We start from the raw sequence: 44,463 nt of genomic DNA, 5'->3' as shown, positions 1-44,463 counted from the left end.
GGGAAATTTAAAGAAAAATATTAAAAAATTAGTGTACAAGTGTTGACTTATTTTTGGGTTGGGTTATATTAAGTGCACAAATGTTCACTTATTTGCGTAGGAGCGAAGAACATGACAGCACTGAATCCCGTTATTGGTCGTTTTGTTGGTAGCGTTAAAGAAGATTGGCTCGATTTTATGTTGGCACATATTGATCCAATGCTCACTGTAAAACGTGTTTTGGCAAAAGTGGTTGCTATTACTGATGAAACACAAGATATCAAACGTTTTGTTTTACAACCCAATAAACATTGGCAGGGGTTTCAGGCTGGTCAGTTTGTCAGCGTGCGCATCATGATTAACGGTAGCTTTCATGAGCGTTGTTATAGCTTGGTTAGCGCACCAACAGACTCTGTTATTGAATTAGGCATTAAACGTCAGCCTAAAGGAAAAGTATCTAATTGGATGCACGATAACTTAAATATCGGTGATGTGATTGAATTAGGTGCTGTGGGTGGTGACTTTAAGTTGCCAGAAACATTACCAAGCAAAATGTTGTTAATTGCCGGTGGTAGTGGTGTTACACCCATTTATAGCTTGTTAGTTGAAGCGTTAAAGCGTCAACCAAATGCTGATATTACTGTGGTTTATTATGTAAACACAGATAGAGATTTAGCCTTTGGTAATGAAATGGTGGAATTGGCAACTAAGCATCGTTCTTTAAAACTACAGTATGTTTTAGCTACTAGTGGTGATGCAGGACGTTTTAGCCATAAACAATTAGCCGATGTTTGTCCTGATTTTACCGAGCGTCATACCTATTTATGTGGTCCACAAGGCTTAATGGGTGCAGTAACCAAAGTTTGGGCTGAACAAGGTATTAGCGAAAAATTAACCCAAGAAGTATTTGGTTTGCCTGCTGTTGACCCTAACAAACCCGTCAACGAAATGCCAATTACCTTACGCCGTAGTCAGCAATTATTGTTAAACACTAAACCAACGTTATTGGAAAGTGCTGAAGCTGGTGGTGCAAAACCTGCTTATGGTTGCCGAATTGGCATGTGTAAAACCTGTAGTTGTACCAAAGTATCTGGTGTTGTGCGTGATGTGATTACAGGTGCGATTGATGATCAGCCAAATACGCAGATTCGTATTTGTGTGACTGAAGCTTTAAGCCCTGTGACTTTAGATATTTAAGTAAGTTTTCTCCCAATAAAGGGCGAGAAACAGACAAACTGAATTAAGATTAAGAGAGAATTATCATGTCAACGATTAGCAAAAGCCGTGATTTAAGCTTAGAAGAAATTGAAGCCTTTGGTGCAGAGTTAGATGCTTTACGCAAAGAAACGATGGCCAGTTTAGGCAAAAAAGAAGCTGACTATATTTATGGTGTGCGTAACTTTGTGCGTTACACCGAAATTGCAGGTCGTACTTCCTTAATGTTGGGTTGGTTGCCACCATTCTGGTTGGCAGGTACAGCGATTTTGGGTGTTTCTAAAATTGTTGAAAATATGGAATTAGGCCACAACGTTATGCACGGTCAATATGACTGGATGAATGACCCAACATTGCGTGGTAATGACTACGAATGGGATACCGTATGTACCGCAGATAACTGGAGACATACTCACAACTTTATGCATCATACTTATACCAACGTTCGTGGTATGGATCATGACATCGGTTATGGCGTATTGCGTTTGTTTCCTGAACAAAAATGGGAATCACGCTTTTTAGCAAACCCATTAATGGCAGCTATCTTAGCGGTGACTTTTGAATGGACATTGGCTTTACAATCTTTAGAGTTAGAAAAATTAATCAGCAAAGAAAAAACCTTTGCTCAAGTGCGTGAAGAATTTAAGCCAATTTGGGCAAAAATGCGTAAGCAATTCACCAAAGATTATATTTTCTTCCCGTTAATTGCTGGCCCAATGTTTATTCCTGTGATTACAGGGAACTTTTTTGCCAATATGATTCGTAACGTTTGGGCATTCTCGATTATTTTCTGTGGTCACTTTACTGAAGATGCCGAGACTTTCCCAATCGAAGTGTTAGAGAACGAAACACGTGGCCAATGGTACTTACGTCAATTACGTGGTTCTAGTAACTTAACAGGCGGCAAAATTATGGACTATATGTCTGGTAACTTGAGCCATCAAATTGAACATCATATGTTTCCTGATGTACCGGGTATGCGTTATGCCGAAATGTCGGTAAAAGTACGCGAAATTTGTGAACGTTATGGCCAACACTACAATACAGGTTCGTTTACTAAACAATTTTCCACCGTAGTAAAACGTATTTTTAAATATGCTTTACCGTTTGGTCGTAAAGTTGAAGATGCAAGAGCCGAAACCATTGTGGCTAAAGCAGCAAAAGTAACGCCAATTAACGCAAAAACAGCTACTATCAACAGCATAGCGGCCTAAGTTTTGACTAAGCTATACATCTACTGACTGACAGGGATTGTTTTAATGGATTAGATTTTGCAATAACAAGGCTTACACGTTTTTAACAGAATGAATTTTGTTTGTACAATGTGTAAGTTCAATTTTTATTGAACATAGTTTCTGTTTTCTGGTTCAGGGGCTATGGGTAAGTAGCGCAAAATAAAGTCAGAATTTGTGGTGCTGTACAGATAAATAGATGTATAGTGAAGTCAAATTCTAAAAACCTCAGGGCTTACGCATTTTATCAAAAGCTTGTATTTAATGAAGTCTAAACAGGCGCGTAGTCCCTAACTTAGCGGAGATTTAACATGAGCAAAACCTTGACTCGTTTAGAAGCCTTAAAAGATTTAGTTCAGCAAGCGATTGATACCGGTGCAACCTCGGTTGAGCAAATTCATAAAACGATTGCTGCATTACCTTTAGCTGTTTTAGAAAAACAAGGTTTGTTGGATGTAGATAGCGAAAAGCGTGATGAATTGTGGGATAAAAGTTTTGGTCAGGTGTACGAAGCCATACGCCGTGTTAATCAAGAAGTGGGTGAGTTAGCAACACAAGCCTTTGAAGCCATAGAAGATCAAATGATTATTCAAAAAAATATTGCTGAGGCTGAAGCAGCAAAAGTAGAAAAACAAAAGATTGAATCACCTGTAGCGGTTGAACCCAAATCTAAAGTAGTTTAAAGATATTAGGACTTAGGTGAAAACCTAAGTCCTTTTGCTTTATACGATACTAAACGTTAAACCTGCTTTTGCTTCTAAACGATCAATTAAACGTTGACCAAGCGCAGTGCTTGGTGTCCAAAAACCGCCTTTTTTATCAGTTTTGCTAATATCAGTTGCCAAACAAACGGCTGCTTCACCCAACATTTTTGCGGTAGAACCATAACCAGGGTCACGGTCGCCAGTCACTTTTGCGGTTAAGCGTTGGCCATTATTGGTTAAACCAATTAAACGAATATCATAAAAGCCTTGTTCTTGCTGTTTAGGAGTAGGGCCTTCACCTGCTTGGGGAACAATTTTTTGCAAAATACGGCGTGTGGGTGGAATGACTGCCGCCGCAACAAAACCTGCTAAGCCAACCGATGCACCAACTGCGACTGCTCCTGCAATAAGTCCTTTGCCTGTGAGCATGGTTTCGTCATAGATAAATTGTGTGCCATAAGCATAATTGCTTAAAGCATTACTACGATGTACCACTTTGGTGTTAATCCCTGCCATGACAAATGGTGCAGACCAAGCCCCAGCATCTTTATCATATTGAGCAAATTGTAAATTGGGTTGTTTGGGTTTTTGTTGGTTTGATGGTGGACATAAAGCATAAGGATTAGCCATGACTTTACGCAAACTAGGATTTTTGGAAAGCTCGCTAAACAACTCCATCATACTGGCAACTGTGCCACCCGAAAAACCACCACGAATCGCTTTCACTCTTAATTTGACTTGGGAGCAAGTTTGCCCCAAACGTTGTTGAGCTTGTTGTTGTAAATAAAATGTACCTAAATCGGAAGGAATAGAGTCAAAACCACAACAATGAACAATACGCGCACCACTGGCTTGGGCGGTTGATTCGTATTGTTCAATCATGCGCGCAATCCATTGTGGTTCGCCTGTTAAATCACAATAATCTGTGCCTAATGTGGCACACACTTTAACTAAGCTAGAGCCATACAAGGCATAAGGACCAACCGTTGATACCACAACTTTAGTTTGTTGACACATGGCTTTAAGGGCAGATTCGTCTTGAGCATCGGCAATAATTGTTGTTAATTGGCTAGCTCCTGAACCTAAATTTTGTTTTAATTCATTTAGTTTACTTGCCGAACGTCCTGCAATTGCCCATTTTAATTGTTGATTAACACCGTAATTTTGCACTAAATAACGAGTTAATAATTGGCCAACAAAACTGGTTGCGCCATAAACGACTAATTGATATTGCGACATAGATAAAACTCTTGGGATAAATTTAACAAGGGTTTTAGCCTAATTTTTGCCAATAAACAAGTTATACAATATTTTTAGAGAGGACATAAATAATGACTAATTCAACCAAGGCTGATTTGTTGTTGGTGATAGTGACATTATTAGCCGCAGTCAGTTGGATTATGTCTAAAGAAGCGGTAATGATTATGCCGCCGTTATTATTTATGGGCTTACGTTTTTTATTGGCTTCGGGATTATTGGCGGTGATTGGTTGGCAACATTTGCGTCAATTAGATGCGTATGCGATTAAGCGCAGTATGGTCGCAGGTTTGGTGTTTGCTTTGGGTATGAGTTTGTGGGTGATGGGTTTGTTTACAGGCACACACGTTGGCGAGGGCGCGTTTTTAACCAGTTTGGGTGTGGTGTTAGTACCTGTTGTGGGGCGGCTGTTTTTTGGTGAGAAGCAAACGCGTAGTAATTGGCTAGCGTTGCCTTTTGCTATTGTTGGATTAGCTTTGTTGTCGTTAAAAAATGGTTTTAATCCCGAAGTGGGGCAGTGGTTTTATGTGACCGCAGCTTTTGTGTTTGCGTTGTTTTATCGGTTAAATACCTTAGCCGCTAATCAAACGGTGCGCCAATTAGCTAATGGTCAACAACAAGTGGTCGCAGGTGTGCCACCAATTGCTTTAACGTCCATTGTGTTGGCGATGGTGGGCATAGTGGCCAGTATTATTTCCTTGGTTTTTGAACCGTGGCAAAAAACGATGGCTGAGTTTTCGGGAGCAATGTTTGGGTGGATTGTGGCGAGCGCGATTATTGGCACAGCGGCACGCTTTTTAATTCAAACCTATGCCCAAAGTTTGTCGCAGCATACGCATGGCGTGGTGATTTTGGTGGTTGAGCCTGTGTGGGTGGCGTTGTTGGCGGCGGCTTGGTATGGCGAGCAAATGTCTGGCCAACAATTAGTGGGTTGTAGTTTGATTTTGTTGTCGTTATTGGTGAGTCGCGCCAAAGCGTTAAAAGCGTTGTTAAGGTTGGAGGGATGATTCACAAAACCCATCATGTTGATTTGGTTAATAAAAATGTAGGTTTCCTTCGTCAATCCACGCTACCTTACTGCATACAGGCTACTCGCTACGCAGGAGCAAAAGAATAATTAAACACCTATCATTAATGTTTCATAAGAAATATTAAGACCATCATGCAGACGTTTCATCATCTTTAAACTCAGACCACGTTTACGATTTAACACTTCTGACACTCGACTTTGCCCACCCAAATAAGGCTCTAAATCTTTATTGGTTAACCCTTTTTCAAGCATTCTATATTTAATAGCTTCTATGGGGTCGGGTTGATGAATAGGATAATATTGATTTTCATACGCCTCTATCAGTGTGACTAAAATATCTCGTTCATCTGCTTCAGGACTGCCATCTATAGCTTGAAAAATAGACTCTAAACGAATAAAAGCCGCTGTTAAGTCATCATCATTACGAATAGGTTTAATATTCATTGACCGTCTCCACATTAATTTTGTCGTACTCTGCATGAGTACCAACAAATTTAACCCAAACAATAGCAGCTTGATATTGCACTTCAACCACTAGGCGATATTTATTGCCACCAATATTAAAAACAACTCTGTTATTGCCACAAATACTGGCATTTGCCGCATATTGTTTTATATCATGCGGAGTACGCCAATCTGCTTTTATTGCATCGTGATACCATAGTTCTAAAGGAGTTTTAGCATCTTCTTTGCCTGTTTTTTGCCAAAATTGGCATAAAGAGCGTCGTGCAATAACGCGCATAAATGTTCTCTATGGTGTCTTTAGTAGTAGTTTATCCCAAAAATGGATTTTTGCAATATGTGATGCTGTTTGATTATGAGGTTCTTTATTTTATTAGCTGGTAGGATGGGTTGAGGAACGAAACCCATCATCTTGATTTGGCTAATAAATCGTGGGTTTCCTTTGTCAACCCACGCTACGTCACTGGCTTTCATGCCGAGCCTGCTTCCAGCCTCAGCATATAAGTCTAGATAAAAATCCTCGCCTGTCATTTCCTCTATTTCATAAGGCTGCACTAATTTTGCTTTTTTTAGTGCATCAATAACGAATTTTGGCGACTCTGATAACGGCTTATCCCACAACAACATGGTGTCATCTTCTGGAATGTTTACTTCGTAAAGTTGACCATCTTCATGGTTAAAAAGCTCATTATGTAAAATAGTTAAGATTGTTAAAACGTCTTGTTGTTCTTTTGTTTTGTTCTCTACATTATGTGTTAGATAAGAGTACGCAAAAGACACTGAACCATGTTTTCTCATTTCCATTATTGCTGAATGTACAATCCTCCTGTTGAATCCATAATAACTTGTCAAATCATTAACAAGATTATCGGCATTTCCATCGGTAAAACTGTATTTTTTGCCCTTAAAAAGAACAGTAGTTAAATCAGGTGCTGTTAAATTCTTTCTATACCACTCTGACACCGCTTTTTTACTAGCAAAATACAGTCCCCAACCATAAGCCTGTGCGCCCTCTCCTTTGCCCAAATGCTCAAGACTGAATTTGTCAAATTTGTGTGGCGAACCATGAAAAACGGCTTGACGTAACGCCTCAGCAGGAATGTCTTTATCGTTCATCGACTGATGAATTTTAAGAATACCTTTACTCTCAAGTAATTCAACAATGCGCTTACCAAAACGACTAATGAGTTTGTCGCGTACTTGGGTGATTGTTCTGTCGCCAACTGTTGAAGATTGGCTAAACTTGCCACCTGTCTCAAATTTATTGACAACGTCGGATGGTATGAGTATATTTTGCTTAGAAGCCTTGCTATCTACTACTCCCACATGGGCAGTTTTTGACTGTCCTAAGAAGTGGGGAAGCGTAGAATTTGCAGGGCTTTTGTTTTTGTTAATAGGCGGATTCAAGCAGCAAGTGCGACAGTATAAAAATTAGCCATGACCTGACTTGGAGTAAACCAGCCTAGTGATTTTCTAGGTCGGTTATTAAGAGCCTCTTCAATAGCTTGAATTTGAGTGTCCAAGACAGTATCAAAAGCAGACGATTTAGGCAAATACTGACGAATTAAACCATTCGTATTTTCGTTTCTCGCACGTTGATTAGAGCTAGGTAGCCTGTGTGAAGTGCAACGTAACACAGGGTAATAAATTTATACTGTATTCCGCTAGGCTGCATACAGGCTACGCGATAATCGCATAAGTCGTCACGCTACCGCACCTCACTCGCTGCTTTACACTGTTGATAATGCACATCAATTTCGTCAACAAATCCATTATTAAACGTAAATTGCAAACAACCATAAGCCATCGTGTAAAAATAATCACCACGACGAGTAAACGCAGGTTGACCATAACGAGCCACAACAAGCTCTTGGCTTTGCTGCAATAGATTTGGGGTAACAGAGCCTTTAAAGTCGCGCCGTACCTCAATAAAGTTATTACCTGTGTACATAAAAAAATTATGATTTAAAAAGAATACACCGCCACCGTAGTTATAACTCTCGCCATCAGGGGTATCACCTGTTGCACAAGGGAGTGCGTTTTTAACCTCTTGTTGGCTAGCTGTCGCCTTTAAACCATTTAAAGTACCTTTATCCAAATCAAAAACAATACGCTCACAACCTGAATACGTTAATTTCTCAGGCAAGCGCAAAGAGTCCAAAACGGCTGTGCTTTTTTTCGGTTTTAGCTGCAAAGAGTCATAAATGCTTGTGCCATTAGGATTGTTTTCGCGTTCTTTTTGCATATCGTCTACAGACATATCTTTTTTGGAATTGTCAGGTAAACGTAAAGACTCTAACACGCTGCTTTGTTTAGTCGATTGACTGTATTTGTCTCGCCGACTTTCGGCCAATGCCACAAAACTACCATTGGGAAATTGTTTTAAATAAGCGCGGTAATCATTGGCATCGGTAGAGTTTTTAATTTCATCCCAAAATTGTTTGTCGGCACTGCTGTTGTGATTGATAGTCGTGCTGTTATCAATAATCACGTTACAGGCTTGGTCAGTTGGGCAAGGCACAAACACAAACGATTCGCGGCCTGTATCATTCATCCAAGCAGGCACTTGATTTTTACCTGCGGCTTTGGCCAGTTGTAAGGCTTTGGTTTTTACCGCAGGAAAAAACGCATCAGAAGAGTAACCTTGTCTATTTTTATGACGATTGAGTTCTTCTATTGCCACACGAGTAAACACGCCATTACGGCTTTGATTATCGGTGGGCAGTTTATCGAGTGAGGTACTGCCGTTGGAGGTGGCATAAATCACTTCAATTTGTTTAGACAAAGGTTGGCTTGGCGTGGATTCTTCGACCACATCTGCACCACGATTAATCACTTCATTACGACAGGCATCAATCATAAATAAAATCGAACCGACATCGGGGTCAATTTTATTACTAATAGTTTCGGCAATTTGTTTTAGGGAAATGGCGTTTTGTTGAATCGCTACTTTGTTGCCACGACTCGGCGCAGGCGTGTTACTGGCAATCAAATAACCTTCGGTGCTGCCACTATCGGTAGGAATTGCTGCACCATGTCCCGAATAGAAAAAAATCACACGGTCGTCAGGACGCAAATTTTGGCTAAATTGTTGTAAAGCTTGATTAAAGCGTTCGTTATTGACTTCACCTTGGTCGTTGCGTGTGATTAAAGTCGTTTCAAAGCCTAAGTTTTGTAAGGTTTGTGCCATGTCTTCGGCATCATTACGTGAATTTTGCAAACGAGACCAATAGTTATAATCTTTGATGCCCACGACAAGGGCTTTTTGTCCTGCGAGGGTGGTTTGTGACCCTAACAAACTTGAGATTATCAACAAGGATTCTGCTATCAGAAAACCCCTTTCTCTAACTTTCTCCCAAAGTGATAGAGAACTCCCTTTGGGAGAGGAAAAAAAATAAGCACTAATAAAGCGAATAGCCATCATTACAATCCTGTGCTGTAAGGAATTTCTAATTTGTACCATTGATTGTTATCGATAGTATTGACTGTGCCATAAAGACGTTTGTCGTTTTGACTCATGTTAAGAGGTTTGGCACTGGTGTAAATATCACGCCAATTAACATCACTGGCATTAGGGCAAGCAGGTAATTGGCTAATCTGAAATTGGGCAGGGGCAGACGGTAATTGGGTTTGCAGATTTTGCCAATCTTCGTTGCCATCACCGACATCCGCGCCCCGTGTATCATTGGTTACTTGGCAGGGCAACACATACACCCATAAAGATTCGCGGGGCATGGTTGGTTTGATTCTAATTACTTCGATTTTTTTCTCACTGGGAATCGGGAATAACGCCACGTTTTGTGAGCTGCCATCTTTGGGTTTACCCACAATAAAGGTATCGCGTAATTGCACAGGATTGCCTGTATCTTGCGCACCCACAGCGACTAATCCTGTTTCGGTTAATAAAATCGACAATTTGACTTGGGTGTATTCTGTGCCTTGACTCGAAGACGATTTTTTCCACACTTGCGGTTGGCTTAAATCGGCTTCACTTGCAGGCATACGCGGCGGTTTAACCCATGCTCCAACCGCCACACCAAAAGCCATTTGATTATTGCTCGTTGTGTTGCTGGCGATGTTGGTGTTTGCGGTGTTGTTATTGGCTTGCAGGTTTTGTGAACAGTTGTCGCCACAATCCGCAGGAAGTAAGGGGTTCGCCATTGGCACACCCGTTTTTTGGCCAAACCAGTTATAAAATTTGTTCACCATATTGTCTAAAAGCGGTTTAGCGACAATGCCTAAAATCATCATTGGTAAACCTTTACTGCCATCATCAGTATTATTTTCTTCGGCGGCTAAAATGGGCGTACTATAAGCGAGTTGTAAGGTTAAAAGACTGGCAACACTGAGTTGTTTGATGGCGGACATGGTGTTCTTCCTGTGTACAATTTGGTCGATTGTACACAGAAAATTATCCAAAGAGATAGTAGGGCAGCCGTTGGGACTGCCTTTGAATATAGGGAGGCTTAATTCAACATAAATTGAATTTGCAATTCACCTACCAAGAAACCAAGAACAGCACCGACAGCAATTAATGACCATTCATCTTCTTTAAAGGCTGGACGTAACATACCTTCAAATTCTTCAGAGGTTAAACGCTGCATACGGTCAACTAAAGTATTACGCACATCCATTGCATCTTCCGCATAAGACTCCATGTGTTTCATAGTTTCTGGTAGGCGTTCTAAAATCTTTTCAGTCACCACATTTTTCATCTCAATATATTTTTGGCTACCTACTGCATAAACGACTAGAGGGCGAATTGAGCCGGTTTGTGCGTCGATCATTTCACGAACATTACGATGAATCAGCTCCATAATTCGATCAGATAATGCGCCTCTAAATAATTCTTCCATCATATTTGCGGGGGTGAGTAGTTGTTTAGAGATTAATGCTGCATAATCTCGAGCGACCTCTTGTTGACGTTTTAAAAATAAGCCGTGGAAGGTAAAGCCCATAATCTTTTTGGGTTGCATGGGTCTAAACATCATTTGTAAAGCAGCCCAGTCGCTAAAGAAGCCAACAAAACCACCAAAAGCAGGTAACATCCACGGTTGTTTAAACAACAACCAACAAACCATTTGAATTAAGCCAATACCAAAACCAAAATAAAAACCTGCATTACTAAAAAACTTAAATTCTTGGTGACCGACTTTTTGAAAAATCTCGTTAAGCATTTTACGATCTTTCATTAAGTTGCTAATCACCATGTGTTTAATATCAAAGTATTTATCTACATCACCTTGAATTTCACTCATAATATTCGCCACAACTTGTGGAGCTTCTGTTTGCATTTTTTTAATGATTTTTTGTCGAGCAAACTCAGGCATCATTTCCCATAAGCCCGGCTGATATTGCTGAGCCACAGCACGGGTAATTTCTTCGGCAGCAGCCGTCATTGGCCCTTCTATTTCTTTGGCAATACGATGTGGGTCTAAACGAGCAAATACTTCATTTGCAGTAATCAAGCGAGTACTCATTAACTCCACAGAGATAGTTGCCATTTTTTCGGCTTTACGTGGCACAATCCCTTGCCATCCAATTGGAATGCCAAAGATTTTAAATCCAATAAAGTCCATTGGCGCAAACATCATTCTTATGGCTACTACCTTTGTGACGTAACCAATAATGCCACTCACAAAAGGGATAGAAACATATAGAACCCAATTTTTCATAAAATCGGCAATCAGGTGGTCAAGCATAAAACATCCTTAATGCAAGGGTTAATTAGCAGTTAACAAATAGCTTCAAACAGCAAGAATATTGAGTTTAAACTATCCACATAAAATAACGGTTGGCAGTGTACTGATTCAACGCGTCTTTGTATTGTTTTTTACATGCCAAAGTGCAATCAAAACGGCGAATAGCTGCAATGTGGCCGTAACAAAAAATGTAATACCCATTCGCCAATCATCTTTTGCCAAATCACTCACTGATGCCAATAGCGATGCACCAATAATAGGAGCAATCACAATCATGATGCTATTAATGGCATTTAATGCACCTTGGGTTAAACCTTGTTCGCGTTCGCTACTGGCTTTAGAAATTACCGTGTTCAGTGCAGGATTGGCAGCAAACGACAAAAAATTTAATAAAATTAAGCCATAAAGCACATAGCTTTGAGTAGTTAAACCATAAGCTAAATTAATAATAGCTGACGATGCCATGCCAACAATGGCTAAACGCATTTCGCCAAAATAAGTTAATAAGCGACTCATTAGCACGCCTTGAGTTAAGGCAGAGGTAAAGCCTACTACAAATAAGGCTATACCATTTTGTTGTGGTGTCCAATTAAAACGTAATTCGGTGTATAAAACCCATGTATTTTGTAAAATAAATTGTGCTAGGGCAGAGCAAGCAAAAACAAAGACTAAAATACCTACACCTTTTAGCTGACCCAAATGTAGTAATGCACCAAAGGGGTTGGCTTTTTGCCATTGAATAGGATTACGCTTTTCGAGATTGAGTGATTCGGGTAAAACAAAATAGCCATATAACCAATTACATAACGATAAAGCCGCAGCAACAAAAAAAGGTAAGTGGAGATTAATTGCCCCTAAACTGCCACCAATGACTGGGCCAAAAATAAAACCAATACCAAAAGCTGCACCAATTTTACCAAAAGCTTTGCCGCGTTCTTCGGGACTGGTTATGTCTGCAACATAAGCATTAGCCACTGAAAAAGTTGCGCCTGTTGCCCCACTCAAAACACGAGACAGCAATAAAATCGGTAAGGAATTCGACGCGGCAGTCATAATATGACTAATGCCTAAACCAAAAATAGAAATTAACAACACAGGGCGACGACCATAACGATCACTTAACGCGCCTAATAGAGGGGTGCAAAAAAATTGCATAATGCCATAGGTAGCCGCTAATGCCCCAAACCAATAGGCTTGCATATGGTCAGAGTCAGTGAGTGAACCAATTAATGCAGGCAACACAGGAATCATCAAGCCAATGCCTAATACATCTAAAAAAATGGTCATTAAAATAAAGTTAAGACTGGCTTGGCGTGGCTGCTTTAACATAAAGTCTGCCTGTATTGAGAAGGCGTTTGTTGTTTGCAGCGTTTAAACGCGTGTAAAAAATTCGATACTTCCGAATAACCTACACGAATAGCGATTTCTTCTAGGGTTAAACTCGGGATTTTTAGCAATTCTTCGGCAAGCGTCATACGTACTTCATCGGCCAATAAACGATACGAAACTTGTTCGACAGTTAAATGACGGCGTAGAGTACGTGAGCTCATACATAAATGCGAAGCGACTTGCTCCATGCTGGGCATGGCTTGGGGTTGTATTAATAAAAAATCACGGACTTTGGCAGCAACACCAGAACGTTGTTGTTGGCGACGTAACAGTTCTCGGCACTGTGCCTCACACATTGCGGCAGTATGAGGGTTACTTTGAGGAATAGGCAATTCTAAAAAGGCTTTAGCAAAGCTGACACCATGATAAGGTGCATTAAACTCTGGTGTCACCCCAAAAATTTGTTGATAAATTGAAATATCTTTGGGGGCAGAATAACGAAAACAAACATGTTTTAGTGGTGGACGATAATTAAATAACTCCTCCACCATGGTCATGATAGACGACATATCACGGTCTAATAAAAAATGCCGACATGAAGCAGGGATGGCTTTGTCATCTAGCATTAAGATAATGTCATCTTCATTTTCTTGTAAATGCACTTGGTTAAAAGCAAAAGTTAAATCCAAATAACGTAAACCGAGATTAATTGCATCGCGTAAAGTACGGCTATTGACTAAGGCAAAACCCCAAATACCAAAAGTGTTTAAATGGTAATAACAACCAGCTTCTAAGCCTAAGTGATGGTCAGGGGCTTTATAGGCAGCTAAGATATTTTCTATTAATTGTAATTCTTGTTGAGCGGTGACTTGAGCAAAGGCATCGTTTAGTTGAGCAATAGAAATATGAGTATGACGTAAACATTCGGCTAAAGAAATGCCTTGATCTTCTGCTAATTGGCAGAGTACACGTATACTGGCTATATTACGTTGAGTTGGCCACACTATAGATTAGTTCCAATTTATCAATGGTGTCCGAATCTAACATAATTCTTAGCACTATAGTACGTTATTGTACGAAAAATAATTTTTCTATATGAGTACGCAGATGACAACATTACGCACAGAAATTGCCATTATTGGTTCTGGTTTTGGCGGCATTGGTATTGCCATTCAACTGCAAAAAGCGGGATTCAATGATTTTGTCTTGCTCGAAAAAGAGCAAGATGTGGGTGGTTGCTGGCGAGATAATAGTTATCCTGCCGCCGCGTGTGATGTGCCTTCGCATTTATATTCTTTTTCGTTTGAGCCTAAATTTGATTGGTCACGCAAATTTGCCCCACAAGCCGAGATTTATGCTTATATCCGTGATTGTGCGCAAAAGTATGGCTTAACTCCTAAAATTAAATTTAATCATGAAGTTTTAGGTGCGTATTTTGATCAACAGCAACAGTTATGGGTGATTGAAACCAAACAACAAACGGTATTGGCAAAAATCTTAATCAGTGGTTGTGGTCAGTTAAATCGTCCTGCCTATCCTAAATTAAAAGGCATTGAAAACTTTAAAGGCGAAAAGTTTCATTCGGCGCGTTGGCATCATGATTATGATTTAACGAATAAACGGGTAGCGGTGATTGGCACAGGTGCGAGTGCGATTCAATTTGTGCCAATCGTTGCTAAACAAGCCAAACAACTGACTTTATTTCAACGTTCTGCACCGTATGTGATTCCCAAGCCTGATCGTGCGTATAGCTCCATAGAACAGCAAATTTATGCCAAGTTACCTATGTTGCAAACGCTCAGTCGAGCAGCGATGTATAGTAATCATGAAATTCGTGCTTTAGCGTTTACCTCCTTACAAATAGCCATGAAACCATTTGAATGGCAATTTAAACGGCACTTACATAAAACGGTAAAAGACCCTGTTTTGCGCGCTAAGCTCACACCAGATTATCCTTTGGGTTGTAAACGTATTTTGATTTCTAATCATTATTATCAAGCTTTAGCACAAAAAAATGTTGAAGTAGAGACTGATAATATTGCCGAAGTAACCCAAACAGGTATTAAAACCAAAGATGGCAAAGAATATCCTGTAGATGCGATTATTTACGGTACAGGTTTTCAGGCGACTGACTTTTTAGCACCCATGAAAATTACAGGCCGTGATGGTATTGATTTAAACGAAGCATGGCGCGATGGTGCAGAGGCATATTTGGGCATGACTGTGCATGGTTTTCCTAATATGTTTTTATTGTATGGGCCAAATACTAATTTAGGCCATAATTCGATTTTGTATATGCTCGAAAGTCAATTTGCTTATATTTTGGATGCACTTAAACAAATGCGTCGTCAACAATGGCAAGCGGTTGAAGTAAAAGCACAAACACAATCTGTTTATAATCAATGGGTACAAGAGCAACTGAGTAATACCATTTGGGCAGCAGGTTGCCATAGTTGGTATAAAACTGAATCGGGCAAAAACACCAATAATTGGGTTGGCTTTACCTTGTTGTATCGTTATAAAACTCAACATTTTAATGCCCAAGATTATTTAACGCAGTCTAAGCCAGCTTTAGGGCGATTAACACCAGTTGCTGCTTGACTAAAGCCTAATCCTCGTTAGACTTTGTGGTTTTTATTACATAGGATTTGGGCAATGCCTAAATCCTAAAAAGTCTTTATGGATTAGGCCAACAATAATGAATAATATTTTAATCACAGGTGCAGCATCAGGCATTGGTAAAGCAACGGCTATTTTTTTTAAACGTAAAGGTTGGCAGGTTGGTTTATTAGATATTGATAGCGAAGCACTTGCTGACTTATCTGCGCAGCTTGAGGGAGCATGGTATTCAGCGGTTGATGTCACTGATTATACTCAAGTTCAACAAGCTATTAGTGATTTTGCTGCTCTGCATGATAGCCAATTGCGCGTGTTATTTAATTGTGCAGGTGTGTTGCACATGGGGCATTTTGAGCAACTCACGCCCGAACAACATCATAAAACCTTAGCCATTAATATTAATGGTTTGGTGAATGTCATTCATGCCGCCTTTCCCTTTTTGCGTCACACCGAAAATGCCCAAGTGATTAATATGAGTTCGGCTGCTGCCTTATATGGCGCACCACACATGGCCAGTTTTTCGGCTGCTAAATTTGCGGTACGTGGTTTAACCGAAGCCTTAAATTTAGAGTGGCGTGAGCACGAAATTTGGGTCAGTGATTTGATGCCTGCCTTTGTTAATACGCCACTTGTCCATGATAAAGATTTTGTTGCCCCGATCGTTGAGCGTTTGGGCGTAGATTTAATTGCTGAAGATGTTGCTTTGGCAGCATGGCAAGCCGTAAGTACTTATCGTGTCCATCACCCTGTTGGTTTGTCTTTTAAAGCCTTAATGTTAGTCAATAAATTTGCCCCTGCCAAAATTACCCGTCGCATGATGGCTTTTTTAAGTCGTTAAATGATGAATACCTCTCGCTATGCACCATTATTATTGCAGGGCAGTTGGTTTAGTGGTATCTCAGCCGAATTACGTCAAGCTTTATTAGACCAAGCTAAAGTAATAGTATTTAGTGCTGGCCAAGAAATTTTTGCCTATGGTGATGAATCTCAAGGGATTTATGCGGTGGTTGAAGGCTGCGTGAGTGTCAGTCGTTGTCGTCAGGATGGCAAAGAAGCCTTATTAACCATTATTGACCCTGCCAATTGGTTTGGCGAAATTACCCTCTTTGATAAACAAAAGCGTACTCATCGAGCTTCATCTATTGGTGAAAGTACCTTGTTGTATATAGATGGACAGAGCTTAGAAAAAATACTGAGTGAACATCCGCAATATTGGCAAGAGTTTGGCTTGTTATTAACCCATAAAGTACGTTTTTTAATGGATATGGCAGAAGATTTAGCCTTATGTTCAACAGCGCAACGGGTGGCAAAACGTTTAGTATTAATTGCCGAAAATTATGGTATGTGGACACATCAAAGCAAACGCATGATTGATACCCCTCAAGAACAATTGGCGATGATGTTGTTTATGACCCGACAAACCATTAATCAGGTGTTAAAAGATTTAGCGCGCCAACAATTGATTAAATTGCATTATGGTGCGATTGAAATTTTGGACTTAGATGGCCTAAAAAAAATCTCACGCTAAATTTTGAAATTGTCAGAATTTTGACAGATTGTTGACTATGCTTATTTTATATTCTGCCCATATACAAGGCTATTAGAGGGTAAGCACATGTTTCCAATTAAATTAAACCAAGAGTGGACAGGCTTGATGGAACAATATCAACAAGACCATCAAGACCCACGTAATCAATTTTGTCACAAAATCGGTATTCCTTTAATTGCTGGCTCTTTACCTTTAGGCGCAACCATTATTGGCTTGCCATTGGCTGTACCTATGTTTACTGTCGGTTGGGGCTTTCAATTTGTTGGTCATTATTTTGAAGGCAAAAAACCATCTTTTGTTGAAGATCGTCGTCAATTATTGGTAGGCGTGATGTGGTGGACAAAAAAAGTAGGTTTAAAATTAGTTAAAACTGCCAATGAATAAACCTCGTAGGGGCAACCCTTGTGGTTGCCTTTTAGGATAAATATTGGCATTCAGGGTAGCCACAAGGGCTTACCCCTACATAAAATCAAAAATTGTGGTTACAACGGCAAATCCTGTTCCCACGGTGGATTGTCGCCCAACTCCTGACAAAGATGATCTAGTAACAGTCTGATTTTTTTAGGGACATGACGTGTTGGTGGATAAACCGCATAAATCGGTATAGGTTCTAATTCTAAGTGTGGCATGGCATTAATTAATTGACCTGTTCTTAATGCTTCAGCCACCATAAATAATGGTAAAACCGATAAACCTAATCCTGCAATGGCTGCATCTCGACTCATTTCACCATTATTTGCCGTAAATCTGCTTTTAATTTGTCCGCGTTGACTATCTTCGGTTAAAAAGCCCCACAATTGGCTGTCTTGGATATTGCTATAGCCAATATATTCATGGGCAAATAAATCCTCATTTAAAGCTTGTAAGTTGTGTTGTTGGGCATATTCTGGACTACAAACAACAACACGTTTACATAAACCTAGTTGTCGGGCTTTGAGTGACAAACCGGGTTCAGCACTGATGCGAATTGCAAGATCAAACTGTTCTTGAACTATATCAACACGTTTATCATCTAAATGTATGGCTACATGCAGTCGTGGATGTTTGCTAATAAATGGAAAAATCAATCGGCCTAAATACATAGTGCCAAAAGTAACAGGTGCAGCAATTCGCAACGAACCACATAAATTTTGATTACCTTCGGTCATTTCATCAATCGTGGCTTCTAGTTCTTGCAAAATATTAGACGCACGTAAATAAAAAGCCTGACCTTGTTCTGTTGGGGTAATACCACGTGTTGAGCGATGTAATAACGCCACTCCTAGCATTTCTTCTAAACGTTTAAGGCGCTTACTGACAATAGATTTGGATACCTCAAGGCGTTCAGCGGCTTGGGTTAAACTACCACTATCAACAATGGCTAAAAAGGTGGTGATGTCTTGCAGATTAAATGGATTCATGATGTTTGTTGTTCTAGTGGTTTTAATATCGCTAAAAACTAAAAAGCCTCTTTACGCTAGACTAACGTAAAGAGGCTTTTGGTAAAAGTCTTTTTAAAAGACCTCACCCTTCGACTCCGCTCAGGGAGCAGAGTCGTGGTAGCTGAGCGTAGTCGAAGCTACTCATTATCCAAGAACGAACGTAAATGTTCGGAGCGAGAAGGGTGACGTAATTTACGCAACGCTTTGGCTTCAATTTGACGAATACGTTCGCGTGTTACATCAAATTGTTTACCCACTTCTTCTAAGGTGTGGTCGGTATTCATATCAATACCAAAACGCATTCTTAACACTTTTGCTTCGCGTGGTGTTAAGTTTGCCAACACTTCACGAGTGGCTTCACGTAAACCTTCAGCCGTTGCAGCATCAACAGGTGACGTCATGGTGGTGTCTTCAATAAAGTCACCTAAATGCGAATCTTCATCATCACCAATCGGTGTTTCCATGGAGATAGGCTCTTTGGCAATTTTTAACACTTTACGCACTTTGTCTTCAGGCATATCTAAACGCTCGCCCAATTCTTCGGGTGAGGGTTCACGTCCCATTTCTTGTAACATTTGACGAGAAACACGGTTAATTTTGTTAATCGTTTCAATCATGTGTACAGGAATACGAATCGTACGTGCTTGGTCAGCAATCGAACGGGTAATCGCCTGACGAATCCACCATGTTGCATAAGTTGAGAACTTATAACCACGACGATATTCAAATTTATCAACCGCTTTCATCAAGCCAATGTTACCTTCTTGGATTAAGTCCAAGAATTGTAAACCACGGTTGGTGTACTTTTTGGCAATCGAGATAACCAAACGTAAGTTGGCTTCAACCATTTCTTTTTTGGCACGACGCGCTTTGGCTTCACCAATCGACATACGACGGTTAATTTCTTTGATTTCAGCAACACGCAAACCCAATTCTTGTTCTAAATCAATCAATTTTTGTTGAGCTTTAATAATATCATCACGATATTGTTGCAAACCAGTAGACCATGATTTATTGGTAGCAATTTGGCTATCAACCCAGTTTAAATTGATTTCGTGACCAGGAAATTCGCTAATAAAGGTTTTGCGATCCATTTTGGCACGGCGAATACACAATACCATAATCGCTTTTTCTTGGGCGCGAACTGCATCTTGACCAGCACGTAATTCTTGACCAAAAAATTCAAACAAACGAGGTGTCAATTTAAACAACATAAACACATTGGCTAAATCGTTAATCGCTGCTTTGCCTTCGGCACTATAACGATCGTGGTTTTTTAATACCGCTAGCGTTTTTTGATATTGTTCGGTTAATTCAGCAAAACGTTGTCGTGCAATTTCGGGGTCTGGGCCAGATTCGCCTTCTTCCTCATCGTCACTGCTTTCACTTTCTTCGCTATCTAAATCAATATCGGCAGCTTTAACAGGTACTTCGGCTTCTGCATCTAAATCAAGTTCAGTTTCTTCAACCACTTCTGGAATAGAAGTGTCTTCGAGGTCTAAATAACCGACTAAAATTTCGGCTAAACGGCGTTCGCCAGTACCAACTCGGTCATAATCGGCTAAGACACTCGGTACAACAGTTGGCCAGCAAGCCATGGAGTGCAATACATCACGCACACCTTCTTCGATACGTTTGGCAATGGCTATTTCGCCTTCACGCGTTAACAGCTCAACTGTACCCATTTCACGCATATACATACGCACTGGGTCAGTGGTGCGACCAGGTTCGTTTTCTACCGAAGTTAAAACGGCAATCGCATCAGCAGCAGCGACATCATCATCCGTGGCATCAGGTGTTTCATCAAGCGTTAAGTCGTCAGCCTCAGGCGCGCGCTCATGAACAGGAATACCCAAATCGGTGAGCATTTGAATAATGTCTTCAATTTGCTCAGTTTCGGTGATAGATTCGGGTAAATGGTCGTTGACCTCGGCATAGGTTAAATAACCTTGCTCTTTACCACGAGTAATCAGGGCTGCAAGTTGGGAGGTGGTTTGGGCTTCACTTTCGTTTTGCACGTTCTCGGTAGTCATACGATTTTCTCTGTGATGCAGACAAGCCCAATAGTATAGCATGGTCTGTCAATAAGGTTTAAAGTTCTTTAGATTATAGTCGCTAAATAAGGACTGCTTTATTTTTTTGCAAGAGCGGCTGTGGCAGCAGCCAGTTCTTTTTTTAATTTAATGGTGGTCATTAAATCGGGACTGTGATGTAAAGCTTTTTTTAGTCGTTGAATATGTAGTTGATTCACAATATCGCTTAACTCGGCTTCAGCATTTAAATCGGCTAAAAATCCTGTGTCTTCAGCTAAAGCTTGTAAATGTAAACCTTCGGCTGTCCCTTGCCACGCGCCTAATAATGCCCATGTACTACAACTTTCTTGTTTAAGGCAAAACTCTATTACTTCGAGTAATAAAGGTGCTTCTTGCGCAAATAATTCGGCATATTTTTGTATATCAATACTTTTAGCGGCTTCGGGTTTTTGTAATAACAATTGAATGGCTTTATCGCTCAAAGAAGAACGGCCAGCCAAGTTTTTGGGTTTAACGCTTGGGTCAATAAATTCGCGTCTGGGAATAGCAAAGGTATGGCTTTGTGGTGGATGTTGAGGATTGGCCTCAATGTTGACTGGTGGTGCAGATTCTTTAATCGGCATGGCCGCTTTTAAGGCTTGCTCATCTAAGCCTGTTAATTGACTTAAACGTTGCCATAATAATTGCCGATAAACACCCACAGGCACTTTTTCAATTAAGGGTTTGGCTAAACTGGCTAAACGGCTTTTGCCTTCTAAAGAGTCAAGACGTAGGTCGATGCTTAAATGGTTAAACAAAAAATCGGCTAAACTTAAACCTTCTTTTAGCACATCAGCGAAAGACTCTGCGCCACGTTCTTTAATTAACGAGTCTGGGTCATGGTCATCTGGCAAAAATAAAAACTGTGCCGAGACACCTTCTTTTAATGTTGGCAAGGCAGATTCTAACGCACGCCACGCCGCTTTACGGCCTGCATTATCACCATCAAAACAAAAAATCACATCAGGTACACTTTTAAAAATACGCTCAATGTGTGTGCTACTAGTGGCTGTGCCTAAGGTGGCAACGGCAAATGGAAAACCTGCTTGATGCACGGCAATCACGTCTAAATAACCTTCAACTACCATCACTTTATTAAAAGTTTGTTTGGCTTGTTTGCTTTCATAAAAGCCATACAGTTCTTCACTTTTATGAAAAATAGGTGATTCGGGTGAGTTAAGATATTTGGGTTTGCTGTCGTCTAAAACACGACCACCAAAAGCAATGACACGACCACGATTGTCACGAATCGGAAAAATCACCCGATCACGCATGGCATCATAATAGGAGTCACGTTGTTCGTTATGAACAATCAAGCCAACATCTTGTAATAGCTTAACTTTTTCGGCGTTATCAGCAAAATTTTTATACAGATTATCCCAACCAGCAGGCGCATATCCAACGCGCCAATGTTTGATGGTTTGGCTATCTAAGCCACGTTTGTTTAAATAGGCTTGGGCTTTGTCGCGTTGAGGCGATTGTTGTAGTTGCTGTTCAAAAAATACCGCCGCTTCTTCTAAAATGTCATACAGCGGTTTGCGCGAGACTTGCTCTTGTTGCTGACTGTTTTCAGGGAGAGCCAAGCCTGCTTTGTTGGCCAAAGATTCAAGAGCATCCATAAACTCTCGATGCTCATAGTGCATAACAAAACTTAAGGCATTACCTGACGCGCCACAACCAAAACAGTGATAAAACTGTTTGTCGCGATTAACGCTAAACGATGGGGTTTTTTCGTGGTGAAAAGGACAACAAGCCGAATAGTTTTTGCCTGCTTTTTTTAGGCGAACATAGTTACCAATTAAATCAACGATATCGGTACGACGTAGGACTTCATCAATAAAGTTTTGTGGAATTCGACCAGCCATAAACTACTTATTAGCAAAAAAGAAAGTTCCCCCTTGTGGAGAGGGGGAGCGTCGATGGTATCAGGTCATTAACCCAATTTGGCTTTAACCAATTTAGAAACTTCAGCACCATCAGCACGTCCTGCAATTTGTGGACGTAAAATATTCATCACTTTACCCATGTCACGTGCACTCGTTGCACCCACTTCGGCAACAGCGGCATTAATTAATGCTTCAATTTCTTCAGCAGAAAAAGGTGCTGGTAAAAAAACTTCTAAAACCGCAATTTCGGCTTTTTCTTGGGCGGCTAAATCGTCACGATTTGCTGCGGTAAATGCAGAAACAGATTCACGGCGTTGTTTAATCAGTTTTTCTAACACGGCTAAAGAGCGTGCTTCATCTAATTCAATGCGTTCATCAACTTCAATTTGTTTAAAGGCGGCTAAAGCCATACGAATTACACCTAAACGCGCACTATCTTTGGCACGCATCGCTTCTTTCATGGCATCGGTTAATTGAGCTTTTAAAGTCATGTTAATGTTCCTTATGTTTTTTGACCATCAATAAAAAATAAACGCCTTATGAGTCATAAGGCGTTTATTTAACAAATCATCGTTTTACGATGATTTTAATATCTAGCCCCCAAATAGGACTAAGATAAATAATTAGTACATACGGGTGGTTTTAACCGACTCGCGTGCTAATTTTTTAGCATAACGTTTAACAGCAGCAGCTTTTTTACGCTTGCGCTCTTGAGTTGGCTTCTCGTAGAAGTCACGTTTACGCACATCAGCTAAAACACCAGCTTTTTCGCAAGAACGTTTAAAACGACGTAATGCTACGTCAAATGGTTCGCCTTCTTTTACTTTCACTAGGGGCATGAATCATCACCTTAATCTAAAAACGAAAACCACCCTAGTCGGGCAGAAAACCAAGCTACTTGTATTTAGCACAAGCTAGCTATGAATACAAAGAGGCGGCAATTTTACGCAAAGATAGCGTTAACAGCAAGCAGCGCGTACAATAAACTCTAGTTAATTGTCAATAAATTCGCTCTTTTTTGCAAAAAAAGGCTAATTAAAGGGGTAAATTATGCGTGTCTTGGGGATAGAAACCTCTTGTGATGAAACAGGTGTTGCCGTTTATGATAGCGAAAAAGGCCTATTAGCTCACCGTTTATACAGTCAAATTCAGCTTCATGCCGATTATGGTGGGGTTGTGCCAGAGTTAGCCTCTCGTGACCACGTACGTAAATTGATTCCTTTAATTAAAGAAGTGTTGGCCGCTGCAAATAGCCAAGCCACAGACATTGATGGCATTGCCTACACTTCTGGGCCGGGTTTGGCTGGTGCATTAATGGTCGGGGCATTAACAGGCCGTAGTTTGGCTTATGCGTGGCGTGTACCTGCGATTGGTGTGCATCACATGGAAGGGCATTTATTAGCCCCTTTATTAGAAGAAAATAAGCCAGAGTTTCCCTTTATTGCTTTATTGGTATCTGGTGGCCATACGCAACTATTAAAGGTTGAAGGTATTGGCCAATATGAATTATTGGGCGAATCGGTTGATGATGCCGCAGGTGAAGCCTTTGATAAAGTCGCCAAAATGCTCCATCTTGATTACCCAGGTGGGCCAAATGTGGCCAGACTCGCATTACAAGGCAATAGCGAAGCTTTTAATTTTCCGCGTCCTATGCTTGACCGAGCAGGTTTAGATTTTTCATTTAGTGGTTTAAAAACAGCTGTGTTAAATGCGAATAATCAAACCGAAGATTATCCACAAAAAAAGGCGGATATTGCCGCCAGTTTTGAAGCGGCGATTGTTGATAGTCTCGTTAAAAAATGCGAACGAGCCTTAAAACAAACAGGGTTAAAGCGTTTGGTGATGGCTGGCGGTGTGAGTGCTAATCTGCGTTTGCGTGCCCAATTACAAGATTTAGCGATGCGTAAACGTTGGCAGGTATTTTACCCCTCAGCTGCTTTTTGTACCGATAATGGTGCAATGATTGCTTATGCAGGTTGTCAGCGTTTGGTGGCAGGGCAGCAAGAAAACTTATCGGTGACGGTAAAATCACGTTGGCCAATGGTTGAATTGCCAGCAGTTAATTAAGAGGGGATAGAAAATGCTACGTTATTGGTTAATGTTATTGCTATTGGTGCAAAGTTTTTGTTTACAGGCGGAGACTTTAACCATTAACGAAAAATCCTTTAAATGCCTCAGCCAAATGACACCCGTACGTGGTTTTTTTGTTGATAGCTTAACAGGTAATTTGGCCGACACCTTAGCCGTTGCTAAATCAGCCACAGGCGGAGTTTATCCTGTGGGTTCTGTGGTGCAACTCGTACCCACCGAAGTGATGGTCAAACGAGAACAAGGTTTTAGCCCTGTGACTAAGGATTGGGAATTTTTTGAGTTGGATGTTGATAAACAAGGCTCAAAAATTCGCAAACGTGGTTTTGCTGATGTGAATAACCGCTTTAAAAAGAACTGTTTCGCCTGTCATGCCGCAGCAAAACCAGAATGGGATATGATTTGTGAAGACTCACATGGTTGTGAAAAGCTGCCTATTCCTGAGCATGTAATCGTTGCCTTACAAAAAACCGATCCACGTTGCCCCACTAATGACGCAACGGCTATGCAGCGTTTTAGTGCGTGGTTGGTACAAAAATTCTCGCCAAATTGATTGCATCTTTAGTGTCGCCTCGCTAGGCTAAGACTGTTTAAGACTTACGCGGTTATTGCTTATTTGTTCGCATAAAATCGTTTTTAACGATTTTATGCTCGCAAAACGCGCTAATTTCGGTGAAATGCGTAAGTCCTACTCTTAAAAATATAACAATCCTAATAAAATAAAGGATAAAAAGAGGTTAACAATAACATGCTATTTGCGCCAGAAATCACCCCTAATGCTTATACTCCACCCCAACGTCGTTTATTAGGACCAGGTCCTTCGGATATTTCCACACGCGTTTTACAAGCCTTGGCTAAACCAACGATTGGTTATTTAGACCCTAGCTTTGTTAGCATGATGGAAGAGTTAAAATCTTTATTACGTTATGCCTTTCAAACCAAAAATATGCTGACTTTTCCTGTATCAGGGCCAGGTTCGGCAGGCATGGAAATGTGCTTTGTTAATTTGGTTAGCCCTAATGATAAAGTGATTGTTTGTCGTAATGGTGTGTTTGGTGGCCGTATGGTCGAAAACGTGGAACGTTGTGGCGGCATTCCCATTATTGTCGATGATGAATGGGGCAAAGCGATTGATTTAAATAAGGTTGCTGATGCCCTTAAAGCTAACCCAGATACCAAAGTATTGGCTTTTGTTCATGCCGAAACCTCAACAGGCGCGTTATCTGATGCTGCTGCTTTATGTAAATTGGCGCAAGAATATGGTTGTTTAACGATTGTTGATACCGTGACTTCCTTAGCGGGTGTACCTGTATTAGTTGATGAATGGGGCGCAGATGCTGTTTATTCTGGTAGCCAAAAATGTTTATCGTGTACACCAGGTTTATCGCCAATTACCTTTAGCGAGAAGGCGATTGCGGCTGTTAAAGCGCGTCAACATAAATGCCAAAGTTGGTTTTTGGATTTAAATTTATTATTGGGTTATTGGGGCGAAACCACACGTACCTATCATCACACTGCACCAACCAATAGTCTGTATGCTTTACATGAAGCTTTATTAGTGTTGCAACAAGAAGGTCTAGAAAATGCGTGGGCACGCCATCAGCGCAATCATTTAGCTCTAAAAGCCGGTTTAAGCCAATTAGATATAGATTACGTGGTTGCAGAAAAAGATCGTTTGCCACAATTAAACTCTATTCATATTCCAACAGGTTTGGATGACAAACAAGTGCGTGCAGCTTTACTGAATCAACATGGTATCGAAATTGGTGCAGGTTTAGGCGCGTTAGCAGGTAAAATTTGGCGTATTGGTTTAATGGGCTATTCGAGTCGTGTTGAAAATGTGATTAGCTGTCTATCTGCTTTGGAGTCTGTGTTGCGTCAACAAGGCTTTAATTGTCCAGAAGGTACAGCAGTAGCAGCCGCATATCATTGTTATGCTGAACAAGCCCAAGTGTAGTTTAAAGATATTCCTCTCCTCATGTAGGGGAGGGTTAGGGTGGGGTCGTATGCTAAACAGGAGAAAAAAGTTGTTTCGTTTAATGTCTATGTTGATTTTAAGTGTGTTGATGACGGCTTGTGCTAGTCCATCAAGAACGATTGATTCAAAGCCATTAGCAGCGAATCCTCCTGTTAAAGCGCGTACCATGAGTATTGGTGCATTAAATGCTTCTGTAAGTTCACAAATAAAAGTTCATGGCACGGTACCTGATAGTTTTGACAATTCTTATTGGCAGTTTATGCAAATAGATGGTCAGCGTATGGCCAAAGATGATTTAGCACCTGTCGCCCGTTTTAAAGTCAATGAACTGACTGGTTTTACAGGTTGTAATCGCTTTGTAGCAGCTTATAAACGAGATGGTTTATGGTTAACGATTAATAATTTAAGAATGGGCAATCAACCTTGTGATTCGGTATTGCCTCAACAACAATTGGTTTATAAAGCATTAAGCCAAGTGCGTAGTATTCGTATTATTGAAAGTAATGATTATTTAGCGATGTTGGATAGTAATAATAAATTATTAGCGGAATTAAAACCCTTAAAAGTGAAAGATTAAATCTTACATTTAGAGAGGAGTTTACTCCTCTTTCTTAGCAAACTTCCGTTCTTCACCTTTTAATAAGGCTTTAATGTTGGTTTTGTGGCGAGCGATTAACAAAATACTCATCCCCACAATACCCAACATATAATTAGGCACTAAATACCAAGCAATAATTGGCGCAAGTGCAAAAGCAGTGATTGAGCTTAAAGAAGAAATTCTAAACAGGGCAAACACAGCTATCCACACACCAATCACGGCCAAACCTACAGGCCAATATAACGCCAACAACACCCCTAAAGCAGTTGCAACGCCTTTACCACCTTCAAACTTAAAAAAGACGGGGTATAAATGCCCCATAAAAGCCGCTAAACCAATCGCGCTAATTAAATCAGGACGCAGTTGTAAGTGTTGTGCTAATAATACCAAGGGCACACCTTTCGCCATATCGCCTGCTAGGGTAATGAGCGCGGGTTTTTTGCCGCCAATGCGCATCACATTTGTTGCACCTGGGTTACTTGAGCCTTGAGAGCGAGGATCTGGCAGTCCCCAGAGTTTGCAAACAATAATCGCTGAACAAACTGAGCCTAATAAATAAGCGGCAATTAGTAAGGCAAAGGCTAAAATATCTGACATAAAAAATCCTATCTAGTCGCCTAAACTCAAAAAATAAACTAGGCTAGAAATATCGCTTATATCTTACAAAAATGTGAATGGATAAGTGATAACTCTCTTCATCTTATGATATAGCTATTTTGTATGCTTGCCATCAGAGAAGCAACAAATGCCAATAACTTAACAAGGAATTAACCAAGGTGCGTTTAGTTATCAAAAGCTTATTGTTAGTTTGTGTATATATCTTTAGTCAATTGGCTATGGCATCGCCATTAATTGTTCATGATGCTAAACAAGATTTAGCCCATTATATTGAATATATAGAAGATCAAACACAACAGCTTACTATCCAAGAAGTGTTGCATCAGCCCAAGCAATGGCAGATGCAAAAACAAGATAAACCTTATTTTGGCTATTCAAAAAGTGCTTATTGGCTCAAAGTGGATGTGCAAACTACGGCATATCAACAATCTGCCCCCCGTTTACTAGAAGTCGCTTATCCTTTGTTAGATGATATACAAATTTTTTTGGTGCAAAATCAAAAGGTAATTCAGCAATGGCAATTGGGTGATAAGTGGCTGTTTGAACAACGAGAAATTCCGCACCATTTATTTATTGTGCCAATCAATTTAGCGGCACAACAACATTACCAATTTTATTTCCGTATTCAAAGTAGTAGCGGTTTACAAGTCCCTATTAGCCTGTGGCCAGAGCGCAGCTTTTGGCAACATGACCAAACACGACAGCTATTGTTGGGCTGTTTTTATGGTTCGTTGATTATTATGATTGCCTATAATTTTTTTATATGGTTATCAGTACGCGAAAAAAGTTATTTATTTTATGTCATTTTTGTCATTGGTTTTGGGGTTTTGTTGGCTACGATTGATGGTTTAAGTTATCAATATTTATGGCCAAATGCAGTGTGGTGGAATAATCACGCCATTACGGTATTACTCAATTTTTCTTTAGCCATGAGTCTAGTATTTGGTCGAGAGTTTTTAAATACACGTAAATTTAATCCACGCCTTCACAAATTAGCCACCATATACATGAATATTATGTTTGTGATGGCCGTTTTATCCTTGTATGTACCATACCAAACCATGATTGTGATTACTTTACTGTTCTCAATGGGAACAGCGGTTTTGGTGATGACTATTGGCATTTGTAATTGGCGGGCTGGCAATCGAGCTGCACGATTTTTTGTTGGTTCGTGGTTGTTACTCGCCTCTATGGTGGTGTTATATGATTTAAGTCAACTAGGTATTATTCCTAAATCCACCTTAACTAATTTAGCCGTACAAATTGGTGAATGGTGCGAAGTTTTACTATTATCATTTGCGTTGGCTGATCGCATTAATATTAGTCGAATGCAGGAACAAGAAGCACAAAATTTATTAATGGCAGAGGAACGCCGTGCTAATGCCGAGCGAGAAGAACACCTACAAACTAAATTAAAAGCTCAAGAAGAAGAAATTCGTGCTAAACAAGCCATTAATCAAGCTCAAAGCGAAAGCCGTGCCAAAAGCTTATTTTTAGCCACGATGAGCCATGAAATTAGAACGCCAATGAATGGTGTGTTGGGCATGACTGAGTTGTTATTAGCCACCGATTTAAATAATCAACAAGAGCAATTTGTTAGAGTCATTGAAAGTTCTGGTAATGCCTTATTAAATATTATTAATGACATCTTAGATTATTCCAAAATCGAAGCAGGCAAAATGGACATTGAATATGTTGATATGGATTTAGACAACTTACTCTTAGAATGTGCCTCCATTTTTTCACTGACAGCAGAACAAAAACGTTTAGAGTTTTTAGCTTCTATCGCTCCACATACGCCTGTATTTATTAAATCAGACCCCACTAGGCTCAAACAAATATTACTCAATTTATTAAGCAATGCTTTTAAATTTACCCATCGTGGTCGGATTAGTTTAAGAGTAGATATTAGTGAGAAGCATGGTCAGTCATATCTACATTTTAAAGTAATAGATACAGGCATTGGCATGAGTGAAGAACAAATTGGTCGATTATTTCAGGCATTTACGCAGGCAGATGCCTCAACCACACGTCAATTTGGTGGTACAGGATTAGGGCTAAGTATCAGTAAACGTTTAATTGAGCTAATGAATGGCACAATGGAAGTCTATAGTGTGTTGGGCGAGGGAACACGTTTTGAAGTCAGTTTACCCTATCAACAAGCAAGCAGGGATTTTGCTAATGATCATTATGTGCCACTCACTGCCTTGCAGGGATTAAAAATATTATTTGTCGATGATTCTGTAGAGTTTGCTCAAATCATGATTGAACAGGCTCAAGCATGGGGAATGCAAGCAGAAACGGTACAAGATGGCCAACAAGCACTGATGTTATTAAGAACAGCGCAGCAAAACCATCAAGCCTTTGATATTGTGGCATTAGATATGCGTATGCCCAATTTATCAGGTTTGGATGTGGCTTTAGAAATGGCCAAAGACCCAGCCTTACAACACATTAAGCGAGTATTATTAACGGCAATGCGAATGCCGCCTAGTGAAGAAGAATTACAACAAGCAGGTTTGAGCTTGGTTATTCAAAAACCTACTTCTGCGAATAGCTTGAGAGACGCGCTGTTAAAATTATTAGGATGCCAAGAACAATATCGATCTTCCAGTGAAAAGCGTCAAGATATAGGTATTATTAAACATATTTTACAGGGTAAAAATGTATTGGTTGCTGAGGATAATCAAGTAAATCAAATGGTTATTGTTGGTATGTTAAAACGTTTGGGGATGAATACCGAAATTGCTAATGATGGCAAACAAGCAGTGCAAATTTATCAACAACAAGCACATCATTATGATTTAGTGTTGATGGATTGTGAAATGCCCGAAATTGATGGCTATCAAGCCACGCAGCAAATACGCGCTTTTGAACATGAATATAATTTAAAATCGGTCACGATTGTTGCATTAACCGCTCATGCTATGCGAGATCAACAGCAGCGTTGTGTACAAGCAGGCATGGACGATTTTTTAACCAAACCTTTAGCGTTTGAGCGTTTAAAACAATTATTAATGCAAATTTTTTGGCAAAAATAGGAGTCAAACATCTATGCGTTTATTACACACCATGTTGCGCGTGGTTGATTTAGAAAAATCTTTAGCTTTTTATACTCAAGTTTTAGGGATGCAGTTGTTAAGACGTAAAGATTATCCCGAAGGACGTTTTACTTTAGCGTTTGTGGGCTATGGTGCAGAACATGAAGGTGCGGTAATAGAGTTAACGCACAATTGGGACACCTCATCATACGAATTAGGCAATGCTTATGGACATATTGCTTTAGAAGTTGATGATGTATATCAAGCATGTGAGCGCATTAAAGCAGCAGGAGGTAAAGTAACACGCGAGGCTGGGCCAATGAAACATGGCACAACAATCTTAGCTTTTGTCGAAGATCCAGATGGTTACAAAATTGAATTATTAGGCACTAAAAGCTAGAGGAGGCGTGGGAGTCTAGGACTCCCACGTTTGCACTAATTTGCCTCTTATTTTTATTGTTTGCCGCGATTATTGTTGTTATTTATCGCTTGCTCTGACGCTTATTGTTTTTATTCGCCAGTTATCTACTCTGTTTAGTGGCAGGCTTGTTATTTTTTTGGCCACTCAATAAGCTATTTGTACGATGTTGCCTTCCTGACATTGCACAAACCACTTTTCATCTTATTATTATGGTTTATTGTCGTTGTTGTTACGCGCTGCACTATTTGTTGTTATTTGCTACGCATAATATATATTGCAGATAGCGTGCCAACTTTTATATAAAATATTTTTTGTTTATATATCAAATAGTTATTTGTTTTGATGGCTGCGGTTATGTGAACTGTGTCTTAAAAAGGTAACATCTTGACAGTGTCTAAGTAACAGCTTTTGTATGTTACCGTAACAAGTGTTTAGTTTAGGTAACGTCATGTAGCTAAATTTAAGCGCAGTAACATTTCTATCGCTTGGGGACGTTTGTTAACACCAAGTTTGGTATAAATATTTTGTGTGTGTGTTTTAATGGTACTTAGAGACACACAAAGCATTTCGGCTATTTCTTGGCTGCTTGCTCCGCTAATCATTTTTCGGGCGACTAGGCGTTCTTTTTTGCTTAATACTAAATAAGAAGATAAGGATGTGTTATCGGTAACTGCTGGTGTTTCTGTATGGGGAGCAAGTAAAGCCATGATATCGCACATTAAAGGATGATGAATCAGACTTTTGCTAATCAGTGGTAGCAAGGTCTCTAACAAATGGTCTTCGTGAGCAAACAAACGTAAAAATTTACTGTCATGAGTGGAAATAATCGCTTTTTGTAAACTGTCGGCAGCTTTACTCAATAAGTGTTGTTGATATTGCATGATGGATTGAATAAGCAAAACCTCAACCAGTAAACGACGATGTTGTTGGCTTTCTGCATAGTCATATAGTTTGTCTAATATATAAGCTGTTTCTTGATAGCGTTGTTGTTTAATAAAAAAGCGACATAATACTAAGTATTCTGCCCAACGCTCAAAAACTAACTCACCCTTAACAGGTAATTGCGCATTGTTTAGCCATTGTTGTACGCAATCAAAACGCTGTTGTTGCAACCAAAGTTGTACTAAGCTCGCAGAGAGTGGCGGAATTTCAATTAAAAAACGTTCGGAATAACGAATTAGCTCTGCTTCTTCGATAGCTGATAAAACGACGGTTTGTTTTAGGGCAATTTGAGCTTGTGCTAATAACACACGTCCCCAAGCATTAAAAAACTGCATTTGACCAATGCGTGTCATGGCAACGCCTTTTTCTAAATGCAATATCGCTTCAACTAATTGATTACTTTCGTAAGCCAATTCACCTAATCCTAAATGCAACATTCCACAGACTGGCACATCTTGCCAGCCAAAAGCGATACATTCTGCTAAAGCGCGATTATAAATTTGTTCAGCTGCTTCTAGTTCGCCACGTAATAAATAACAACGTCCTAAACCTAAGACGGCAAAAATAGGAATCATTAAATTATATTTGGCTTGGCTAATATGGGCATTGGCCATAAACAAGCGTTGAGCTTTGTCAATTTTGCCTTGTACATAATAACAAAAGCCCAAACAAACGGATGCGCCACTATATAACACTTGTTTGGGTGACAAATAATTTAGAGCTTCCATCACAGAGGCTTCGGCACGTTCAATATCACTGGTTAGGCAATATTGGCAACCACGAATTAAGGCTATTTGACCTAACAAGCGATGTTGTTTGTTGGTATCAATAGGATTATTACTGAGGTATTGATGAATAGAGGCTAAGTGACGATCTATTTCTGAGAGATTGTCCATCACCAAACCTGCCCACGCACATAACATAGATAATTTGGGACAGTTGGCTAAGATGCTAGAAGGTAATTGGTATGCCCAAGTGACAGCAGTAGTAATTCGGCCTAAAGAAAATAGTTGTGAGCTATTATCTTCCATTAACTGTGCAGCTAGTGTGTAATCTTGAGCATTCATACTATGTTGAATGGCTTCGTTTAATAAATGATGTTGTGTAAACCACAAACTAGCACGTTGATGCAAGGTGGTGATGTCATCTGGACTATATAGTTCTTCTAGGCGACTTTTTAATAGTGAAGCAAATAAATGATGATAACGATACCAGCCACGTTTATGATCTAAACAGCTAATAAATAAGTTTTGTTTTTCTAATTCATTAATTAGCTGACGACTATTGTTTGTCTGGCGTAAGCTATCACACAAACTGGCATTAAATTGCCCTAACAAACTGGTTTCTAATAAAAATTTTTGCAGCTCATCAGAGAGTTGATTTAACACTTCATCCATCAAAAAATCAGTAATGTGCCGATCATCACCTGCAAAATTTTTAATAAACATAGACTTATTGCTGGTATTGCTTAACGAAAGTGCAGCAAGTTGTAAACCAACAATCCAGCCTTCAGTGCGTGTTTCTAAGCTTTTTACTAAATCGGGCGTTAATTTTAGTTGCATTGATTGATTGCAAAATTGCTGAACTTCTTCAACACTAAAACGTAAGTCTTGGGTATAAATTTCGGTGAGTTGCCTTTGAGCGCGTAAGCGTGCCAAAGAAAACGGCGGTATTGTTCGGCTGGTGAGGATTAGGTGTAGTTGTGGTGGTAAGCGTTCTATCATAAATGCTAAAGCATCATGCAAAAATGGCTCATGTAAACAATGTAAATCGTCTAATACTAAACATAATGGCTCAGTAAGTTGTCCCAAATCGTTTAATAAAGCGCGTGTTAAGCCTGAAATAGCAGGTAATTGATTGCTACTAGATAAATGATGGCTTTGGTTAGCAAAATCAGGAAATTGACTTTGAATGGCACTGACTAAGTGCATCATAAATTGAGTGGTATCATTATCTGTATGGTCTAGTGATAACCATGCACAACGCATATCAAGTGAGTTGACCCAAGAGCTAGCTAATACGGTTTTACCATAGCCAGCAGGAGCGCAAATCAGCGTAATAGGGCTAAGCTGTGCAGATATTAGTCGAGGTCGGTTGACTAATTGCACAGGGCTTGTAGGTATGCGCAATTTAGCAGCAAGGATATAGTCCATCGTCTTAACCATTGTGGTGTGATGAGGGCTTACAGCTTGGCTTATGGCAAATTGAGTCGTTTAGATAAGCGTTAATCAATAGCGTTTAAGCTTACCAGCCGATTGTAAGACCTGTTATTTTTGTTGTGTGTGAGTATTTTATTGACGATAGATGACTAATTATTGATAAAAAATGACAATATTATCGGATGATTGGAAAATAAGCTGAACAGAGATTACACAAAGAAAAACTAGTAGTCTTAAAGACGAGGAAAACAGTCACAAGGGACGAGGACTGAGTTTGATGTTGTTGTGTTGACGCAACAACATCACAAGACTTAGTAGCAAAAAAATTATTAACAGCTTTTGACTTAGATGTTTGACCGAAATTAGGTTCTAAGTCAAAAGTCATTAACAAGGTATATTTGCAAAAATAAATAATACAAGTTAAATAAATAACCGTCTTGTAACATTATCGTATTAATTACAAGCCAGCAGTTTGTAAACGGTTGGCATGAGCGCGATAAATTGTTTTTGGATTGGTTTCAAATAAGTTAACAATACCAAAGAAACCGTTAATAGCATCTAAATGGTTGTTCCAATAGTTAGAGCGAACCACTTTACCCAAACGCTGTGAACACTCACCTACCAAACCGTCATTTTTTTCGCCACTAAATAAGAAGGCGGCTGATAACAAACCAATACCTGCATCTAAGGGGTCAAGCACATTAGTTAACACACTTACGCCACCCCAAGAATAGTAATTAACTTTGTGTGTTACACCATTTTTAGTGTAGTTTTGGCTATAAGCACCTTCGCCACAAGCACTAGGTACACCTGCTGGATATTTGCTATTAAAAGTAGTTAAACCAGGAGTTGTGAGGCTATTTAAAGCGTTAATTGAGCTTTGATCTAAAGTCGGAGTGCCATAAACAAAAGTTAAAAAGCCTGCTAAACCATCACCAACAGTTTTGAGAACAGCTTCAGTGACTGTACCCGCTGGAGCAACTTTACGAACTACGTCTGCTACTCGTGAGCCTTTATTAACACCATTGACACTTGTTACAGAAGCAACGAGGTCTGGACGAACAGCAGCAGCATAACGTGAAGTTGGGCTGCCTTGGCTATGACCAATTAAGTTAAATTTGCTATAACCATAAATTGCTTTTAGGTCTTGCATTTCCTTAATTAATTGTTCGCCACGTAATTCATTGCTACCTACTGCAGAAACGGTAGCCACATGTACTTTGCCACCATCAGCTTGTAATGTAGAAGGAACTTGATAAAAGTAATCTGCACCCCAAAAATTTTTAAACCCTAAAATACCGTGTACTAATAAGGTAGGGTATTTGGTTGTAGTGTAACCAGCTTGCGCGGTTGGTGCAGCGACCATTAATGAGCTAGCTAAAGCGGCGGCAGAAAGCGTTAATAATTTTTTCATGGTTGTCATCCTGTCAACTCATTCTCTAAGCATCTCAAAATTGGGATGTTGAAAATGCCTGAGTTTTTGAGTTTGTTATGGTTGTTTTAAGTTTTTTATGAGCATTACTGCTCTTGATGGGACGTATGATGAACTAAACTAAAAGGCTAAAAATCAACCGTAAGGATGAAAAAAAGGATGAATTTGAGGATGATTTTTTGGCGTCTTTTCGCAATGATGGCGTGAAAAAGTATGAATTTTGACTTTTTATATCAAAAATGGCGTTTAAAGTTAAAATTTTAGTGAATATAAGCTTGTTGATTTAATCTACTAGAGTTAATTGTTGTTGTGAATGAACAGTCGATGAGTGGTGATTTTTTAACGATTAAATACCAAATACTTTTAATAAGGCATCCCATATCCCTTCAACTCGTTTGCTGCCTTTGCCTTGTGTTGGTTGATGTAAGGGTGATTGCTCATAAAAATATAGGCCTGTTTTGCCCTGAAAACGATCATTAAATAAAGAGTCTTTGCCTAAATAATAGGACACAAAGGTTTCACAACGATAGTTACTATAAGCTAAATCACTGCTAAAACCCAAAGTGGCACTTTGTTGAATAAGGCGTGATTGTTGTGCTGATTCGACGACAACACCGCCACTGCCTTTAATAATTAATTGACATTCACCATGGAAAATCAAATAACGTAATTGTAGTGTTAACCAGCTATGTAAACTAAATAATCGCCAATGTTTGCTAATAACAACAGGATGATTACGATCTTTAATAACGCCTACTAAACCACGAGGCTTACAAACCAGACGGCTATTTGGAGGGAGGCTAATAATCACCAATTCTTCAAAAGGATGATACATTGAGGCCAGTTGTACGACTTCTGTTTCTGCACTGCGTATTCTGACTAAAGTGACTAAACCTGCTGCCCAACTGGTTAATGGAATAGAGGCGTTTAAAAACCATTGCGTTGTTTTTTCGGCACGTTGACTAAAGCTTTGCAAATAATCAGGATGTAGTAATAACTCTTGATGCGGCAGTAACTCAACAGTCAAGGCATGTTGTGAGATATGACCTGTTGCAATCGGTAAATAAGGCTCTTGAATGCTAGCATCAATTTGTACGGCTTTTAAACGAGAGACAATAGGAGCTACTAAAAAATACAAGACAATTTTAATGATAATAGGGGTTAGTATAGCAGCTAATAAAATGCCTATAGCCATGGGTAAAATTTCGCTGATGGCTTGTTTGAGTTGTGTTAATAAGCTGCTATTAACTAAATGTTGACTATGTTCTACTGTGTTTGAAATATGATTTAAGGCTTGTTTGGTTTGCAGAAGCTCTTCAATTAAACGTTTATTTTCGGCAATAATAGCTGAGTTGCTAACTTTATTTTGCCAGAGTTGTTTTGCTTGTTTGGCAGTTTCTAATTGGGCATTGAGTGCGGCAATTTTAATTTTATATTCACGGAGTTGTTGGGCTGTTTCAGACAAAGGATTTTTGCGTGATAACCAATGTTCCTCCCATAAATCATCGCGTTGTTGACGCAACTCACTCAACTCTTGTTCTAAGCGAGTCACTAAGGTTTGGCGATTAGCGAGTTGTGTTTCTAATTTTGCTGTGGCTTGAGCTGTTTTTTGTTGAGCTATTTGTAGCTCTTGGTAGCGTTTGTTGAGAATAATTTGAGTTTGACGTTGTTGAAGGTACTGTTGCTCAGCCTGTTCAAGTTGTTGCCATTCATGTTTGAGCCAAGAAGCTGCTAGTAACACAATAACAATGAGTACCAACCAACGCAGTTTTTCGGTCAGAATACGCAGTATAGTGAATAAGAGCTTGGCCATGGTTAAGTTAATCGTCGTCCTGCTTTCGACTTTTATACCATACCAATAAAGCCAAACCACCAAAAACTAACAAAATAAAGCCAAGCTCAATCAGAAAAAACATAAAAAACTAGATTTGTCGCAATTAAGAATAGGAGCTGATTTTAGCCCCTATTCTGCCATTTAGGACTTAGGCATTATCGCCTATTTGTTTGTAAAATGTGCTAATTGCGATGCAATGCCTAAGTTCGGAGTTTATTGCTGTCTAATCAAATAATCAAACGCGGCTAATGAGGCTTTTGCGCCTTCACCCATCGCAATAATAATTTGCTTAAATGGGGCAGTAGTCACGTCGCCTGCGGCAAATACACCCGCCATTGACGTTTCACCACGGGCATTGACTTCAATCTCACCACGGTTAGTTAAGTTTAGGGTGTCTTTTAACCAATCAGTATTGGGCAATAAACCAATTTGTACAAATACACCTGCAACCGCTAAATGATGACTCTCATTGTTTAAGCGATTGGTATAACTTAAGCCCGTCATTTTTTGGCCATCGCCATGTACTTCGGTCGTTAAGGCTGAAGTGATTACGGTGACATTAGGCAAACTATGCAATTTCTTTTGCAACACGGCATCAGCACGCAGTTTGCTATCAAACTCAAGCAAGGTCACATGGCTAACTATACCTGCTAAATCAATCGCTGCTTCTACACCCGAATTACCACCGCCAATCACTGCAACGGCTTTGCCTTTAAATAACGGCCCATCACAGTGTGGGCAGTAGGCTACCCCACGACCACGGTATTCTTTTTCACCATTGACGTTCATTTCGCGCCAACGTGCGCCTGTCGCAATTAAAATGGCTTTGCTGCGTAAGGTTGCGCCACTGGCTAATTCCACATGAAATAAGTCATCTTTGCTTAAACGGCTGGCACGTTGATTGTTGATAATATCAACCTCATAGCTTTTTACGTGTTCTTCTAAAGAGCGTGCTAATTTTGCGCCATCAGTTTCTTTCACCGAGATAAAGTTTTCAATGGCTAAGGTATCCATTACTTGGCCACCAAAACGCTCAGCTACAACACCCGTTCTAATGCCTTTACGGGCGGCATAAATCGCTGCCGCTGCCCCTGATGGGCCACCACCGACAATTAACAAGTCATAAGGGGCTTTGTCATGTAACTGAGCGGCGGCTTTGGCTTCGGCTTCAGTATCTACTTTGGCTAAAATCTCTTCTAAAGTCATTCGGCCTTGACCAAACTCTGCACCATTTAAACGTACCGAAGGCACGGCCATAATGTTTTTATCGGTCACTTCTTGTTGAAACAACGCCCCATCAATCATGGTATGACTGATATTGGGGTTAAGTACCGCCATAATGTTTAAGGCTTGCACCACGTCTGGACAGTTGTGACAAGACAACGAAACATAGGTTTCAAAATTTAAGCGAGTAGACAAGCCTTTAATTTGCTCAGCAATCACTGCCTCAATTTTGGGGGCATAACCACTGACTTGTAATAAGGCTAATACTAAAGAGGTAAATTCGTGCCCTAAAGGGATGCCTGCAAAACGTACTCTAGGTGTTTCTCCCACACGTGCAATCGCAAATGAAGGTTGACGTTCACCAGAGACAGGTTCGGCAAGACGAATTTTGGCATTTAAACCAGCAATTTCTTGCAATAACTGATGCAATTCTTGTGCGGCTTGGCTGTCATCTAAACTGGCAATCAATTCAATGGGATTAACCAGTCGTTCTAAATAGGCTTGTAATTGAGCTTTTAAGTTGGCATCCAACATGATATGACTCCAGTAGGGGCAGCTCTTGTAGCTGCCCAAGTGACTGTATATGTTAAAACTTAAGGGTTTCAGGGCAACCACGAGGGTTGCCCCTACATACATTAAATCTTGCCAACCAAATCTAAAGAAGGCTTCAAGGTTTCTGCACCTTCTTGCCATTTTGCTGGGCAAACTTCACCAGGATGGTTAGCAACATATTGTGCGGCTTTGACTTTGCGCAGCAATTCACTGGCATCACGACCAATGCCGTTTTCATGGATTTCACAGAGTTTGATTTGACCTTCGGGATTAATCACAAACGTACCGCGTAAGGCTAAACCTTCTTCTTCAATCATCACTTCAAAGTTGCGGGCTAATGTGCCTGTTGGGTCGCCAACTAAAGGATATTGCACTTTGCGGATGGTGTCAGACGTGTCGTGCCATGCTTTGTGAGTAAAATGGGTATCAGTAGACACACCATAAATTTCAACGCCTAATTTTTGAAACTCGGCATAGTTATCCGCTAAATCACCGAGTTCTGTTGGGCAAACAAAGGTGAAGTCAGCAGGATAAAAGACAACCACAGACCATTTGCCTAACAAGGTTTCGTTGCTAACAGGAACAAATTTGCCGTTGTGATAAGCCGTGGTTTTGAAAGGTTTTACGGTGGTATTGATTAAGTTTGCCATGATGATTTTCCTCAGAGAGTTTAAGTTTAGGACAGAGACATTTGAAGAAAATGTCTCTGTCACTGTTCAATCTGAGGTCAATCCTAGCGAAAATTTAAAAATAGTTAAAATTGATTTTTTATTAAAATTTAATAGTTAAAAGCTATTATTGTTTTTGATTACGATGTGATAGCATCAAAACACATATAGCACATATATAGAAACTCTGAGGTAAATCACTATGTCACAATTGCATTTTTATGTGCCTGATGACTTAGAGGCACAAATTCGACAACAAGCACAACAGCTCAATTTGTCGGTCTCTAAGTATTTGGCAGAATTAGTCAAACGAGAGTTAGCAACGCAGCAGCAATGGCCTGATAGTTATGTGGTGTTATTTGACCAATGGCAGGGTGAAGCTAGCCAACGGCCAGAACAATTGCCAGTCGATGAGCGATTAGGGTTTGATTGATGTATTTATTAGATACTAATACCTGTATTCAGTTATGGCAACGAAAAAATATCACGGTACGTCAGCATTTTTTGGCCTGTCGCCCGCGTGAAATTGCTTTGTGCAGTGTCGTAAAAGCAGAGTTATGGTTTGGCGCACAACGCAGCCAACAGCCTACGCATAATATGCAGTTGCTACAGGCTTTATTTGCGCCAATTCAAAGTTGGGTATTTGATGATAATGCGGCTCACTATTATGCACAAATTCGTGCCGACCTTGCGGCCAAAGGCCAACTGATTGGCGCAAATGACATGCTAATTGCCGCAATTGCCTTAGCACATCAAGCGACTTTGGTGACGCATAATACTCGCGAGTTTCAACGTGTATTAGGGTTGAATTTGGTGGATTGGGAGCTTTAAGGCTTTAACCAATACACAGGATTGACTTCAATACTGTGTTCACCAATCGAAAACCACAATTGGCCTTGTTGAATGGTGCATTGAATTTGCATGGTGCGTTCAACGGCTTGGGCTAAAGCTTCGGTTTCGGCAGGGAGTAAATTAATCACGGTTAAATTATCAAAACGACTGAGTTTATCTTGCATTTTTTTCCACCACACATCCGCCGTGCCACCACCATAACTGACAATCACTGCTTGTTGACCACGACTAGCTGCTTTACGTAGACGTTTTTCATCGGGTTGGCCTAAATCAATCCACAATTCAACTTCATCTCGTAGGTTTTTTTGCCACAAATCAGGTTCATCTTCAGCACTTAAACCTTTGGTAAACTGCAAAGAATCGCTGGCATATAAGGCAAAAGCGACAAGTCGAATCATCATCCGTTCATCGGTTTCGGATGGATGTTGAGCAATGGTGAGTTGATGTGTTGCATAATAATCTCTATCCATATCGGTAATAGAGAGTTCTGCTTTAAAAATAGTAGATTTAAGAGCCATGTTGACTATCTATCTTGCAAAAATAAGGCGAGTAACATAACAGAATTACGTTAAAATAGCGGCTACTTTTAATCTTTGAAACGATTGTTAATGACACCTAAGCCTACTTTTAGCCATCTTGGTATTGATTCTTTATTAGTTAAAGCAGTCAATGAGCTTAATTACCAACAGCCCACCCCCATCCAACAAACCGCTATTCCCGCCATTTTGCAGGGACGTGATGTGGTGGCAGGCGCAGAAACAGGCTCAGGCAAAACCGCTGCGTTTGCTTTACCTTTGTTGCAGCGTTTATCTCAGCAAGCACAAACAAGTCAGGCGAAAGGCAATCAGATTCGCGCCTTAATTCTTGCCCCAACTCGTGAATTAGCCATACAAATTGGCCAAGCGATCAATAGTTATGGCCAATATTTACAGCCACGTTTAAAAGTATGTGCGGTGTTTGGTGGTGTCTCCATTAACCCACAAATGTTGTCTTTGCGTGGTGGTGCAGATATTGTTGTGGCGACAACAGGCCGTTTGCTCGATTTAATGGCACATAACGCGCTTAAATGTGATGCTTTAGAGTATTTAGTGTTGGATGAAGCCGACAAAATGCTTGGATTAGGCTTTAGTGAAGAATTAACCCAAATTCTTAAAGCTTTGCCAAAAAAACGCCAAAACTTGTTATTTTCGGCAACATTTCCACCCGAATTACAACAGTTGATTGAGCAATTATTATATCAACCTCTCGAAATTAACCTTGCGAAACAAGACGAAAATTTAATTGAACAGCATGTATATGTCGTTGAGCAAGAACGTAAAAATGCGGCATTAATTCATTTAATTAACAGTGAAAATTGGCAACAAGTATTAGTGTTTGCCAGTGCTAAAAACACCTGTAATCGTTTGGTGTTAAAATTGGCCAAAGCAGGACTTCAAGCCGCCGCGTTTCATGGCGATTTAAGTCAATCGGCGCGCAATAAAGCTTTAGAGGATTTTAAAGCCAAAAAAATTCGCGTGTTGATTGCGACAGATGTGGCTGCACGAGGTATTGATATTCAACAATTGCCTTATGTGGTGAATTTTGAGTTGCCACGCTCAGCCAATGATTATATTCATCGGATTGGTCGCACAGGCCGTGCAGGTCAACAAGGTTATGCTGTGGCATTAATTACCGAAGAAGATGAAGATCATTTTCGATTAATTGAAAAACGCATGAAAAAACGTTTGCCACGTGAACAAATTCTTGGACTTTAGGAGAAAATAATGTCTGTTTATACCGAATTAACCTTAAGCGAAATTCAAGAGTTTGTTAGCCAATACCAATTACAAGCGATTGCCTATCAACCTATTCAAGCAGGAATAGAAAACAGTAATTATTTTGTGAGCACTGCCAATGGCCAAGAATTTGTGCTAACCATTTTTGAAGAGTTAAATGGCCAAGAAGCAAGTTTTTTAGCGCCTTTATTACAGCATTTACAACAAGCTGGCGTGGCTGTAGCCGCTCCTTTAATTGCCAATAATGGTCAAAGTTTATTGACTATTAAAGATAAAGCCGCGCAATTAGCACCACGCATTCAGGGTCAACATCCCTTACAGGTTAACGTTGCTCAAGCACAAGTTATTGGTGAGCAACTGGCTAAATTGCATTTAGCTCTAAAGAAATACCCACTCAAACGCAGCAATGCGCATGGGGCAGCTTGGTGGCAAAAAGAAGCCGCCAAAGCACGCAATGGCATGACTCAAGTTGAACAGTTGATTTTAGATACTGTGCTCAATGATTTTGAAGAAACCACCGAAGATTTTGATGATTTGCCTAAAGGCTTAATTCATGGTGATTTATTTCGCGATAACACCTTATTTGCTGGTGATGAACTCAAAGCGATTTTAGATTTTTCCGAAGCGGGTAAAGATTATTGGTTGCTAGATATTGCTATTACCATCAATGATTTTTGTAGTGATTGGCCGAATGTGGCTCTTAATCAAGCGTTATATCACGCCTTTTTAACTGGCTATCAAAAAGTACGCAAACTCACCGAAGATGAGCAAGAAGTCTTACCCACGTTTTTAACCATGGCCGCACTACGTTTTTGGTTATCACGGCTCAGTGTTGCCAAACGTAATGCTGCCGAAGGTCGCACAGGTGAACATGTGTTACAAAAAGATCCGCAAGAAATGTTAGCGATGGTGAAGGCAAGAATGGTGATGTAGGGGCTGGCTTAGCAGCCCACAATTTTATTTTTTTGCTTGTGTATTAATGGGGTTAGTAATAGTTACATCGGTTGCCCCTTTACTTTCAACAAGTTTTAAAGAGCTAAAAGACGCCACTCGTGCTAAAACATCACGCACTACTTCTTCCATCGGTGTGCCTTTTAGGTTTGATAAGCCACCAACTAAACCAATACCGCCACCATAGCCACCCATGCCTAAACCATAGCTGGATGTTTGATTGTTGCCAGTAAATGTTTTGGCATCGACAATTTTGGCTTTATTGACATCAATAATTTTGATGTCTAAACCTAAATCTGCGGATTTTTTAGTGGTTGAAATAGCACCAACGATAGGAATCATGCCGCCACCAATAGCTTGCTTTTTAGTACTCATACTAATAGAGGTAATTGCACCACTAATCATATAATCAGCCTGTTGAACTTCAACTGTTTTACCTACAAGAGCCAATTCTTTTGCTAACTCATCCATTGCTTCGCGCTCTTGTATATCAAAGCATCCCGTTTCTTTGAGTGCAGTGGTCAACATGGCTTTTAGTCCATCACCAATAGCAGGAAAACTAGCTTCCGATTCACCTGAAGCCATTTGTGCTAATGCAATTAGACCACTCTGACGAGCTGTATCTGCTGTATTAGTTTGGCAGGCGGCAGACTTACAAGTTAAATTGCCAACCATAACACTAGCAATAGGCTTAGAACATTTGGGAAGATTGTAATCTTTTTCTGAAACAGTGGTTTCGGCCATTGTATATGTGGATAAAGAGAGTGTTAAAATGCCTAAACTAGCACGAAAGTTCATAAAATATCCTTTTGTGAGGGGAAGGTGATCTGAGACTGACAGTAATATTTTAGAAATTTAGTTATTTTTAAAGAT

The 44,463-nt window shown here is 40.0% G+C and carries 40 protein-coding genes and 1 pseudogene; 18 read left to right on the top strand and 23 right to left on the bottom strand.

What is annotated here, in order from left to right; all coding sequences use genetic code 11:
* Nucleotides 1-111: 111 nt before the first annotated feature.
* From Q0212_RS02815 to Q0212_RS02805, 3 genes are all read left to right on the top strand, one after another.
* The gene (locus Q0212_RS02815) at nt 112-1,176 is read left to right on the top strand and encodes a ferredoxin reductase (RefSeq protein WP_297921898.1); all 1,065 of its coding nucleotides are present in this window, start codon (nt 112-114) and stop codon (nt 1,174-1,176) included.
* A 65-nt stretch (nt 1,177-1,241) separates the two neighbouring features.
* Nucleotides 1,242-2,408: an acyl-CoA desaturase gene (locus tag Q0212_RS02810; RefSeq protein ID WP_297921895.1), complete on the top strand. Its 1,167-nt coding sequence runs from the start codon at nt 1,242-1,244 to the stop codon at nt 2,406-2,408.
* A gap of 329 nt (nt 2,409-2,737) precedes the next feature.
* Nucleotides 2,738-3,109 carry a hypothetical protein gene (locus Q0212_RS02805; RefSeq protein WP_297921893.1) on the top strand — a complete coding sequence of 124 codons (372 nt, stop codon included), beginning with the start codon at nt 2,738-2,740 and terminating at the stop codon, nt 3,107-3,109.
* 39 nt (nt 3,110-3,148) lie between these two features.
* Here the strand turns inward: Q0212_RS02805 and Q0212_RS02800 are convergent, their stop codons facing one another.
* Nucleotides 3,149-4,369, bottom strand: a complete 1,221-nt coding sequence (locus Q0212_RS02800; RefSeq protein ID WP_297921890.1) for a saccharopine dehydrogenase NADP-binding domain-containing protein — start codon at nt 4,367-4,369, stop codon at nt 3,149-3,151.
* A gap of 92 nt (nt 4,370-4,461) precedes the next feature.
* Here Q0212_RS02800 and Q0212_RS02795 point away from each other — a divergent pair, with 92 nt between their 5' ends.
* Nucleotides 4,462-5,394 carry a DMT family transporter gene (locus Q0212_RS02795; protein WP_297921886.1) on the top strand — a complete coding sequence of 311 codons (933 nt, stop codon included), beginning with the start codon at nt 4,462-4,464 and terminating at the stop codon, nt 5,392-5,394.
* A gap of 110 nt (nt 5,395-5,504) precedes the next feature.
* Here the strand turns inward: Q0212_RS02795 and Q0212_RS02790 are convergent, their stop codons facing one another.
* The 9 genes and pseudogenes from Q0212_RS02790 to Q0212_RS02750 all read right to left on the bottom strand — a co-directional run bounded on the left by Q0212_RS02790 (nt 5,505) and on the right by Q0212_RS02750 (nt 13,914).
* A complete protein-coding gene (locus Q0212_RS02790; RefSeq protein WP_297921883.1) occupies nt 5,505-5,861 on the bottom strand; it encodes a helix-turn-helix domain-containing protein in 357 nt (118 codons plus the stop codon).
* Nucleotides 5,851-6,159, bottom strand: a complete 309-nt coding sequence (locus Q0212_RS02785) for a type II toxin-antitoxin system HigB family toxin (protein ID WP_297921880.1) — start codon at nt 6,157-6,159, stop codon at nt 5,851-5,853. Before Q0212_RS02785 ends, Q0212_RS02790 begins: the two co-directional genes overlap by 11 nt.
* Before the next feature lie 20 nt (nt 6,160-6,179).
* Nucleotides 6,180-7,286, bottom strand: a complete 1,107-nt coding sequence (locus tag Q0212_RS02780) for a hypothetical protein (protein WP_297921877.1) — start codon at nt 7,284-7,286, stop codon at nt 6,180-6,182.
* Nucleotides 7,283-7,477, bottom strand: a pseudogene (locus Q0212_RS02775) (transposase); the annotation flags it as partial. The pseudogene Q0212_RS02775 and the gene Q0212_RS02780, both read right to left, overlap by 4 nt.
* 110 nt (nt 7,478-7,587) lie before the next feature.
* The gene (locus Q0212_RS02770; protein WP_297921874.1) at nt 7,588-9,195 is read right to left on the bottom strand and encodes a caspase family protein; all 1,608 of its coding nucleotides are present in this window, start codon (nt 9,193-9,195) and stop codon (nt 7,588-7,590) included.
* A gap of 107 nt (nt 9,196-9,302) precedes the next feature.
* Nucleotides 9,303-10,247 (bottom strand): hypothetical protein, encoded by a 945-nt coding sequence (locus tag Q0212_RS02765; protein WP_297921871.1) that lies wholly within the window; start codon nt 10,245-10,247, stop codon nt 9,303-9,305.
* Between the two features lie 98 nt (nt 10,248-10,345).
* A complete protein-coding gene (locus tag Q0212_RS02760; RefSeq protein WP_297921868.1) occupies nt 10,346-11,581 on the bottom strand; it encodes a DUF445 domain-containing protein in 1,236 nt (411 codons plus the stop codon).
* Between the two features lie 108 nt (nt 11,582-11,689).
* A complete protein-coding gene (locus Q0212_RS02755) occupies nt 11,690-12,910 on the bottom strand; it encodes a TCR/Tet family MFS transporter (RefSeq protein ID WP_297921865.1) in 1,221 nt (406 codons plus the stop codon).
* Nucleotides 12,904-13,914, bottom strand: coding sequence for an AraC family transcriptional regulator (locus Q0212_RS02750; protein WP_297921862.1), 1,011 nt, complete (start codon nt 13,912-13,914; stop codon nt 12,904-12,906). The genes Q0212_RS02755 and Q0212_RS02750 overlap by 7 nt, the downstream gene beginning before the upstream one ends.
* Nucleotides 13,915-14,017: 103 nt before the next feature.
* On the opposite strand from Q0212_RS02750, the gene Q0212_RS02745 reads away from it, so the two are divergent.
* The 4 genes from Q0212_RS02745 (at nt 14,018) to Q0212_RS02730 (ending at nt 17,462) form a co-directional block, all read left to right on the top strand.
* Entirely contained in the window at nt 14,018-15,511 is a 1,494-nt protein-coding gene (locus Q0212_RS02745) for an NAD(P)/FAD-dependent oxidoreductase (protein WP_297921859.1), read from the top strand.
* A gap of 97 nt (nt 15,512-15,608) precedes the next feature.
* Entirely contained in the window at nt 15,609-16,367 is a 759-nt protein-coding gene (locus Q0212_RS02740; protein ID WP_297921856.1) for an SDR family oxidoreductase, read from the top strand.
* Nucleotides 16,368-17,057 carry a Crp/Fnr family transcriptional regulator gene (locus Q0212_RS02735; RefSeq protein ID WP_297921853.1) on the top strand — a complete coding sequence of 230 codons (690 nt, stop codon included), beginning with the start codon at nt 16,368-16,370 and terminating at the stop codon, nt 17,055-17,057.
* Nucleotides 17,058-17,144: 87 nt separating this feature from the next.
* The gene (locus Q0212_RS02730; protein ID WP_297921851.1) at nt 17,145-17,462 is read left to right on the top strand and encodes a DUF962 domain-containing protein; all 318 of its coding nucleotides are present in this window, start codon (nt 17,145-17,147) and stop codon (nt 17,460-17,462) included.
* 98 nt (nt 17,463-17,560) lie between these two features.
* On the opposite strand, the gene Q0212_RS02725 is transcribed toward Q0212_RS02730, so the two are convergent.
* The 5 genes from Q0212_RS02725 to rpsU all read right to left on the bottom strand — a co-directional run bounded on the left by Q0212_RS02725 (nt 17,561) and on the right by rpsU (nt 23,296).
* Complete coding sequence (locus Q0212_RS02725; RefSeq protein ID WP_297921848.1) at nt 17,561-18,478, bottom strand: LysR family transcriptional regulator; 918 nt, start codon at nt 18,476-18,478, stop codon at nt 17,561-17,563.
* 158 nt (nt 18,479-18,636) lie between these two features.
* Nucleotides 18,637-20,532, bottom strand: a complete 1,896-nt coding sequence (rpoD, locus tag Q0212_RS02720; protein WP_297921845.1) for an RNA polymerase sigma factor RpoD — start codon at nt 20,530-20,532, stop codon at nt 18,637-18,639.
* A 98-nt stretch (nt 20,533-20,630) separates the two neighbouring features.
* Entirely contained in the window at nt 20,631-22,436 is a 1,806-nt protein-coding gene (dnaG, locus tag Q0212_RS02715; protein ID WP_297921842.1) for a DNA primase, read from the bottom strand.
* Nucleotides 22,437-22,504: 68 nt separating this feature from the next.
* Entirely contained in the window at nt 22,505-22,948 is a 444-nt protein-coding gene (locus tag Q0212_RS02710) for a GatB/YqeY domain-containing protein (protein WP_297921839.1), read from the bottom strand.
* Between the two features lie 132 nt (nt 22,949-23,080).
* Nucleotides 23,081-23,296 (bottom strand): 30S ribosomal protein S21, encoded by a 216-nt coding sequence (gene rpsU, locus Q0212_RS02705; protein ID WP_297921836.1) that lies wholly within the window; start codon nt 23,294-23,296, stop codon nt 23,081-23,083.
* Between the two features lie 211 nt (nt 23,297-23,507).
* On the opposite strand from rpsU, the gene tsaD reads away from it, so the two are divergent.
* From tsaD to Q0212_RS02685, 4 genes are all read left to right on the top strand, one after another.
* Nucleotides 23,508-24,524, top strand: a complete 1,017-nt coding sequence (gene tsaD / locus Q0212_RS02700) for a tRNA (adenosine(37)-N6)-threonylcarbamoyltransferase complex transferase subunit TsaD (RefSeq protein ID WP_297921833.1) — start codon at nt 23,508-23,510, stop codon at nt 24,522-24,524.
* A gap of 13 nt (nt 24,525-24,537) precedes the next feature.
* Complete coding sequence (locus Q0212_RS02695; protein WP_297921830.1) at nt 24,538-25,098, top strand: hypothetical protein; 561 nt, start codon at nt 24,538-24,540, stop codon at nt 25,096-25,098.
* 195 nt (nt 25,099-25,293) lie between these two features.
* Nucleotides 25,294-26,502 carry an alanine--glyoxylate aminotransferase family protein gene (locus Q0212_RS02690; protein WP_297921827.1) on the top strand — a complete coding sequence of 403 codons (1,209 nt, stop codon included), beginning with the start codon at nt 25,294-25,296 and terminating at the stop codon, nt 26,500-26,502.
* A gap of 70 nt (nt 26,503-26,572) precedes the next feature.
* Entirely contained in the window at nt 26,573-27,100 is a 528-nt protein-coding gene (locus Q0212_RS02685; RefSeq protein WP_297921824.1) for an META domain-containing protein, read from the top strand.
* Between the two features lie 21 nt (nt 27,101-27,121).
* Here Q0212_RS02685 and plsY read toward each other — a convergent pair whose 3' ends face one another.
* A complete protein-coding gene (plsY, locus tag Q0212_RS02680) occupies nt 27,122-27,718 on the bottom strand; it encodes a glycerol-3-phosphate 1-O-acyltransferase PlsY (protein WP_297921821.1) in 597 nt (198 codons plus the stop codon).
* Nucleotides 27,719-27,897: 179 nt separating this feature from the next.
* On the opposite strand from plsY, the gene Q0212_RS02675 reads away from it, so the two are divergent.
* On the top strand, nt 27,898-30,780 hold the full coding sequence (locus tag Q0212_RS02675) for a 7TM diverse intracellular signaling domain-containing protein (RefSeq protein WP_297921818.1): 2,883 nt from the start codon (nt 27,898-27,900) through the stop codon (nt 30,778-30,780).
* A gap of 13 nt (nt 30,781-30,793) precedes the next feature.
* Complete coding sequence (gene gloA / locus Q0212_RS02670) at nt 30,794-31,180, top strand: lactoylglutathione lyase (RefSeq protein ID WP_297921815.1); 387 nt, start codon at nt 30,794-30,796, stop codon at nt 31,178-31,180.
* A gap of 467 nt (nt 31,181-31,647) precedes the next feature.
* Here gloA and Q0212_RS02665 read toward each other — a convergent pair whose 3' ends face one another.
* The 5 genes from Q0212_RS02665 to ahpC form a co-directional block, all read right to left on the bottom strand.
* Nucleotides 31,648-34,296, bottom strand: a complete 2,649-nt coding sequence (locus Q0212_RS02665) for a LuxR C-terminal-related transcriptional regulator (protein WP_297921813.1) — start codon at nt 34,294-34,296, stop codon at nt 31,648-31,650.
* 463 nt (nt 34,297-34,759) lie between these two features.
* The gene (locus tag Q0212_RS02660) at nt 34,760-35,716 is read right to left on the bottom strand and encodes a triacylglycerol lipase (protein ID WP_297921810.1); all 957 of its coding nucleotides are present in this window, start codon (nt 35,714-35,716) and stop codon (nt 34,760-34,762) included.
* A 364-nt stretch (nt 35,717-36,080) separates the two neighbouring features.
* Nucleotides 36,081-37,547, bottom strand: coding sequence for a hypothetical protein (locus tag Q0212_RS02655; RefSeq protein WP_297921807.1), 1,467 nt, complete (start codon nt 37,545-37,547; stop codon nt 36,081-36,083).
* A 234-nt stretch (nt 37,548-37,781) separates the two neighbouring features.
* Nucleotides 37,782-39,326, bottom strand: coding sequence for an alkyl hydroperoxide reductase subunit F (ahpF, locus tag Q0212_RS02650; protein ID WP_297921804.1), 1,545 nt, complete (start codon nt 39,324-39,326; stop codon nt 37,782-37,784).
* Nucleotides 39,327-39,427: 101 nt separating this feature from the next.
* Nucleotides 39,428-39,994, bottom strand: coding sequence for an alkyl hydroperoxide reductase subunit C (ahpC, locus tag Q0212_RS02645; RefSeq protein ID WP_297921801.1), 567 nt, complete (start codon nt 39,992-39,994; stop codon nt 39,428-39,430).
* A gap of 220 nt (nt 39,995-40,214) precedes the next feature.
* Between ahpC and Q0212_RS02640 the strand changes: the two genes are divergently transcribed.
* Nucleotides 40,215-40,445: a hypothetical protein gene (locus Q0212_RS02640; RefSeq protein ID WP_297921799.1), complete on the top strand. Its 231-nt coding sequence runs from the start codon at nt 40,215-40,217 to the stop codon at nt 40,443-40,445.
* Nucleotides 40,445-40,843 (top strand): type II toxin-antitoxin system VapC family toxin, encoded by a 399-nt coding sequence (locus Q0212_RS02635; protein ID WP_297921796.1) that lies wholly within the window; start codon nt 40,445-40,447, stop codon nt 40,841-40,843. The genes Q0212_RS02640 and Q0212_RS02635 overlap by 1 nt, the downstream gene beginning before the upstream one ends.
* On the opposite strand, the gene Q0212_RS02630 is transcribed toward Q0212_RS02635, so the two are convergent.
* On the bottom strand, nt 40,840-41,382 hold the full coding sequence (locus Q0212_RS02630) for a YaeQ family protein (RefSeq protein WP_297921793.1): 543 nt from the start codon (nt 41,380-41,382) through the stop codon (nt 40,840-40,842). The two genes, Q0212_RS02635 and Q0212_RS02630, sit on opposite strands and share 4 nt — an antisense overlap.
* Nucleotides 41,383-41,472: 90 nt before the next feature.
* On the opposite strand from Q0212_RS02630, the gene Q0212_RS02625 reads away from it, so the two are divergent.
* Nucleotides 41,473-42,618 carry a DEAD/DEAH box helicase gene (locus tag Q0212_RS02625; RefSeq protein WP_297921790.1) on the top strand — a complete coding sequence of 382 codons (1,146 nt, stop codon included), beginning with the start codon at nt 41,473-41,475 and terminating at the stop codon, nt 42,616-42,618.
* A 9-nt stretch (nt 42,619-42,627) separates the two neighbouring features.
* Nucleotides 42,628-43,572, top strand: a complete 945-nt coding sequence (locus Q0212_RS02620; RefSeq protein WP_297921787.1) for a homoserine kinase — start codon at nt 42,628-42,630, stop codon at nt 43,570-43,572.
* Between the two features lie 24 nt (nt 43,573-43,596).
* Here Q0212_RS02620 and Q0212_RS02615 read toward each other — a convergent pair whose 3' ends face one another.
* A complete protein-coding gene (locus Q0212_RS02615) occupies nt 43,597-44,388 on the bottom strand; it encodes a CsgG/HfaB family protein (RefSeq protein ID WP_297921784.1) in 792 nt (263 codons plus the stop codon).
* Nucleotides 44,389-44,463: the final 75 nt, after the last annotated feature.

This window comes from uncultured Agitococcus sp., from assembly GCF_937920075.1.
In the GTDB taxonomy this organism is placed as follows: Bacteria; Pseudomonadota; Gammaproteobacteria; order Pseudomonadales; family Moraxellaceae; genus Agitococcus.
The sequence above is the reverse complement of the archived record's forward strand: the minus strand, read 5'-3'. Positions and strand labels throughout refer to the sequence as shown.

What these genes read in the sequence shown, in the direction of transcription:
- plsY (WP_297921821.1), bottom strand. Translation starts at nt 27,718, where the DNA reads ATGTCAGATATTTTAGCCTTTGCCTTACTAATTGCCGCTTATTTATTA.
- Q0212_RS02745 (WP_297921859.1), top strand. Translation starts at nt 14,018, where the DNA reads ATGACAACATTACGCACAGAAATTGCCATTATTGGTTCTGGTTTTGGC.
- Q0212_RS02640 (WP_297921799.1), top strand. Translation starts at nt 40,215, where the DNA reads ATGTCACAATTGCATTTTTATGTGCCTGATGACTTAGAGGCACAAATT.
- Q0212_RS02800 (WP_297921890.1), bottom strand. Translation starts at nt 4,369, where the DNA reads ATGTCGCAATATCAATTAGTCGTTTATGGCGCAACCAGTTTTGTTGGC.
- dnaG (WP_297921842.1), bottom strand. Translation starts at nt 22,436, where the DNA reads ATGGCTGGTCGAATTCCACAAAACTTTATTGATGAAGTCCTACGTCGT.
- Q0212_RS02635 (WP_297921796.1), top strand. Translation starts at nt 40,445, where the DNA reads ATGTATTTATTAGATACTAATACCTGTATTCAGTTATGGCAACGAAAA.
- Q0212_RS02730 (WP_297921851.1), top strand. Translation starts at nt 17,145, where the DNA reads ATGTTTCCAATTAAATTAAACCAAGAGTGGACAGGCTTGATGGAACAA.
- Q0212_RS02755 (WP_297921865.1), bottom strand. Translation starts at nt 12,910, where the DNA reads ATGTTAAAGCAGCCACGCCAAGCCAGTCTTAACTTTATTTTAATGACC.
- Q0212_RS02660 (WP_297921810.1), bottom strand. Translation starts at nt 35,716, where the DNA reads ATGAAAAAATTATTAACGCTTTCTGCCGCCGCTTTAGCTAGCTCATTA.
- Q0212_RS02630 (WP_297921793.1), bottom strand. Translation starts at nt 41,382, where the DNA reads ATGGCTCTTAAATCTACTATTTTTAAAGCAGAACTCTCTATTACCGAT.
- Q0212_RS02785 (WP_297921880.1), bottom strand. Translation starts at nt 6,159, where the DNA reads ATGCGCGTTATTGCACGACGCTCTTTATGCCAATTTTGGCAAAAAACA.
- Q0212_RS02740 (WP_297921856.1), top strand. Translation starts at nt 15,609, where the DNA reads ATGAATAATATTTTAATCACAGGTGCAGCATCAGGCATTGGTAAAGCA.
- Q0212_RS02760 (WP_297921868.1), bottom strand. Translation starts at nt 11,581, where the DNA reads ATGCTTGACCACCTGATTGCCGATTTTATGAAAAATTGGGTTCTATAT.
- Q0212_RS02710 (WP_297921839.1), bottom strand. Translation starts at nt 22,948, where the DNA reads ATGACTTTAAAAGCTCAATTAACCGATGCCATGAAAGAAGCGATGCGT.
- Q0212_RS02735 (WP_297921853.1), top strand. Translation starts at nt 16,368, where the DNA reads ATGATGAATACCTCTCGCTATGCACCATTATTATTGCAGGGCAGTTGG.
- ahpF (WP_297921804.1), bottom strand. Translation starts at nt 39,326, where the DNA reads ATGTTGGATGCCAACTTAAAAGCTCAATTACAAGCCTATTTAGAACGA.
- rpsU (WP_297921836.1), bottom strand. Translation starts at nt 23,296, where the DNA reads ATGCCCCTAGTGAAAGTAAAAGAAGGCGAACCATTTGACGTAGCATTA.
- Q0212_RS02795 (WP_297921886.1), top strand. Translation starts at nt 4,462, where the DNA reads ATGACTAATTCAACCAAGGCTGATTTGTTGTTGGTGATAGTGACATTA.
- ahpC (WP_297921801.1), bottom strand. Translation starts at nt 39,994, where the DNA reads ATGGCAAACTTAATCAATACCACCGTAAAACCTTTCAAAACCACGGCT.
- Q0212_RS02615 (WP_297921784.1), bottom strand. Translation starts at nt 44,388, where the DNA reads ATGAACTTTCGTGCTAGTTTAGGCATTTTAACACTCTCTTTATCCACA.
- Q0212_RS02725 (WP_297921848.1), bottom strand. Translation starts at nt 18,478, where the DNA reads ATGAATCCATTTAATCTGCAAGACATCACCACCTTTTTAGCCATTGTT.
- Q0212_RS02805 (WP_297921893.1), top strand. Translation starts at nt 2,738, where the DNA reads ATGAGCAAAACCTTGACTCGTTTAGAAGCCTTAAAAGATTTAGTTCAG.
- gloA (WP_297921815.1), top strand. Translation starts at nt 30,794, where the DNA reads ATGCGTTTATTACACACCATGTTGCGCGTGGTTGATTTAGAAAAATCT.
- Q0212_RS02695 (WP_297921830.1), top strand. Translation starts at nt 24,538, where the DNA reads ATGCTACGTTATTGGTTAATGTTATTGCTATTGGTGCAAAGTTTTTGT.
- Q0212_RS02625 (WP_297921790.1), top strand. Translation starts at nt 41,473, where the DNA reads ATGACACCTAAGCCTACTTTTAGCCATCTTGGTATTGATTCTTTATTA.
- Q0212_RS02765 (WP_297921871.1), bottom strand. Translation starts at nt 10,247, where the DNA reads ATGTCCGCCATCAAACAACTCAGTGTTGCCAGTCTTTTAACCTTACAA.
- rpoD (WP_297921845.1), bottom strand. Translation starts at nt 20,532, where the DNA reads ATGACTACCGAGAACGTGCAAAACGAAAGTGAAGCCCAAACCACCTCC.
- Q0212_RS02665 (WP_297921813.1), bottom strand. Translation starts at nt 34,296, where the DNA reads ATGGACTATATCCTTGCTGCTAAATTGCGCATACCTACAAGCCCTGTG.
- Q0212_RS02790 (WP_297921883.1), bottom strand. Translation starts at nt 5,861, where the DNA reads ATGAATATTAAACCTATTCGTAATGATGATGACTTAACAGCGGCTTTT.
- Q0212_RS02815 (WP_297921898.1), top strand. Translation starts at nt 112, where the DNA reads ATGACAGCACTGAATCCCGTTATTGGTCGTTTTGTTGGTAGCGTTAAA.
- Q0212_RS02810 (WP_297921895.1), top strand. Translation starts at nt 1,242, where the DNA reads ATGTCAACGATTAGCAAAAGCCGTGATTTAAGCTTAGAAGAAATTGAA.
- Q0212_RS02690 (WP_297921827.1), top strand. Translation starts at nt 25,294, where the DNA reads ATGCTATTTGCGCCAGAAATCACCCCTAATGCTTATACTCCACCCCAA.
- Q0212_RS02620 (WP_297921787.1), top strand. Translation starts at nt 42,628, where the DNA reads ATGTCTGTTTATACCGAATTAACCTTAAGCGAAATTCAAGAGTTTGTT.
- tsaD (WP_297921833.1), top strand. Translation starts at nt 23,508, where the DNA reads ATGCGTGTCTTGGGGATAGAAACCTCTTGTGATGAAACAGGTGTTGCC.
- Q0212_RS02655 (WP_297921807.1), bottom strand. Translation starts at nt 37,547, where the DNA reads ATGGCCAAGCTCTTATTCACTATACTGCGTATTCTGACCGAAAAACTG.